General features: G+C 65.3%; 54 protein-coding genes and 1 riboswitch (1 of these 55 only partly in view). Of the genes, 31 read left to right on the forward strand and 23 right to left on the reverse strand.

What is annotated here, in order from left to right; translation table 11 throughout:
• Positions 1 to 160: 160 nt before the first annotated feature.
• Both AC1Q5P_RS15570 and AC1Q5P_RS15575 read left to right on the forward strand, forming a co-directional pair.
• Positions 161 to 2,056 carry a histidine kinase gene (locus tag AC1Q5P_RS15570; protein ID WP_492519426.1) on the forward strand — a complete coding sequence of 632 codons (1,896 nt, stop codon included), beginning with the start codon at positions 161 to 163 and terminating at the stop codon, positions 2,054 to 2,056.
• Positions 2,057 to 2,112: 56 nt separating this feature from the next.
• The gene (locus AC1Q5P_RS15575) at positions 2,113 to 2,802 is read left to right on the forward strand and encodes a LytR/AlgR family response regulator transcription factor (protein WP_230487868.1); all 690 of its coding nucleotides are present in this window, start codon (positions 2,113 to 2,115) and stop codon (positions 2,800 to 2,802) included.
• 4 nt (positions 2,803 to 2,806) lie between these two features.
• Here AC1Q5P_RS15575 and AC1Q5P_RS15580 read toward each other — a convergent pair whose 3' ends face one another.
• The 3 genes from AC1Q5P_RS15580 to AC1Q5P_RS15590 all read right to left on the reverse strand — a co-directional run bounded on the left by AC1Q5P_RS15580 (position 2,807) and on the right by AC1Q5P_RS15590 (position 7,585).
• Positions 2,807 to 4,624 (reverse strand): AMP-dependent synthetase/ligase, encoded by a 1,818-nt coding sequence (locus tag AC1Q5P_RS15580; protein WP_492519427.1) that lies wholly within the window; start codon positions 4,622 to 4,624, stop codon positions 2,807 to 2,809.
• Positions 4,625 to 4,759: 135 nt separating this feature from the next.
• Complete coding sequence (gene ggt / locus AC1Q5P_RS15585; protein WP_492519428.1) at positions 4,760 to 6,526, reverse strand: gamma-glutamyltransferase; 1,767 nt, start codon at positions 6,524 to 6,526, stop codon at positions 4,760 to 4,762.
• A 9-nt stretch (positions 6,527 to 6,535) separates the two neighbouring features.
• Positions 6,536 to 7,585 (reverse strand): quinone-dependent dihydroorotate dehydrogenase, encoded by a 1,050-nt coding sequence (locus AC1Q5P_RS15590; protein WP_492519429.1) that lies wholly within the window; start codon positions 7,583 to 7,585, stop codon positions 6,536 to 6,538.
• A gap of 444 nt (positions 7,586 to 8,029) precedes the next feature.
• Here AC1Q5P_RS15590 and AC1Q5P_RS15595 point away from each other — a divergent pair, with 444 nt between their 5' ends.
• Genes AC1Q5P_RS15595 through AC1Q5P_RS15630 form a run of 8 tightly spaced genes read left to right on the forward strand, consistent with a single transcriptional unit; the run spans position 8,030 to position 14,016 of the window.
• Positions 8,030 to 8,461: an SUF system Fe-S cluster assembly regulator gene (locus tag AC1Q5P_RS15595; RefSeq protein ID WP_039333076.1), complete on the forward strand. Its 432-nt coding sequence runs from the start codon at positions 8,030 to 8,032 to the stop codon at positions 8,459 to 8,461.
• Positions 8,458 to 9,939: a Fe-S cluster assembly protein SufB gene (gene sufB, locus AC1Q5P_RS15600; protein WP_492519430.1), complete on the forward strand. Its 1,482-nt coding sequence runs from the start codon at positions 8,458 to 8,460 to the stop codon at positions 9,937 to 9,939. The genes AC1Q5P_RS15595 and sufB overlap by 4 nt, the downstream gene beginning before the upstream one ends.
• Positions 9,936 to 10,457: an endonuclease domain-containing protein gene (locus tag AC1Q5P_RS15605; protein ID WP_039333072.1), complete on the forward strand. Its 522-nt coding sequence runs from the start codon at positions 9,936 to 9,938 to the stop codon at positions 10,455 to 10,457. The genes sufB and AC1Q5P_RS15605 overlap by 4 nt, the downstream gene beginning before the upstream one ends.
• A gap of 11 nt (positions 10,458 to 10,468) precedes the next feature.
• A complete protein-coding gene (sufC, locus tag AC1Q5P_RS15610) occupies positions 10,469 to 11,212 on the forward strand; it encodes a Fe-S cluster assembly ATPase SufC (protein WP_039333070.1) in 744 nt (247 codons plus the stop codon).
• On the forward strand, positions 11,209 to 11,937 hold the full coding sequence (locus AC1Q5P_RS15615; RefSeq protein WP_039333068.1) for a SufD family Fe-S cluster assembly protein: 729 nt from the start codon (positions 11,209 to 11,211) through the stop codon (positions 11,935 to 11,937). Before sufC ends, AC1Q5P_RS15615 begins: the two co-directional genes overlap by 4 nt.
• A complete protein-coding gene (locus AC1Q5P_RS15620) occupies positions 11,934 to 13,145 on the forward strand; it encodes a cysteine desulfurase (RefSeq protein WP_492519431.1) in 1,212 nt (403 codons plus the stop codon). The genes AC1Q5P_RS15615 and AC1Q5P_RS15620 overlap by 4 nt, the downstream gene beginning before the upstream one ends.
• A complete protein-coding gene (locus tag AC1Q5P_RS15625; RefSeq protein WP_427463683.1) occupies positions 13,142 to 13,624 on the forward strand; it encodes an SUF system Fe-S cluster assembly protein in 483 nt (160 codons plus the stop codon). The genes AC1Q5P_RS15620 and AC1Q5P_RS15625 overlap by 4 nt, the downstream gene beginning before the upstream one ends.
• 23 nt (positions 13,625 to 13,647) lie before the next feature.
• Complete coding sequence (locus AC1Q5P_RS15630; protein WP_492519432.1) at positions 13,648 to 14,016, forward strand: HesB/IscA family protein; 369 nt, start codon at positions 13,648 to 13,650, stop codon at positions 14,014 to 14,016.
• On the opposite strand, the gene AC1Q5P_RS15635 is transcribed toward AC1Q5P_RS15630, so the two are convergent.
• Genes AC1Q5P_RS15635 through thrS form a run of 3 tightly spaced genes read right to left on the reverse strand, consistent with a single transcriptional unit; the run spans position 14,013 to position 17,747 of the window.
• Entirely contained in the window at positions 14,013 to 14,954 is a 942-nt protein-coding gene (locus tag AC1Q5P_RS15635) for a hypothetical protein (protein WP_492519433.1), read from the reverse strand. The genes AC1Q5P_RS15630 and AC1Q5P_RS15635 overlap by 4 nt on opposite strands.
• Positions 14,955 to 15,006: 52 nt before the next feature.
• Positions 15,007 to 15,756 (reverse strand): TSUP family transporter, encoded by a 750-nt coding sequence (locus AC1Q5P_RS15640; RefSeq protein WP_039333060.1) that lies wholly within the window; start codon positions 15,754 to 15,756, stop codon positions 15,007 to 15,009.
• A complete protein-coding gene (thrS, locus tag AC1Q5P_RS15645; RefSeq protein WP_492519434.1) occupies positions 15,753 to 17,747 on the reverse strand; it encodes a threonine--tRNA ligase in 1,995 nt (664 codons plus the stop codon). Before thrS ends, AC1Q5P_RS15640 begins: the two co-directional genes overlap by 4 nt.
• Before the next feature lie 348 nt (positions 17,748 to 18,095).
• On the opposite strand from thrS, the gene AC1Q5P_RS15650 reads away from it, so the two are divergent.
• From AC1Q5P_RS15650 to AC1Q5P_RS15700, 11 genes are all read left to right on the forward strand, one after another.
• Positions 18,096 to 18,266, forward strand: a complete 171-nt coding sequence (locus AC1Q5P_RS15650) for a hypothetical protein (protein ID WP_156135734.1) — start codon at positions 18,096 to 18,098, stop codon at positions 18,264 to 18,266.
• A 3-nt stretch (positions 18,267 to 18,269) separates the two neighbouring features.
• Complete coding sequence (locus AC1Q5P_RS15655) at positions 18,270 to 18,686, forward strand: hypothetical protein (RefSeq protein ID WP_492477167.1); 417 nt, start codon at positions 18,270 to 18,272, stop codon at positions 18,684 to 18,686.
• Entirely contained in the window at positions 18,683 to 18,877 is a 195-nt protein-coding gene (locus AC1Q5P_RS15660) for a helix-turn-helix transcriptional regulator (RefSeq protein WP_039333055.1), read from the forward strand. The genes AC1Q5P_RS15655 and AC1Q5P_RS15660 overlap by 4 nt, the downstream gene beginning before the upstream one ends.
• Positions 18,878 to 18,960: 83 nt before the next feature.
• Positions 18,961 to 19,707 carry an alpha/beta fold hydrolase gene (locus AC1Q5P_RS15665; protein ID WP_039333053.1) on the forward strand — a complete coding sequence of 249 codons (747 nt, stop codon included), beginning with the start codon at positions 18,961 to 18,963 and terminating at the stop codon, positions 19,705 to 19,707.
• A gap of 22 nt (positions 19,708 to 19,729) precedes the next feature.
• Positions 19,730 to 20,656 carry a tetratricopeptide repeat protein gene (locus tag AC1Q5P_RS15670; RefSeq protein WP_492477168.1) on the forward strand — a complete coding sequence of 309 codons (927 nt, stop codon included), beginning with the start codon at positions 19,730 to 19,732 and terminating at the stop codon, positions 20,654 to 20,656.
• Positions 20,653 to 21,645, forward strand: coding sequence for an LLM class flavin-dependent oxidoreductase (locus AC1Q5P_RS15675; RefSeq protein ID WP_492477169.1), 993 nt, complete (start codon positions 20,653 to 20,655; stop codon positions 21,643 to 21,645). Before AC1Q5P_RS15670 ends, AC1Q5P_RS15675 begins: the two co-directional genes overlap by 4 nt.
• Before the next feature lie 196 nt (positions 21,646 to 21,841).
• A complete protein-coding gene (locus AC1Q5P_RS15680) occupies positions 21,842 to 26,539 on the forward strand; it encodes an NAD-glutamate dehydrogenase (RefSeq protein WP_492477170.1) in 4,698 nt (1,565 codons plus the stop codon).
• 73 nt (positions 26,540 to 26,612) lie between these two features.
• Positions 26,613 to 27,386: a molybdate ABC transporter substrate-binding protein gene (modA, locus tag AC1Q5P_RS15685; protein WP_492519435.1), complete on the forward strand. Its 774-nt coding sequence runs from the start codon at positions 26,613 to 26,615 to the stop codon at positions 27,384 to 27,386.
• Complete coding sequence (gene modB, locus AC1Q5P_RS15690; RefSeq protein WP_062342396.1) at positions 27,383 to 28,069, forward strand: molybdate ABC transporter permease subunit; 687 nt, start codon at positions 27,383 to 27,385, stop codon at positions 28,067 to 28,069. Before modA ends, modB begins: the two co-directional genes overlap by 4 nt.
• Positions 28,059 to 28,667 carry a molybdenum ABC transporter ATP-binding protein gene (locus AC1Q5P_RS15695; RefSeq protein ID WP_039333043.1) on the forward strand — a complete coding sequence of 203 codons (609 nt, stop codon included), beginning with the start codon at positions 28,059 to 28,061 and terminating at the stop codon, positions 28,665 to 28,667. The genes modB and AC1Q5P_RS15695 overlap by 11 nt, the downstream gene beginning before the upstream one ends.
• 100 nt (positions 28,668 to 28,767) lie before the next feature.
• Positions 28,768 to 29,994: an NAD(P)/FAD-dependent oxidoreductase gene (locus AC1Q5P_RS15700; RefSeq protein ID WP_492519436.1), complete on the forward strand. Its 1,227-nt coding sequence runs from the start codon at positions 28,768 to 28,770 to the stop codon at positions 29,992 to 29,994.
• Here AC1Q5P_RS15700 and queG read toward each other — a convergent pair.
• Positions 29,991 to 31,022, reverse strand: coding sequence for a tRNA epoxyqueuosine(34) reductase QueG (gene queG, locus AC1Q5P_RS15705; RefSeq protein ID WP_492519464.1), 1,032 nt, complete (start codon positions 31,020 to 31,022; stop codon positions 29,991 to 29,993). The two genes, AC1Q5P_RS15700 and queG, sit on opposite strands and share 4 nt — an antisense overlap.
• 124 nt (positions 31,023 to 31,146) lie before the next feature.
• Here queG and AC1Q5P_RS15710 point away from each other — a divergent pair, with 124 nt between their 5' ends.
• The 5 genes from AC1Q5P_RS15710 to AC1Q5P_RS15730 all read left to right on the forward strand — a co-directional run bounded on the left by AC1Q5P_RS15710 (position 31,147) and on the right by AC1Q5P_RS15730 (position 36,471).
• Positions 31,147 to 32,136, forward strand: coding sequence for an ABC transporter ATP-binding protein (locus AC1Q5P_RS15710; RefSeq protein WP_492519437.1), 990 nt, complete (start codon positions 31,147 to 31,149; stop codon positions 32,134 to 32,136).
• Complete coding sequence (locus AC1Q5P_RS15715; RefSeq protein WP_492519438.1) at positions 32,133 to 33,362, forward strand: ABC transporter permease; 1,230 nt, start codon at positions 32,133 to 32,135, stop codon at positions 33,360 to 33,362. Before AC1Q5P_RS15710 ends, AC1Q5P_RS15715 begins: the two co-directional genes overlap by 4 nt.
• Before the next feature lie 77 nt (positions 33,363 to 33,439).
• Positions 33,440 to 34,777 carry a cytochrome P450 gene (locus tag AC1Q5P_RS15720; RefSeq protein ID WP_062342408.1) on the forward strand — a complete coding sequence of 446 codons (1,338 nt, stop codon included), beginning with the start codon at positions 33,440 to 33,442 and terminating at the stop codon, positions 34,775 to 34,777.
• Positions 34,778 to 34,922: 145 nt separating this feature from the next.
• Positions 34,923 to 35,417 carry a peptide-methionine (R)-S-oxide reductase MsrB gene (gene msrB / locus AC1Q5P_RS15725; protein WP_039333031.1) on the forward strand — a complete coding sequence of 165 codons (495 nt, stop codon included), beginning with the start codon at positions 34,923 to 34,925 and terminating at the stop codon, positions 35,415 to 35,417.
• Between the two features lie 61 nt (positions 35,418 to 35,478).
• Positions 35,479 to 36,471: an esterase-like activity of phytase family protein gene (locus AC1Q5P_RS15730; protein WP_492519439.1), complete on the forward strand. Its 993-nt coding sequence runs from the start codon at positions 35,479 to 35,481 to the stop codon at positions 36,469 to 36,471.
• 74 nt (positions 36,472 to 36,545) lie between these two features.
• Here AC1Q5P_RS15730 and rpmB read toward each other — a convergent pair whose 3' ends face one another.
• Positions 36,546 to 36,830 carry a 50S ribosomal protein L28 gene (gene rpmB, locus AC1Q5P_RS15735; RefSeq protein WP_039333029.1) on the reverse strand — a complete coding sequence of 95 codons (285 nt, stop codon included), beginning with the start codon at positions 36,828 to 36,830 and terminating at the stop codon, positions 36,546 to 36,548.
• 120 nt (positions 36,831 to 36,950) lie between these two features.
• Between rpmB and AC1Q5P_RS15740 the strand changes: the two genes are divergently transcribed.
• The gene (locus tag AC1Q5P_RS15740; RefSeq protein WP_193827444.1) at positions 36,951 to 37,406 is read left to right on the forward strand and encodes a nucleoside deaminase; all 456 of its coding nucleotides are present in this window, start codon (positions 36,951 to 36,953) and stop codon (positions 37,404 to 37,406) included.
• Here AC1Q5P_RS15740 and AC1Q5P_RS15745 read toward each other — a convergent pair.
• The 14 genes from AC1Q5P_RS15745 to AC1Q5P_RS15810 form a co-directional block, all read right to left on the reverse strand.
• Positions 37,403 to 38,107 carry a ribonuclease T2 gene (locus tag AC1Q5P_RS15745; RefSeq protein WP_492519440.1) on the reverse strand — a complete coding sequence of 235 codons (705 nt, stop codon included), beginning with the start codon at positions 38,105 to 38,107 and terminating at the stop codon, positions 37,403 to 37,405. The two genes, AC1Q5P_RS15740 and AC1Q5P_RS15745, sit on opposite strands and share 4 nt — an antisense overlap.
• A 4-nt stretch (positions 38,108 to 38,111) precedes the next feature.
• Positions 38,112 to 38,504 carry a hypothetical protein gene (locus tag AC1Q5P_RS15750; protein WP_492519441.1) on the reverse strand — a complete coding sequence of 131 codons (393 nt, stop codon included), beginning with the start codon at positions 38,502 to 38,504 and terminating at the stop codon, positions 38,112 to 38,114.
• Positions 38,505 to 38,516: 12 nt separating this feature from the next.
• Positions 38,517 to 39,383 carry a carboxylating nicotinate-nucleotide diphosphorylase gene (nadC, locus tag AC1Q5P_RS15755; RefSeq protein WP_492519442.1) on the reverse strand — a complete coding sequence of 289 codons (867 nt, stop codon included), beginning with the start codon at positions 39,381 to 39,383 and terminating at the stop codon, positions 38,517 to 38,519.
• 120 nt (positions 39,384 to 39,503) lie between these two features.
• Positions 39,504 to 40,301, reverse strand: a complete 798-nt coding sequence (locus AC1Q5P_RS15760) for a LytR/AlgR family response regulator transcription factor (RefSeq protein ID WP_039333025.1) — start codon at positions 40,299 to 40,301, stop codon at positions 39,504 to 39,506.
• 111 nt (positions 40,302 to 40,412) lie between these two features.
• On the reverse strand, positions 40,413 to 41,570 hold the full coding sequence (locus AC1Q5P_RS15765) for a sensor histidine kinase (RefSeq protein WP_492519443.1): 1,158 nt from the start codon (positions 41,568 to 41,570) through the stop codon (positions 40,413 to 40,415).
• A gap of 58 nt (positions 41,571 to 41,628) precedes the next feature.
• Complete coding sequence (locus tag AC1Q5P_RS15770; protein WP_492519444.1) at positions 41,629 to 42,426, reverse strand: DsbA family protein; 798 nt, start codon at positions 42,424 to 42,426, stop codon at positions 41,629 to 41,631.
• Between the two features lie 10 nt (positions 42,427 to 42,436).
• Positions 42,437 to 43,816, reverse strand: a complete 1,380-nt coding sequence (locus tag AC1Q5P_RS15775) for a M48 family metalloprotease (protein ID WP_492519445.1) — start codon at positions 43,814 to 43,816, stop codon at positions 42,437 to 42,439.
• Positions 43,817 to 43,826: 10 nt separating this feature from the next.
• Positions 43,827 to 44,783, reverse strand: a complete 957-nt coding sequence (locus tag AC1Q5P_RS15780) for an alpha/beta hydrolase (protein WP_492519446.1) — start codon at positions 44,781 to 44,783, stop codon at positions 43,827 to 43,829.
• A 56-nt stretch (positions 44,784 to 44,839) separates the two neighbouring features.
• Positions 44,840 to 46,189, reverse strand: coding sequence for a PAS domain-containing protein (locus tag AC1Q5P_RS15785; RefSeq protein ID WP_492519447.1), 1,350 nt, complete (start codon positions 46,187 to 46,189; stop codon positions 44,840 to 44,842).
• An 89-nt stretch (positions 46,190 to 46,278) separates the two neighbouring features.
• Positions 46,279 to 47,151, reverse strand: coding sequence for an HpcH/HpaI aldolase/citrate lyase family protein (locus AC1Q5P_RS15790; RefSeq protein ID WP_492519448.1), 873 nt, complete (start codon positions 47,149 to 47,151; stop codon positions 46,279 to 46,281).
• A gap of 19 nt (positions 47,152 to 47,170) precedes the next feature.
• Complete coding sequence (locus tag AC1Q5P_RS15795; RefSeq protein WP_492519449.1) at positions 47,171 to 48,430, reverse strand: MFS transporter; 1,260 nt, start codon at positions 48,428 to 48,430, stop codon at positions 47,171 to 47,173.
• Positions 48,430 to 48,858: a DUF2141 domain-containing protein gene (locus AC1Q5P_RS15800; protein ID WP_039333014.1), complete on the reverse strand. Its 429-nt coding sequence runs from the start codon at positions 48,856 to 48,858 to the stop codon at positions 48,430 to 48,432. Before AC1Q5P_RS15800 ends, AC1Q5P_RS15795 begins: the two co-directional genes overlap by 1 nt.
• A complete protein-coding gene (locus AC1Q5P_RS15805; protein WP_062342427.1) occupies positions 48,855 to 49,565 on the reverse strand; it encodes a sterol desaturase family protein in 711 nt (236 codons plus the stop codon). The genes AC1Q5P_RS15800 and AC1Q5P_RS15805 overlap by 4 nt, the downstream gene beginning before the upstream one ends.
• A 72-nt stretch (positions 49,566 to 49,637) precedes the next feature.
• A complete protein-coding gene (locus tag AC1Q5P_RS15810) occupies positions 49,638 to 51,170 on the reverse strand; it encodes a DEAD/DEAH box helicase (RefSeq protein WP_039333011.1) in 1,533 nt (510 codons plus the stop codon).
• Positions 51,171 to 51,497: 327 nt separating this feature from the next.
• On the opposite strand from AC1Q5P_RS15810, the gene AC1Q5P_RS15815 reads away from it, so the two are divergent.
• Together AC1Q5P_RS15815 and AC1Q5P_RS15820 are read left to right on the forward strand one after the other, a co-directional pair.
• Positions 51,498 to 52,808: a M20/M25/M40 family metallo-hydrolase gene (locus AC1Q5P_RS15815; protein ID WP_492519450.1), complete on the forward strand. Its 1,311-nt coding sequence runs from the start codon at positions 51,498 to 51,500 to the stop codon at positions 52,806 to 52,808.
• Positions 52,805 to 52,993, forward strand: a complete 189-nt coding sequence (locus tag AC1Q5P_RS15820) for a DUF1289 domain-containing protein (RefSeq protein ID WP_039333007.1) — start codon at positions 52,805 to 52,807, stop codon at positions 52,991 to 52,993. The genes AC1Q5P_RS15815 and AC1Q5P_RS15820 overlap by 4 nt, the downstream gene beginning before the upstream one ends.
• On the opposite strand, the gene AC1Q5P_RS15825 is transcribed toward AC1Q5P_RS15820, so the two are convergent.
• On the reverse strand, positions 52,966 to 54,285 hold the full coding sequence (locus AC1Q5P_RS15825) for an alginate export family protein (RefSeq protein WP_492519451.1): 1,320 nt from the start codon (positions 54,283 to 54,285) through the stop codon (positions 52,966 to 52,968). The genes AC1Q5P_RS15820 and AC1Q5P_RS15825 overlap by 28 nt on opposite strands.
• A gap of 92 nt (positions 54,286 to 54,377) precedes the next feature.
• Positions 54,378 to 54,562: riboswitch (yybP-ykoY riboswitch) on the forward strand.
• Positions 54,563 to 54,587: 25 nt separating this feature from the next.
• Between AC1Q5P_RS15825 and AC1Q5P_RS15830 the strand changes: the two genes are divergently transcribed.
• Together AC1Q5P_RS15830 and AC1Q5P_RS15835 are read left to right on the forward strand one after the other, a co-directional pair.
• Positions 54,588 to 55,163, forward strand: coding sequence for a TMEM165/GDT1 family protein (locus AC1Q5P_RS15830; RefSeq protein WP_039333003.1), 576 nt, complete (start codon positions 54,588 to 54,590; stop codon positions 55,161 to 55,163).
• A 37-nt stretch (positions 55,164 to 55,200) separates the two neighbouring features.
• Positions 55,201 to 55,338 carry the beginning of an MmcB family DNA repair protein gene (locus AC1Q5P_RS15835; protein WP_492519452.1) on the forward strand. 363 nt of this gene lie beyond the right edge of the window, so only the first 138 of its 501 coding nucleotides appear in the window; the start codon lies at positions 55,201 to 55,203; the stop codon falls past the right edge of the window.

The raw sequence follows: 55,338 nt of genomic DNA on the forward strand, positions 1-55,338 counted from the left end.
CCCGTTCACGGTACTCTCGTGGGTGGCCGGGCGGGGGAGCGGCCCGGTGCCGCAAGCCTTTGACGGATGTCAGAGGCGCACCCGATAAATTCCATGAACGCCTTATGCCGCCCGACCGCCGTTATGGCGTGTCGGGCGGTTCGCGTTTAGGGTCGGCGGGATGACGTCGTCGCAAATCGATCCCGGTATCCCCCGCGTTCCGGCCCGGCAGGTGATCCTGTCGGCCGTGGCGTTGTGGCTGTGCTACTTCCTTCTGATCACGGTCCGCGGGCTGGTGGTGGAGCTGGGTGATTTTACCGATCTGCTCTGGCGCCGTGCGCTCGTAACCTTCGCCGGCATTGTCGTCACGGTTGCCTGCTGGCCACTGCTCCGCCGCTTCGATGCGCGCCCCCTTGCCACGCGCGTTGCCGCAGCCCTGGTCATCATGCTGCCCGCAGCACTCGCTCTGGCAGCGGTAAACCAGTGGGCCTTTGCTCCGGTCGAGAAGCGCATGATCGAACGGATCAGCACCACTCCGGGGCAGCAGGAAAACGATGAGTCGACGACGACGACCCAGACCACCGTGACCACCGGCCAAGGCAAGCCCGGGGTGAAGATCCGCCACGACATGGCCGGCAATGTCCTGGTCGACGTGCTTGACGAAGGGTTCATCCCTCCGGCGCCACCCGAGCCCGACTTGCCGGAACCGCCGCCACAACCGGAGATCCCCCCCGCTCCCAAGGCCGCTCCGTCGATGGAGCCGTTGCTTAGCGCAGAGGACATTGCCGAGCTGCGCAAGGTCGGCGACGAAGCGACGATCCAGGCGCTCAAGAACTTCGGCATCAAGCAGGACGCCGATGGCAGCATGGTCATTTCCCAGCCCGGCCTGTTTGTCCGCCAATATGCCGATGGACGCTCGGAAGTGCGGACCGGCGGCAAGGTCTACACCGTCGACGAGGACGGTGAGGTCGAGAGCATCAGCGACGCAGCAGAACCGCCGGCCTCGGCAGCTTCGGCGGCGCCCCCGGCACCACCAGTCCCGCCGATGCTGTCCGCCGCGGAAAGGGAGAAAATCCGCGAAACGGCCCGCCGCGAGGCTGACAAGGCTCTCAGGAGGGCGCAAGCGGCACGAAAGCTGGCGCTGGAGAAGGCACAGGCGGTGCGGGCACGTGAGGTCGCCACAGCCCGGACAGCTGCTGAGCAGCGGAAAGCGGAATCAGCCAGGGCAGGGGAGGAAAAGGTGGTAAACGCGCCGCAGCCAAGCCCGTCCGAGACCGTTACTGAAGATCTGCGCGGTCCCGATCATGTCACCATCATTCGCCAGACGGTGGAGAATGAAGGGCTCTGGCGTCAGCTGACCGACGTGGCGCTTGGCCGCTACTTCCTGCTGATTGCCTGGGCTGCGCTCTATCTTGCGCTCGGCAATGGCGAACAGCTGCGCGCCGCGGAGTATCGCGAAGGGCAATATGCGCGGGCTGCGAAAGCTGCCGAGCTGCGGTCGCTGCGTTATCAGGTGAACCCGCACTTCCTGTTCAACACGTTGAATTCCTTGTCGGCTTTGGTCATGGTCGGGCGAACCGAACAGGCCGAGCGGATGATCCAGTCAATCTCGCGTTTCTATCGCCACAGCCTTGCGGGCGACCCCACGGCAGACATGCCGCTGGAAGACGAGATCGCCTTGCAGCGCCATTACCTCGACATCGAAGCGGTGCGTTTTCCAGAGCGTTTGCGCTGCGAGTTCGACATTCCGGACGATCTGATGACCGCCTGCGTACCGGGCATGATCCTGCAGCCGCTGGTCGAAAATTCGATCAAGTATGCTGTCTCGACCACCATCCGACCAGTGACCATCCGCATCACCGCCCGCGAGGCCGGGGGCTTTCTCATCCTGACGGTGGCGGATGACGGACCTGGTGCGGGCTTTGCCAATGGTGGTACCGGCATCGGCATCGCCAATGTCAGAAGCCGGCTTGCTGCCCGTTTCGGTGAGGATGGAGCCGGCGTGGAAAGCGGGCCGCTTCCCGCGGGCGGTTATGCAACGGTGCTGACCATGCCGGTCGTCCGGAACGAGTGCTGAGGGGACTTGAGTTGCGCACGCTGATTGTTGACGACGAACCGCTGGCTGTCGAGCGGATGCAGATCCTGTGCGCGCGTATACCGGCGTTGCAGGTGGTGGGGACGGCCAGCGATGGCGCTGCAGCCCTGCGCCTGATCGAAGCGCTCAATCCCGATCTCGTCCTGCTCGACATGACCATGCCCGAGGTCGATGGGCTCGGCGTCGCCCGGGCGCTGGCGGGACTGGCCAACCGGCCGGCCGTAGTTTTCGTAACGGCGCATGACGATTTTGCGGTCGAGGCATTTGATTGCGATGCCGTGGACTACGTGCTCAAACCTGTCGCGCAGGAGCGGCTGGAGCGGGCGGTAGAGCGCGCGCAGACGCGCCGCAGCACGTCAGCCGAAGCGACTCAGGCACCGGAAAAGACGCCGAGCGAGTGGATCGAGGAGTTCTGGGTGCCGCACCGCTCCGAACTGATCCGCGTCGCCGCGTCGGACCTCGAACGGATCGATGCCGAGCGTGACTATGTCCGGCTCCACGCGGGACAGCGCAGTTACATGATGCTTCATACCATTGCGGGGCTCGAAGCGCGCCTCGATCCCGATCGGTTCATCCGCCTGCACCGTTCAACCATCGTTCGGCGCGACCGTATCGCCGGGCTCAAGCACGATGGCCTTGGCGTGTGGTCCGCCGAGCTGGTCGATGGCTCGGTCCAGCGGATTGGACGTACCTATCTCGCGCGGGTCAAGGCCATGGCGGGGCGCTAAGCGGCTAGCTCTTGTAAAGCGCGTCCACCCGCGCGCCGTAGCGCTCCCGGATCTTGTGGCGGCGGATCTTGAGGCTCGGCGTCATCTCGCCATTGTCGATGCTGAAGGCCTCGTCGGCAAAGGTGAACTGGCGGACCTTCTCGATCACCGACAGGTCCTTGTTCACCCGGTCCACCGCCGCGCGGATCGCATTCCTGAACGCTGGCAGGTCCTGCAATTCCTTGAAGTCGAAATGTTCGCCCTGCGCGCGGGACCACTCCAGCGCCCATTCCGGATCGGGCACGACCAGGCCGACGATGTAGGGCCGCTTGTCGCCAGAAACCATCGCCTGCGCGATCTCCGGCTGCAGCGTCAACATGCCCTCGATCTTTTGCGGAGAGACGTTGTCGCCCTTGTCGTTGACAATCATGTCCTTCTTGCGGTCGGTGATGACGATGCGGCCCTTATCGTCGAGATGGCCGATATCACCGGTGTGCAGCCAGCCCGCATTGGGGCCTTCGGGCGGTATCGCGCGCGCGGTCTCGGCATCGTTGTGCCAGTAGCCGTGCATGACAAGCTCGCCCTTGACGAGGATCTCGCCGTCTTCGGCGATCTTCACCTCGACGCCCTTCATCGGCGGGCCGACGGTGTCCATCTTCAGGCCGACCTTTGGCCGATTGCACGAGATCACTGGCCCCGCTTCGGTCTGGCCGTAGCCCTGCAGCATGGTCAGCCCCATGGCATCGAAAAACACGCCGACGTCAGGGTTGAGCGGCGCGCCGCCCGAAACCATCGCCTTCATCCGCCCGCCAAAGCGCGCGCGGATCTTCGGGCGCAGGGTTCGCTCCAGGATCAGGTTCATCGGAGCATCGATGATCCGCCCCGTGCCGGCCGCCTTGCGTCCGCCGATGGAAAGGGCGCGGTCCATCAGGTAGTTCGCCACCTTCCCCTGCTTCTCCACCTGCTTCATGATCCGCGTGCGCAGCACTTCGAACAGGCGCGGCACCACCACCATTATCGTCGGGCGAACTTCCTCGATGTTCGAGGCGAGCTTTTCGAGGCCTTCGGAATAGTAGATCTGGGCACCCATGCCGATCGGCAGGTACTGGCCGCCGGTATGCTCGTAGGCGTGGCTCAGCGGCAGGAACGAGAGAAACACTTCCTCCCCCCAACCGAAATCGTTGGCGAGAATCTCCGCCGCACCCTCGACATTGCACAGGATCGAACCGTGATGCAGGCGCACGCCGCGCGGGGAACCACCGGTGCCGCTGGTGTAGATGATGCAGGCCAGGTCATCGCGGCCCATGGTCCTGAGCCGCTCGTCCACGGCCGCCCGCGCCGCTGTTCCATCGCCGCTGGTCATCGACTGCCACTCGTGGAATGCCAGTTTGCCGGCCTGCATCTGGCGTAGCGGTTCCATCCCGACCACATGCTCGACGCAAGGCGCGGAAAGAGCCGCCGGCAACAGCGGCTGCGAAAGCTTCGCGGTCGAGACAATCACGGCCCGCGCACCGGAATTCTCGAGGATGTGCAGATGATCACGCTCGGTATTGGTGATGTAGGTCGGCACGGTGACAAGGCCTGCCGCCATGATCGCATGATCGGCGATGCACCATTCCGGGCGGTTCTCCGATACCAGCGCCACCCGATCGCCCGGATTGAGCCCGAGCCCGCGCAGCGCCTCCGCCAGGACACAGACCTGCCGCGTCGCTTCAGTCCAACTCAGCGAGTTCCACTTGCCCTTGCTCTTGGCCCACAGAAACGGGCCGTCCCCGCGCTTTGCCGCACGGTCGAGGAACATCGAAACGAGATTGGGAAACCCTGCGAAATCGGAAAGCAGCACGTCTTGACCCTCGCCCCTTATGGCATGGCGGAGCAATCACCGCCTGCCGGTTAACGGGAACCTAGTGGCCTCGTTCCGTCACGGCAACCGCGCACGCCAGTCTGTTCCCCAATGGTCACGCCCGCATCAAGCCGCTCAAGGGGCGACGGCCGCGCCCTCGCTGCGGGGATCAGCTGCGCCCCGCCAACGGTCGCCAACGCGCTCTATGGCATTGGCCTTGAAAGACGGTGGCCGCGCCAGAACTTGCGCATGGCCAAGCTGCTGCAAGGTCGGGATCATCGCTTCAAGGCTCGTGCCCTTCTCGACTAAGACCATGTCGCCGCCCGGCGCAAAGATCACCGGCAGCGCAATCGCGTCGCGGGCCGAGAGGTTCCAGTCGAGCACGCCAATGATCGCCTTGGCCACTTGCGCGGGGATCGTCACGCCACCGGCCGCGCCGATGGCAAGGCGCAATTTGCCGTCCGGCCCATAGATCAGCGTCGGCGACATCGAACTGCGCGGTCGCTTTCCCGCCTCAATGCGATTGGCGGTCGGCTTGCCGTCCTTGTCCGGCACGATGTTGAAATCGGTCAGCTCGTTGTTGAGATAATAGCCGCCCACCATCAGACCCGACCCGAACGGACCTTCGATGGTCGATGTATAGCTTGCGGCATTGCCCCAGCGATCGACCGCCACGAAGTGCGTCGTGCCGTTCTCTTCCTGCGGATCGGCCTTGGCGAAGGCCAAGCTGGCTCCCGGCGGGGTGCCCGGCGTCACGAGTCCGAGCGATGTGGTTTCGGAAATCAGGGCCGAGCGCGAGGCGAGATAGGCAGGATCGGTCAGCCCTGAGACCGGGACCGAAACGAAATCGCTGTCGGCCAGATACTGGTCGCGGTCAGCATAGGCGAGGCGCTGCGACTCCGCGATCAGGTGCCATGAGACCGGGTTGGCTGGCCCGAGCGCCTTCATGTCGAAGCGTTCGAGCTGCTTCAGGATGGCGAAAACGGTGGTCGCGCCCGAGGAAGGCGGCCCCATTCCGCAGATGCGCCAGACGCGATACTGGCCGCAGACAGGCGGCCGGGCGATGGCCCTGTATCCAGCGATGTCGGCTGTCGTCATCGGTGATGGATTGCGCGGCGCCGTGCCCACCTTGGACGCAATCAGGGTGGCGTTCTCGCCTGCATAGAAGCTGTCGGCACCGCGTGCTGCAACCGTTTCGAGTGTGGCGGCCAGCGCAGGGTTGCGCACAAGTGTGCCGACCGCGAGCGGCTGCCCGTCCGAGCCATAGTACAAGGCACTTGCCTCCGGATCGAGCGCGCCGGTGCGGCTGGCCGCAGCCAGGATGGTCCGCAGGCGCGGCGTGATCTCAAACCCTTCGCGGGCCAGGCGGATCGCCGGCTGGAACAGTGTTCGCCACGACAGCCTGCCTTTGCCGTTATGCGCCAGCGCGGCGAGTCGCAAGTTCCCCGGCACGCCGACGCTGCGACCACCCGGTATTGCGTCGCGGTAAGCCAGCGGCTTGCCATCGGCATAGAACCACTGAGGAGTCGCCGCCTTCGGAGCCGTTTCGCGGCCATCGATCGTCTCGACCTGCCCTGCAGCATCGCCCAGCACGAGGAAGCCGCCGCCACCGATGCCGGAACTCTGCGGTTCTACCACGGTCAGCGCCAGCATGGTGGCTATGGCAGCGTCGGTTGCGCTGCCACCAAGGCGGAGCATCTGCACGCCAGCTTCGGCAGCGCGCGGATCTGCAGCGGACACGAGGCCCGCGCTGTCCACCGGGATACCATCTGCCGCAGCCGCCAGCGGCGCCGTTCGAGGTGGAGCAACTGTCGCGCTGGGTGGCGGAACGCAGCCGCTGACGAGCAATGCAGCGAGCGGCGTGGCCAAGCTGGCGGATTTAAGGAGGCGGGGGACTGACATGCCCCCTTGCTATTCGGTGCCGACCGCCTCGGCAATGGACGTCATGCCGGCTTCGCGGACCTTCCGTTCAAGTCCTGCGACCAGGCGCCTGGCAAGACCGGGGCCCTCGAAGACCATTGCGCTGTAGATCTGGATCAGGCTGGCACCGGCCCGGATGCGGGCCCAGGCATCATCAACCGTTGCAATACCGCCCACGCCGATCAGGGGAATCGCGCCGCCACTTGCTTTGCGGAAATCGCGCAGACGCTGCAGCGCAAGTTCGCGCAGCGGTTCGCCCGAGAGGCCGCCAGCTTCCCTGGCATGGGCCGAGCGCAAGGCCGGCCGGGTGATCGTGGTATTCGAAACGATCAATGCGGCGAGCCGCTTTTCAAGAGCGATGCGGCAGATCGCATCGATGTCCGACGGTTCGAGATCGGGCGCAAGCTTCAGGAAGATCGGCACGTTCATGTTGCCGCGCGCCTCGATCACGCCGTCGAGCAGGGCCGAAAGGGCGCCTTCATCCTGCAGCGCCCGAAGGCCCGGCGTGTTGGGCGACGAGATGTTGACGGTGAGATACGATGCCAGCGGGGCCATCAGCCGGGTCATCTGAGCATAGTCGGCAATGCGGTCGGCCGAGTCCTTGTTCGCGCCGATGTTCACGCCAACGATGCCCGGCAGTCCGTGCTTGCCCGTCTCACGGCGTCGGATCAGGCGGTTGGTCACGGCCTGCGCGCCTTCGTTGTTGAAGCCCATCCGATTGATCACGGCCCGATCCTCGATCAGGCGGAACAGCCGCGGCTTGGGATTGCCTTCCTGCGGCAGGGGCGTGACCGTGCCCACTTCGACAAAGCCAAACCCCAGCCCGAGCATGGCGTCGGGCACTTCGGCATTTTTGTCGAACCCCGGGGCCATGCCCAGCGGGTTGGGGAAGGCGATGCCGGCGATGCGCTGGGCGAGATTGGGCGTGGGGGCCAGTCTGCCCGAAGGCGGATTGATCGCGAGTGCGCGGATGGTCAGGCGATGCGCAGGTTCGGCAGGGATCCGGAAAATCAGGGGGCGCAGCAGCGAATATGGCGTCACGGGCAAACGGTTCCGGGTTCTGCGAATGGTGAAGGTCGAATCGGGGGCAATTCCGATGCGCCATGCCGCCGGACCACCCCGGCGAGTCTTTGCGACGTTATCTTCTGTCGGCCAAGCCTGTTCTTCTCGAATCTGACAGCAATTGTAATTGATTGCGCTTGGTATGTTGCGCATTTGCCACCGGAATTGTCGAATCCATACAATTCTCTGCAAGGGCTTCTGCTTAGTAAGGCGCTGCGACCCGAAGGGCTCGGTGCAGTTATGCAACGAGTTCTCGACTTTGAGGCGGCCGATGACCCATTGGGCTCGGCCGCCCTTTTTTTGCCGCCCATTTTTTCCGCTCTCTTTTTGGACGAGCGCCCGCTTGTGCAGGGAAGGCACCGCGCCTAGATAACCGGAGTGATTCGGTCCGATTTGCGCGGGCCGCAACCGGGACCCTTGCAGATGCGCCTTTCGAGCATGGCCGATTACGCCGTTGTCACGATGACCGCCGCTGCGCGCCATTGCGGGCAGAGCCGCGTCTGTGCGCAACAACTCGCCGATGAAACCGGCCTGCCGGCGCCGACCGTGCAGAAGCTGGTCAGCAAGCTTTCGGCCGCAGGGCTGCTGAAGTCTGTCCGTGGAGCGCGTGGCGGGCTGAAGCTGGCGCGCCCGGCAGCAGCTATCACTTTGGCCGATATCGTCGAAGCCGTGGAAGGCCCCATTGCGCTCACGCCCTGCAGCGAGCATGGGCGCCATGATTGCACGCTGGAATCCGCGTGCACCGTCCGTCCGCACTGGCCTGCTGTCGATGCCGCATTGCGCGGCGCGCTGGCGGGCATACCGCTCACCCAATTGTCCCGTCCTGCCGCAGCGGTGACGGAGGTTATGGCATGACCAAGAACGTCGAAATCAAGGATCAGGCCGCGCGCGAGGCCGCTGCAAAGGTCGCCGAGTACGAGCATGGCTGGTCGTCCGATATCGAGCAGGAGTACGGGCCCAAGGGCCTGTCCGAGGACACCGTCCGCTACATCTCGGCCAAGAAGGACGAGCCGGAATGGATGCTCGAATGGCGCCTCAAGGCCTATCGCCACTGGCTGACCATGCCCACGCCCGATTGGGCCAAGCTCAACATCCCGCCGATCGACTATCAGGACGCCTATTACTGGGCCGCGCCCAAGGCCAAGCCCAAGCTCGGCAGCCTTGACGAGGTCGATCCCGAAATCCTGCGCGTCTATGAAAAGCTCGGCATTCCACTGGAGGAGCAGAAGGTGCTCGCCGGCGTCGAGGGGGCGCGCAAGATTGCCGTCGACGCCGTGTTCGATTCCGTCAGTGTCGCGACCACCTTCCGCAAGGAGCTGGAAGCGGCAGGCGTGATCTTCCGCTCGATCTCCGAGGCGATCCGCGAATATCCGGACCTCGTGAAGAAGTGGCTCGGCAAGGTCGTGCCGATGCACGACAACTACTTTGCCACGCTCAATTGCGCGGTCTTTTCTGACGGCACCTTCGTCTACATCCCCGAGGGCGTGCGCTGCCCCATGGAGCTCTCGACCTATTTTCGCATCAACGCGGAGAACACGGGCCAGTTCGAGCGCACCCTGATCGTCGCCGACAAGGGCAGTTACGTCTCCTACCTCGAAGGCTGCACCGCCCCGCAGCGCGATGAAAACCAGCTTCACGCCGCCGTCGTGGAACTCGTCGCGCTCGATGACGCCGAGATCAAATACTCGACCGTCCAGAACTGGTATCCCGGTGACGCGGAAGGCAAGGGCGGCATCTACAACTTCGTCACCAAGCGCGCGCTGTGCCAGGGTGCCCGCTCCAAGGTCTCGTGGACGCAGGTCGAAACCGGCTCGGCGATAACTTGGAAGTATCCGTCCTGCGTCCTGAACGGCGAGGATTCCGTGGGCGAGTTCTACTCGGTTGCCGTCACCAACAACTATCAGCAGGCCGATACCGGCACCAAGATGATCCACAACGGCAAGGGGTCGCGCTCTACGATCGTGTCGAAGGGGATCTCTGCGGGCAAGAGCAACAACACTTATCGCGGCCTCGTCCGCGTCGCCCCGCAGGCGGAAGGCGTGCGCAACTTCACCCAGTGCGACAGCCTGCTGCTCGGCGCAGACTGCGGCGCGCACACCGTGCCCTATATCGAAGTGCGCAACCCCAGTGCCACGATCGAACACGAAGCCACCACCAGCAAGATCAGCGACGACCAGCTGTTCTACGCCATGCAGCGCGGCCTCGATCAGGAAAGCGCCGTCGCCCTGATCGTCAACGGCTTCGCTCGCGAGGTGCTGCAGCAACTGCCGATGGAATTCGCAGTCGAAGCGCAGAAGCTGCTGGGTATCAGCCTTGAAGGATCAGTTGGTTGAAGAAGACTCTTACCCTCCGCCCCGTCGGCGAACGTGCCGAAGCGCCCAAGATCCAGAAGAAGGGTCGCGGCTGGGCCATTTCCGGTTCGCGCCTCGATGCGATCCACGACATGGCGCGCCAGTTGCGCCGCGAACCGGACGAGGCTCACCTCGCGCTGGCCGAGGAACTGGCGAAGGAAGATCTCGGAAAGTACAAGTTCAAGCGCTACGCCGTGATCGGTTCGGCCATCGTCGATTTCGCGAGCCAGTCGCTGAAGCTGGTCGTCGCGCTTGACCGTGGCGATGCGCCGGAGCTTGAGCGCCGCCGCGATGCCAGTCTTGCCGAAGTCGGCATCAAGGTCATCCGCTATGATGCTGCCGAAGTACTCGGCGATCCTGAAGGCGCCTGCGCTGCCGTCCTGCGCGAGATGAAGGCCCGGTACGATGAGTTGCGCGCGGCCTCGCGTCCTTCGCGTCCGTCCTATTCGCGCTCCGGCGCCCGCCCGCAGCGCAGCCCCCACACCCGGGCTCGCGACTGAGAGAGATGACCATGCTCGAAATCCAGAACCTCCAGGCCACCGTTGCCGACAAGCCGATCCTCAAGGGTCTGTCGCTCACCATCAACGCGGGTGAGATCCACGCGATCATGGGGCCGAACGGCGCGGGCAAGTCCACGCTCGGCTACACGCTCGGCGGGCGGCCCGGCTACGAAGTGACCGGCGGCACCGCCACATTGGATGGCACCGACCTGTTCGAACTCGAACCGCATGAACGCGCGGCGGCGGGCCTGTTTCTCGGCTTCCAGTACCCGGTCGAGATCCCCGGCGTGTCCTTCGTGCAGTTCCTGCGCGAATCCGCCAATGCCCAGCGCAAGGCACGCGGCGAGGCACCCCTTTCGGGGGGCGAATTCCTCAAGCTGGCCAAGGAGAAGGCGGGCCTGCTGCGCATGGACATGGACATGCTCAAGCGCCCGGTGAACGTCGGCTTTTCGGGCGGTGAGAAGAAGCGTGCCGAGATGGTCCAGATGGGCATTCTTGATCCCAAGATCGCCATCCTCGATGAAACCGATTCCGGGCTCGACATCGACGCCCTGCGCATCTGCGGCGAAGGCATCAACGCGATCATGCGCAAGCCCGAAAAGGCCGTGCTGCTGATCACCCACTACCAGCGCCTGCTCGATTACGTGAAACCCGACTTTGTCCACGTCCTTGCCGGCGGCCGCATCGTCAAGAGCGGCGGGCCTGAACTGGCGCTCGAACTCGAAGAGCACGGCTACGAGGCCGTCGCGGCATGACCGCGCTGCCCACCCGCAGGCAAGAAGCCTTCCGCTACGCCGATCTTGCGGCGCTGGAAGCGCTCTGGCCGCTGCCGGTGCAGGATATCCGCGTCGCTGCGGGTGAGACTGGCGCAAGCGCCGTCGTGCTCGATGGCGCGAACGATGCGGCGCAGGACATCGCGATCACGCTGGAAGATGGCGCGGAATATGACCTGCGCCTGCTCAACGCCGGGTCCGCCTATGGCCGCATTGCGGTCAAGGTCACGCTCGGCAACGGCGCGAAGTTCCATCTCGGCGCGGCACAGATCGCCGGCGGCGAACAGACCGCCGAGATCGTCACCGAGGTCGTCCATGCCGAGCCTGACGCGGTTTCGAGCCAGGTCGTCCGTTCGGTCCTCGGCGGCAAGGCCACGGGCACGTATCTCGGCCGCGTCGTTGTGGCGCGCGGGGCGATCGGCACCGACGGCGAACAGTCGATCCGGGCGATGCTGCTGGATCGCACTGCCACTGCCAATGCCCGCCCAGAGCTGGAAATCTACGCCGACGACGTCAAGTGCGCCCACGGCTGCGCAGTCGGTGAACTCGATCCGCAGGGGCTGTTCTACCTCGCCCAGCGCGGCCTTCCACCAGCCGAGGCTAAGAAGCTCATGCTTCATGCCTTCATCGCCGAAGCCTTCGTCGGTGCCGCCGATGAAGAGTCGCTTACCGAAGCCGCGCTCAAGGCGCTGGATGCCGTGCTGTGACCGTCGATGCCCTGACCCGCACCGCTGAATGGCCCGGCCTCGTCAATCCTGACGGCAGCCGCTGGCATTATCTCGATACTGCCGCCACCGCGCAGAAGCCGCAAGTTGTGATCGATGCGATGGTGCGCGCCTTGGGCCGCGACTATGCCACCGTTCATCGCGGCGTCTATGCCCGCTCGGCCGACATGACGCTGGCCTTCGAAGCTGCGCGCCGCAAGGTTGCTGCACTCGTCGGCGGCGCCGAGAACGAGCTGGTCTTCACCCGCGGCGCGACCGAGGCGATCAACCTCGTCGCACAGACCTGGGGTGTAGCCAATCTCAAGGCGGGTGACCGCATCCTCATCTCCACGCTCGAGCACCACGCCAACATCGTGCCTTGGCAGATGCTGCGCAAGCGTACCGGAGTGGAGATCGACGTCTGCCCGCTGACCGAGGACGGGCTGATCGATCTCGATGCCGCCGAACGCATGATCGCGCCTGCGCACAAGCTGGTCGCTTTCGCGCACGTGTCGAACGTGCTCGGCTCCACGCTTGATGCAAAGCGCGCAGTAGCCCTTGCCCGCAGCGTCGGCGCGAAGATCCTGCTCGATGGTTGCCAGTCGGTCGCGCGCCTCACCGTCGACGTGAAGGCGCTGGACGCGGACTTCTACGTCTTCTCGGCTCACAAGCTTTATGGCCCCACCGGCATCGGCGCGCTCTGGGCCAAGGGCGAGATCCTCGATGCCATGCCGCCGTGGCAAGGCGGCGGCGCAATGATCGACCGGGTCACTTTCGAGAAGACCACCTATGCCCCCGCACCCCAGCGGTTCGAGGCCGGCACGCCCGCCATTGTCGAGGCCATCGGCTTTGGCGCAGCAGTCGATTTCGTTCAGGCGCAAGGCCTCGCCACCATCCACGCCCACGAATGCGCGCTGGTGGCCAAGGCACGCGAGGCGCTCAGGCGCATGAACTCGGTCAAGCTGTTCGGCCCTGCGGAAAGCGCCGGCATCCTCAGCTTCGCGCTCGAAGGCGTGCACCCGCACGATCTCGGCACGATTCTGGACGAGGAAGGCGTGGCCATCCGCGCCGGGCATCACTGTGCCCAGCCGCTGATGGCGCATCTCGGCGTGCCCGCGACGGCGCGCGCGAGCTTCGGCATCTACAGCGATGAAAGCGATATCGCCGCGCTCGCGCGCGGCATCGAAAGGACCAAGAGGATTTTCGGATGAGCGAGAACGATCCCAAGTTCGCGGTCGAGGAAGTGGAAGCCGTCTCGGCACCGAAGCGCGCGTTCGTGGAGGACGCAGTGGAAGAAACGCCCGCCCAAAAGCTCGAGCGCAAGCGCGACTACCTCGAAGGCTTCCTCGCCGCCAAGCCTGAGGCCGTCTCGCCCGCCGAACCGGGCGGAGATATCTACGAAGGCGTGATTGCCGCGCTGAAGGAAATCTTCGACCCCGAAATTCCGGTCAATATCTATGACCTCGGCCTGATCTACGGCGTCGATGTCTCGGACGATTCCGATGTCACCGTCACCATGACGCTGACCACGCCGCATTGCCCGGTGGCCGAATCGATGCCGGGCGAGGTCGAGCTTCGTGTCTCGGCCGTGCCCGGTGTGCGCGATGCCGAGGTCAATCTTGTCTGGGACCCGGCATGGGACCCCGCCAAGATGAGCGACGAAGCCAAGCTTGAACTGGGAATGCTGTAACGCCTCCCCATATAGGTGTCACCATGACGACCGAAACGCAGACCAAGCCCCGCCGTCCCCGCCCCGCTGCGGTGATCCTCACGCCCTCGGCCGAGGCGCGCGTGGCGCATCTCATGGCCACGGCTCCCCAAGGCGCGATCGGCGTGAAGTTGTCGACGCCCCGTCGCGGCTGTTCGGGGCTTGCCTACTCGGTCGACTACGTGACCGAGGCCAACCCGCTTGATGAAAAGATCGAAACGCCGGGCGGTCTGTTCTTCATCGACAGCGCCTCGGTGCTCTACCTGATCGGCAGCACGATGGACTGGCAGGAAGACGATTTCACCGCCGGATTCGTGTTCCAGAACCCCAACGCCAAGGGTTCGTGCGGCTGTGGCGAGAGCTTTACCGTCTAACCTTCGGCAAGGAACGCCAGCAGCGCCTTTTCCAGCGGATCGACCTGCTCGTCAGCGTCGATGCGCGCCTGCAGCCACAGGTTCTCGGCATCGGTCACGGCATGTTCTCGCGCAGCTTCGCCCGCAACATCGCGGCCCGGTTGCCTGCGCCCGAAGCCGACTTCGCGAACGGCCCGCACGAAGCTGCCAGTATCGACCCTTGCCATGCGACCAAAGAACCGGCCCAGATGGGTCGAGCGGTCGTCCATGAACGCTTCCAGCTCGCCCGCCCGCTCGCGCGTGATGCCCTTGGCGCCGTTCCAGCCCTGCAGGTAATTGCCCACGCCCTGCACGAACAGTCGCCCCCACGCAGAAGCGTTGTCCGCGCCCAACGTGGCATCCTTCAGGCGGAACAGCATTTCCGCCTCGCGCTGGCTTACCCCGGCAGGGCGATCCCCGCCGGAGGCAAAGATCGTGCGACGGATCAGGCTGCATTCGGCTTCGGTGATGCTGCCTGGAGCAAGCGTGCCGCTACAGCGCGTCGGGCCATCCCCTGTCAGAACTTCGCGTTCGATCTGCTCCAGCACGAACAAGCGCAAGTCATCGGGTGCGGACAGTGCCTTCTCCAGCACCCTGACCAGCAGTTCCAGCTCGGTCAGGCTTTCCACTTTGCCATCGTGCGAGACGCGCTCGATCAGCCAGCGCGCATTCTCGTCCGAGATATAGCCCTTGGACTCGGTTCCGTTGACCACGAATTCGACCAGAGCCTCGACGAAGAAGTCGGACCATTCGCGCGTGGGCTCGGCGATCTGGTCGTTAAGCAGGAAGATCGCTTCGGCTTCTTCGGGATCGATCCTGCCATCGGGCCATGCCGCGCGCCGCAATTCGAGGATTTCCTCTACGGAGATTGCGCTGTCCTTGGCGGCCTGCTCGGCCAAAGCGCGGAAGTGCAGGGTCATGCGTCTTCGGTCCCTCAAGCGTTCAATCGCAGGAGGGCATAAGGGAAAGCGCTTAACTTGGGGTTATCAGCCTGGCCACGGCCATCAGGCCGGACATGGCAAGCAGGAAGCCGACGAAGCCGCGCCATGCCGCATCGCTGACCTTGCCGAAGGCAAGAGACCCCAGGTGGTTGCCGACCAGCACCGGCACGAACAGCAGCAAGGCGAAGAGCACATCGCGCCATGAGGCCAGCTTCAGCGCCAGCGCCGCAGCAGTGCTGGCGATCGACGTCAGCAGGAACACCGTCAGCATCGAGGCGCGGGCCACTTCGCGCGGGATGGGACGACGCAGGTAATAGGGGACGACCGGAGGCCCGGGCATGCCGGCAAATCCGGTGAGCAGGCCCGCTGCCGCTCCGGTAAGGCCCGTCTCTACCTTGCCCGGCGCATGACCGGGCCGGGCAGGAAGAAGCACCATCACGAACGCACCGATCGCCACCACGGCAATGAGCACGCGCGCCACTTCCGGCGGCGTTGCGAACAGGGCGAGCAGGCCGGCTGGCGTCAGCAACATGGCAAGACCGCCAATCGCCCCGGCGCTTTTCTCCCCGGCGGCCCACACCTTGCGCGCGCCGACCAGCCCGATCAGCAGCCCAAGCATGTTGGAAACGACCACCGCTTCGCCCGGCGGGATGACCAGTCCGATCAGCGGCACCAGCAGGATCGCCATGCCAAACCCCGCCAGCCCGCGCACGAAGGCAGCGACGAACGCCGCCAGTGCGCAAAGCCCGAGCGAAAGGATCGGCAGGTCGAGCGTGATCAGCTCCGCAGATCCGGCGGCGTCGCTTCGCTCTTGAGCAGCGCAATCGCCTCATCCAGCGATACCACCTTCTGGTGCTGATCGCCCAAGGTGCGGATCGCCACGGTGCCTTCCTCGGCCTCGCGCTTGCCCACGACCAGCAGGAAGGGGACCTTCTGCAGCGAGTGTTCACGGACCTTGTAGTTGATCTTCTCGTTGCGCAGGTCCGTGTCGGCCCGGATGCCCGCCGCCTTCAGCTTGGCCAGCGCATCCTTGGCATAGTCGTCAGCATCCGAAACGATCGTCGCGACAACGGCCTGCACTGGTGCCAGCCACGCGGGAAGGCGTCCGGCAAAGTGTTCGATCAGAATGCCGATGAAGCGCTCGTACGATCCGAAGATCGCGCGGTGCAACATGACCGGTCGGTGCTTCTCGCCATCCTCGCCGATGTAGGTTGCATCAAGCCGCTCGGGCAGGACGCGGTCGGACTGGATCGTGCCGACCTGCCAGGTGCGGCCGATCGCGTCGGTCAGGTGCCATTCCAGCTTGGGCGCATAGAACGCGCCTTCGCCGGGCAGTTCCTCCCAGCCATACTCTTCGGTGGCAAGCCCTGCGCGGACCACGGCGGCGCGCAGCTCTGCCTCGGCCTTGTCCCACATTTCCTCGGTGCCAAAGCGCTTTTCCGGGCGCAGCGCGAGCTTGATCGAGTAGGTGAAGCCGAAGTGCTTGTAGATGCGGTCGGCCAGTTCGCAGAACGCCTGCACTTCGGACACGATCTGGTCCTCGCGGCAGAAGATGTGCGCATCGTCCTGCGTGAACTGGCGCACGCGCATCAGCCCGTGCAGCGCGCCGTGCGGTTCGTTGCGGTGGCAGCAGCCGTTTTCATACAGGCGCAAGGGCAGTTCGCGGTATGACTTGATGCCCTGCCGGAAGATCAGCACATGCGCCGGGCAGTTCATCGGCTTCAGTGCCATCCAGTCGGCATCGTCCGAAACGATCGGGCCTTCGTCCTCGACGTTCGGCACTTCGTCGGGGATGACGAACATGTTCTCGCGGTACTTGCCCCAGTGGCCGGACTGCTCCCACTGGCGCGCATCCATGACCTGCGGCGTCTTGACCTCGCGATAGCCGGCGCCGTCGATGGCGCGGCGCATGTAGGCTTCCAGCTCGCGCCAGATCAGGTAGCCCTTGGGGTGCCAGAACACGCTGCCATGGGCTTCCTGCTGGAGATGGAACAGGTCCATCTCGTTGCCGAGCTTGCGATGGTCGCGCTTCGCCGCTTCTTCCAGCCGCATGAGGTGCGCATCGAGCTGCTTCTTGTTGAGCCAGCCGGTGCCATAGACGCGGGAAAGCATCGCGTTCTTCTGGTCGCCGCGCCAGTAGGCACCCGAAACGCGCGTCAGCTTGAACGCCGCCGGATCGAGCTTGCCGGTCGAGGGCAGGTGCGGGCCCCGGCACATGTCGAGCCAGTCGTCGCCCGACCAGTAGACCGTCAGTTCCTCGCCCTCGGGCAGTTCGGCGGCCCACTCGGCCTTGAAGCTCTCGCCCTGCTGCTTCCAGCGGCTGATCAGCTGTTCGCGGCTCCACACCTCGCGGCGCAGCGGCTTGTTGGCAGCGATGATCTTGCGCATCTCCGCCTCGATGGCAGGCAGGTCTTCATCCGTGAACGGGCGGTCCTTCGGGGCGAAGTCGTAATAGAAGCCGTCGTCGGTGCTCGGCCCGAAGGTGATCTGCGTACCCGGAAACAGCGCCTGCACCGCTTCGGCGAGCACGTGGGCATAGTCATGCCGCGCAAGGTCGAGCGCGTCCGCCTCGTCCTTGGCCGTCACCAGCGCCAGCTGCGCGTCAGCCGTGAAGGGACGCGAAAGGTCCACCAGCTCGCCATCGACCTTCGCCGCCAGCGCCGCCTTGGCGAGGCCGGGGCCAATCGCGGCGGCTATGTCGGCCGGAGTGCTGCCCGGCGCAACCTCGCGCACGGAACCGTCGGGCAGGGTGATCTTCAGCAACTCGGACATGCGGGTCTCTCTGCAATCTGTTGGCAGCGCTTTGGCACAGGTGCGCCGCCACCGGAAGGGCGCGCATCAGGCAAATCGGTCGGTTCGGGAGGCGATGCGCAAAGCCACCCGAACCGGGCGGCGGCATCGCAGCGGGCGCTAGGCCAGCAGCGACCGCCCCCGGCCCGCGGGGGTAGTAGTTGTAGTGCTGGTCGTCAGGCGTGCCATGTCGCCGGGCTTCTAGCGCGGAAAAAGTACCGAGTCATCAGGTCTATCAGGTCAAGTACCATTGCCATGATGACAATGATGCTTGACATCTCCGCGCAAAAGGTCAAGTAACCTTGTCATATGATCAAGGAGGCTTGACCCATGATTCGCTTCGCCCTTCCCGCCGTGACCGCCCTCGTGATGGTCGTGATTGCCCTGCTCGATATCTTCGAAGTTCTGCCGAAGGGCTCCACCACCACTGCCGTGCTGTTCGTGCCGCTCAGCGCTGCGCTTTCGGGCACGCGCTGCCTGCGCCGCCAGCAGGAGGCTTGAACCATGGTCGCCCGGATGACGCCCGAACACCGCCGCTACACGCGCGCCGTTATGTTGCTGATGGGCGGCTACGTCGCCACGCTGGTCGGCGTGAACCTGTTCTTTAAGAACAGCGCCCCCACCGGCCTCAGCGCCTATGCTGCTGCGCTGCTTCCCGCGCTTCCAGTGATCGGCGTATTCGTGGCGATCGGCCGCCTGCTGACCTCGCTGCGCGATGAATACCAGCGCTACCTGATGACCCGGCAGATCCTCATCGCCACCGGCTTCACGTTGAGCGTGGCGACGGCATGGGGCTTCGTCGAAAGCTTCGGCCTGCTCCCTCACGTCCCGGCCTTCTACGCCACGGTCCTGTGGTTCGCCGGCCTGGGCCTTGGCGGCTGCATCAACGCGCTGCTGGAGCGGCACGGAGGTGGCGAATGAAGAACCGCCTCAAGGTCCTGCGCGCCGAGCGGAACTGGAGCCAGGCCGACCTTGCCGAAAAGCTCGAGGTCAGCCGCCAGTCGGTGAACGCGATCGAGACAGGCAAGTACGACCCCTCGCTCCCGCTCGCCTTCCGCATTGCCGATGTCTTCGCCCTTCCGATCGAAGATATCTTCCAGCGCGAAGATTGAACGGTATCCCCCGCCGCACGTCACCCTGATTTTTCCGCTGAACCGAGCTTGCCGCGCCGCCGCTTGCGGGCCATGTCAGGGACATGACTGAAATAGCGCGCTTTACCCTGCCTTCCGGCCAGCAGATGGCTTACCGCCACCTCGCCGGCACTTCTCCGACCATCGTGTTCCTCCCGGGCTACATGTCCGACATGGCCGGCGGCAAGGCGCAGGCCGTCCTCGAATGGGCGCGACAGCGGGGCCATGGCTGCCTGCTGCTCGACTATACCGGCTGCGGGATGAGCGACGGCGATTTCGCCGATGGTCGCCTTTCGAAATGGCGTGACGAGATCGTCGCCCTGATCGATCACCTCGGCATCGACAGCGTGCAACTCGTGGGCTCCAGCATGGGCGGATGGCTGATGCTCCTTCTCGCCGAAGCCTTGGGCGACAGGACCAGGGCGCTTGTCGGCATTGCGCCTGCGCCCGACTTCACCGAATGGGGCCTGTCGCAGTCACAGCGGATCGAGCTCGCCGCCGGGCGTACGATCTATGAAGACAACCCCTATGGCCCCGAGCCTACCCCGACTCACGCGGGGTTCTTTTCAGATGCCGAACGTCACAAGCGCCTGGCCAGCGGCATTGCCTTTGAAGGACCGGTCCGCCTGATCCATGGCCAGGCAGATGCTGACGTGCCGTGGGAAATCTCTATCAACCTTGCCCGCGCCCTGCGTTCAGCCGATGTGCAGGTGCACCTGATCAAGGACGGCGATCACCGGCTGTCGCGCCCCGCCGATATCGCGCTGCTCCTGCGCGAACTCGCCGGGCTCGCTGCCGGACAAGCCGCCTGACGTGCCGAAGGAAAAGCCTGCCATGATCGATCTTCCCGCACCGCTATTCGCCGTGGAGCACCGGATCGAGCAACAGGCCTCCCTGATGCAGATTGGTCCCGCCACCATGCCGATGCGTCCGTCCGATTTGCCGATCCCGCGCCGCCGCGATCCCGAAAAGCAGCGGCAGGCCGAAAAGGAAGCGGGTCTAGAGCGGCCCGACCTGCCCGAACAGGACCGCCTCGCCTACTGCCTGCAAAAAGCGGCGACCGATCCCGATGCGGCGATGGTCGAGGTGCAGACATGGCTGGGCGAAAGCCGCGACTCTGGCCAGCAGGTCCGCGCCAACCAGTGCCTTGGCATGCTGCGCTCCAATGCCGGCGACTTTGATGGCGCGCTCGAAGCTTTCGCACAGGCCGTGTCTGGCGTGCCCAAGGAGCAGGAAGTCGCCGCCGTGCCGCTGATGGCGATGGCCGGCAACGCGGCTCTGGCCGGCGGCAAGGCCGAACAGGCGCTCGGCTGGTTCGACCGCGCTCTGGCGATCAAGGGTTTCGCCGACAACGCCGCGCTCGGCGCGATGCAGAGCGATCGTTCGCGCGCGCTCGTGGCGCTAGGCCGCCTCGCCGAGGCTGGCGGCGCACTCGATGAAGCGCATCGCCTCGCGCCGGAGGAACCTGAGGGCTGGCTGCTGTCTGCCACTCTTGCCCGCCGCAACGGCGAACTCGACCGGGCGCAGCGCGATATCGAAGTGGCAGCGAAATATGGCCCGCGCGATCCGCAGGTCGGCCTGGAAGCTGGCGTCATTGCCGTGCTGTCCGGCCGGGACGACGCCGCGCGCAAGTCGTGGGAATCGGTTGTCTCGGCGGACAAGGACGGCGAAGCGGGCAAGACTGCCCGATCCTACCTTGAACAGCTGGGCCCTGCACCTAAATCGGTTTCACCCGAAACCGCAGGAAAGCCGGCGTCATGAAACTCTCCGTCCTCGATCTGGTCAGTGTGGTCGAGGGCGGGACAGCGCGGGCCGCGCTCGACAACTCCGCCGCCGCCGCGCGCGTGGCGGAGGAATGCGGCTACCAGCGCTATTGGGTTGCCGAACATCACGGCATGGAAGGTCTGGCTGGTGCCGCCACGGCTGTCGCCCTCGCGCACATCGGGCAGGCAACTTCAACGATCCGCATCGGTTCGGGCGGGATCATGCTGCCGAACCACAATCCGCTGGTGATCGCCGAACAGTTCGGCACGCTCGATGCCCTGTTTCCGGGCCGGATCGATCTCGGCCTTGGCCGCGCCCCTGGCGCTGACCAGCGCATCATGCGCGCCCTGCACAAGGACACCAACCGCGCCGCCGAGGACTTTCCGCAGGACGTGGTCGAACTCCAGCTTCAGTTCGCAGGCGATCCGCGCGTGCCGCTGCAGGCCTATCCGGCCAAGGGTGCAAGGCCGCAGCTGTGGATTCTCGGATCCAGCCTGTTCGGCGCGCAACTCGCCGCGATGCTCGGCCTGCCATATGCCTTCGCCTCGCACTTTGCCCCCGATCACCTCGACGCGGCGCTGAAGATCTATCGCGAACGCTTCCAGCCGTCGGCCGCGCTCGATGCACCCTACTGCGCTGCCGCCATCAATGTCGTTGCCGCCGAAAGTGACGAAGAAGGCCAGCTTCTCGCCTCCTCGATGGATCAGGCCTTCGTGGCGCTGCGCACCGGCACGCCGGGCAAGCTCAAGCCGCCCGTGCCCGGTTACCGCGACACGCTGCCACCTTCCGCACTGGCCATGCTGGAACACGTCCGTCAGGTCAGCGCGTGCGGCTCGGTGGCAACGGTGCGCGCCGGGCTGGCGGCATTTGCCGACCGCACCGGGGCCGACGAGATCATCGTCGCAGCCTCGATCTACGATCAGCAGGCGCGCTTGCGATCCTTGCGCCTTACCGCCGAAGCCGCCCGCGAACTAGCCGTCGCTTGACGTAACCAGCGCGCAATCCTGCGGCACGAAAAGGTGCGCAAAGGGTTCACAACAGCGGGTTAAGCCGCCCATGTCGATGAACCGGACTTGAGGTCTCGCCACGGCTGGATTACCCTTTGGAATAATGATACGCTCGCGTATTCAATAATTACACGAGAGAGAAATATCCTCTCGCAAGGAGAGTCGGGAACACGCCATGGCGTCAACGTCCGCAAGCCGTCCGCAAGCCCCTGCCGCTTCCTCTTCGCAGCCCCCCTCCGATCAGCTTTCATTGGCCTTGGCCGAGCGGTTTGCCGGCGCGCTGCTGCCCGACGAAGCGATGGATTTCGATGCTGCGCGCCTCGCCGAAGCGGCCCGTTTTGCCGCCGGCGCTGCTGCACAGCGCCAGGGCAGTGATCCTGCCATCGCCATCGAAAGCGTCAGCGGCTCGGATAGCGACGGTCGGCATCTGCGCCTCGCCGTGATCAACGACGACATGCCGTTTCTGGTCGATTCGATCACCTCGGCCATTACGGCGCAGGGCCTGGCGATCGACCGTCTCGTCCATCCGGTCGTTGCGGTGCGCCGCGACGGCGAAGGCAACCTCACCGAATTTCCGGCGGGCGACGCTTCGGGCGAACGCCGCGAATCCATCGTCTATCTCGAAACCGAACGCGCCGATGCCCGACAACGCCGCGGCCTTGTCGCCGCGCTCGAGGAAACGCTGCGAGACGTGCGCGCTGCGGTTACCGACTGGCCGCTGATGCAAGCGGCCATGCGTGAGGATGCGGCTGGTCTTGCCGATCCCGAAGGCGCCGCACTTCTGCGCTGGCTCGCCGATGGGATGCTCACCCAGCTCGGCAGCGTCACGCGCAATCGCGATGGCAGCGAAGAGAAGGCGCTCGGCATCTGCCGCGCCAGCGACCGCAGCCTGCTTGCCGCAAGTTCCTTTGACCGCGCCTTTCGCTGGTTCGAAAGCGGAAAGGGCCGCGCGCCCCTGATCGTCAAGGCGAACCGTATCGCCAACGTTCACCGCCGCGTGCCGCTTGATCTGTTCATGGTTCCGCGCATTGAAGGTGGCAAGGTCGTGGCCCTGTCTGTCCATGCCGGGGTCTGGACCAGCGCCGCGCTTGCCGCAGCGCCAGATCGCATCCCCCGCCTGCGCACGCAGCTTGCCGAGCTGATGGACAAGTTCGGCTTTGCCGCCAACGGCCACGCCGGCAAGGCGCTGGTCCATGCGCTCACTGCGCTGCCGCACGATCTTCTCGTCAGCTTCGACGATGCCGATCTCGAGCGTGTCTCTACCGCGATGATGAGCCTGGTCGATCGCCCGCGTCCGCGCCTTGCTCTGGTCGAAGCTCCGCTCGCACGGCACCTTTTCGCTTTCGTCTGGCTCCCGCGCGATGTGCTGTCGACCGAGGTTCGCCTCGCCATCCGCGACATGCTCGAAGCGGCCGCCGGTGCGCAGGTGATCGACTGGTCGCTGCAGGTAGAGGGCAGCACCTTGGCCATGCTGCGCTTCGTGCTCGATGTGCGCGATCAGGATGGGCAGGTCGATGAGGCGGCCCTCGATCTGCAATTGCAAGGCATGGTGCGTGGCTGGGCGGGCGCTGTCGAAGCCGAGCTGGCCGCCAGCGAAGAACCTTCGCGCGCTGCCGCGATCGCTGCGCGCTATGCCGATGCCTTCCCCTTGTCCTACCGCAACGCTTCGGGCGCTGCCGAGGCAGCACGCGATATCCGCGTCCTGCGCACGCTGGCGGGCAGCAAGGCCCCGCGCCGTGCCGTTCGCCTGCATCGCAACCCGGGCGAGGCGGTGCTGCGCCTCAAGCTCTATCAGCGCGAGGGTGCGATCGTCCTCTCCGATGCTGTGCCGGTGCTCGAAAACTTCGGTTTTCGCGTGCTCGAGGAAGTGCCCACCCCGCTCGACGGCGGCCGCCTTGGCTATATCCACGATTTCCTCGTCGCTCACCCGGCCGACAGCTCGATCGAAGACCTGCTATCGCGCGCGGCCTCGATCGAAAGCTCGCTCGCGGCCGTGATCAACGGCGCGGCAGAGGATGACGCATTCAACCGCCTGATCGTCGCCACCGGCCTCACCGCGGTCGAGGCGAACTGGCTCCGCGCCTTCTACCGTTACTTGCGCCAGGCCGGCATGACCTTCGGCATCCCCACCGTGGTCGAAGCGCTCAAGAACGCCCCCGCCGTCACCCGTGGCCTCGTCGCCGCCTTCGTCGCCCGCCACGACCCTGCCTTCACCGGCCAGCGCGATCAGGCCTTTGCCCAAGCCGAGGAGCGCATCAAGACCGGCCTCGCCGGCGTCGCGGCCATCAACGACGACCGCCTCCTGCGAAGCTTCCGCGCGCTGGTCGGCGCCATCCTGCGCACCAATGCGTTCGCGCCTGCTGCGGCAGAGGCAATGGCCTTCAAGATCGATTCCGCACTTGTTCCCGGCCTGCCCAAGCCGCTGCCGTGGCGGGAGATCTTCGTCTATTCACCGCGCGTCGAAGGCATCCACCTGCGCGCCGGCCCGGTCGCCCGCGGGGGCCTGCGCTGGTCCGACCGCCGGGACGACTTCCGCACCGAGATCCTCGGCCTGATGAAGGCGCAGCGGGTGAAGAATGCCGTCATCGTGCCCACCGGTGCCAAGGGCGGCTTCTATCCCAAGCAGCTCCCTGATCCTGCGAAGGACCGCGAAGGCTGGCTCGCCGAAGGCAAGGCCTCCTATCAGGTGTTCATCCGCACCCTGCTGTCGATCACCGACAACATCATCGAGGGCAAGGTCGTCCATCCCGCCCACGTCGTGATCCGGGATGGCGAGGACCCCTACTTCGTTGTCGCCGCCGACAAGGGCACTGCCTCCTTCTCCGACGTTGCCAACGCCATCGCCGAATCGAAGGACTTCTGGCTCGACGATGCCTTCGCCAGCGGCGGCTCGAAGGGCTACGATCACAAGGCCATGGGCATCACCGCGCGTGGTGCGTGGCTCTCGGTCCGCCGCCATTTCCTCGAACTGGGCGTCGATGTGCAGAGCGAGCCGATCCGCGTCGCTGGCTGCGGCGACATGTCGGGCGACGTGTTCGGCAACGGCATGCTGCTGTCAAAGGCGCTCAAGGTCGTGGCCGCGTTCGACCACCGCCACATCTTCCTCGATCCCGATCCCGATCCGGCGCGTAGCTGGGAAGAGCGCAACCGCATGTTCGCGCTGCCCCGCTCCAGCTGGGACGACTACGACAAGAGCCTGATCTCGGCAGGCGGCGGTGTCTTCCCGCGCTCGATGAAATCAATCCCGCTTTCAGCCGAAGTCCAGGCCCTGCTCGGGGTCGAATTGCCCGAGATCGATCCGGATTCGCTGATCTCCCTGATCCTGCAGAGCCCCGTGGACCTCCTGTGGTTCGGCGGCATCGGTACCTACGTGAAGGCGAGCACGCAGAACAACGTCGACGTCGGCGATCCTTCCAACGATTCCGTCCGCGTATCTGCCAACGAAGTCCGTGCCAAGGTCATCGGCGAGGGCGCCAATCTCGGCACCACGCAGGCCGCGCGCATCGAATTCTCGCTGCATGGCGGGCGCATCAACACCGACTTCATCGACAATTCCGCCGGCGTCGATTGCTCCGACAACGAGGTCAACATCAAGATCGCGCTCGCCGCAGCCAAGCGATCCGGCAAGTTGACCGAGAACGCCCGCGTCGAGCTGCTGGCGGCGATGACCGACGAGGTTGCGCACCTCGTGCTCGAGGACAACCGCCTGCAGGCGCTGGCCCTCTCCATCGCCGAACGCGGTGGCGCTACTGCCATGCCGGCATGGTCGCGCCTGATCGACGTGCTTGAGGAAGGCGGTGATCTCGATCGCAAGACCGAGGGCCTCGCCGGCGCCGAAGACCTCGCCCGTCGCGCCGCGTCCGGGCAGGGCCTCACTCGCCCCGAACTCGCCGTCCTGCTCTCCAGCAGCAAGCTCGTCCTCCAGCGCGAACTGGAAGAGAGCAAGGTGGTCGATGACCCGGTGCTGGAAGAGGAACTCGTCGCAGCCTTCCCGCCGCAGATGCAGGAACCCTTCGAAAGCGAGATCGTCCACCACCGCCTGCGTCGCGAAATCATCGCCACCAAGCTCGCCAACCGCATCATCAACCGCATGGGGCCGGTCATCCCGTTCGAACTGTGTGAAGAGGAAGGCGTCTCGCTCGCGCAGGTCGCTGCGGCCTTCGTCGCGGCAGAGCGCCTGCTCGACTTGCGCAAGACCTGGGGCCTGCTCGATTCGGCGCAGATGCCCGAAACCCTCCGGCTCGACCTGTTCGACCGCGTGGCGCAAGGCCTGCGCGGCCATGTTGCCGATGTCCTGCGTGCGGGCCGCGGCACGCAATCGCCGGATGACCTGATCGAGGACCTGTTCGGCGGTGTCGCGCTGCTTTCGCATACCACCGCAGAACTGCTGCGCGGTGCCGCGCAGGCGCAAGCTCGCCGCATGGCGGACGACCTTGCCACCAGCGGCGTGCCCGCCGAAATCGCCGCGCGCCTTGTCCACCTCTACGACATGGACGGCGCCATCGGCCTCGCCCACCTTGCAGGCGAACTCAATGTCGATGCCGCAGCCCTGACCGGTGCCTTCGCCGATCTCGGCGCGGCGCTCGGCATCGACTGGGCACAGCAGGCGGCGCGGCGGATGAACCCGTCAGACCCATGGGAGCGTCTGCTTGTCGCCGGCCTCGCCCGCGATTTCCAGCAGATGCGCCTCGATTTCCTCGCGCGCTCGAAGGGCGGTTCACCCGATGCCTTCGTCAGCGACTGGCTTACGGCCAATGCCGCGGCGGTGCGGCAGTTCCGCAGCCTCGTCGCCCGCGCTCAGGCCGCTCCGGTGGTGTCACCGGCCATGCTGGCGCAAGTGGCCAGCCAGGCAAGGACATTGCTCGGCCGGTAAGCTGTCCAAGCAGGACATTGCCGCAGCGGCATCATGGTATATACAGCCGAACATAGCTTGTTCCGGAACCGTGATGCCGCCGATTCTGCTGCGCGCCCTCTTTGCCCTGCTGATCGCGCTTGCGGGTGCCACTCCGGCGCTTGCGCAGGAGAAGGGGCCGCTGGTCCTCGCAGCCGCCAGCCTGCAGGAAGCGATGACCGATGCAGCCGCCGCCTGGGCCAGGAAGGGCCACCCGCGCCCCGTCCTGTCGTTCGCCGCTTCATCGGCATTGGCGCGTCAGGCCGAAGCGGGCGCCCGCGCCGATCTCTTCGCCTCTGCCGATGAGGAGTGGATGGACTACCTTCAGGGCAAGTCCCTGCTCAAGTCCGGCACCCGCGCCCGCCTGACCGAGAACCGCCTCGTCCTCGTTGCCCCGCTGCCAAGCCGCCTGAACCTGCAGATCACCCGCAACTTTCCGCTGGCCAAGGCGCTTGGGACCCGCCGCCTCGCCATGGCCGATCCCGCGGCCGTCCCCGCCGGACGTTACGGACGCGAAGCGCTCACCAGGCTGGGCGTCTGGACCGGCGTCGCGGGCAAGGTCGCCGCCGCCGAGAACGTCCGCGCAGCCCTCGCGCTGGTTGAACGTGGCGCCGCCTCCCTCGGTATCGTCTACGCGACCGATGCCATGGCCTCGCGCCGCGTGCGAGTGGTCGGGACTTTCCCCGCAACAAGTCACCAGCCGATCACCTACCCTGTCGCCCTGCTTGCAACCTCGCGCCATGGCGATGCCGAAGCCTTCCGTCGCTTCCTGATCTCGCGCGAAGGTCGCGCCATCTTTCTCCGGCGCGGGTTCGGCCAGCGCCGATGACTCCCGAAGAGTTGGAGATCGTCCGGCTTTCGCTCAGGGTCGGCGCCGTCGCGGTCGCAACCTGCCTGCCTGTCGCTTTCGCTCTGGCATGGGCTCTGGCGCGAGGGCGATTTCCCGGCAAGGTCCTGCTCGATGCGCTGATCCACCTGCCGCTGGTCCTGCCCCCGGTCGTCACCGGCTGGCTGCTCCTGCTCGCCTTCGGACCGCAAGGCCCGATCGGCGCGTGGGTGGAGCAGGCGCTCGGCCTCACCTTCATGTTCCGCTGGACCGGGGCCGCGCTTGCCGCTGCCGTCATGGCGCTGCCTTTGATGGTCCGCGCCATGCGCCTGTCGATCGAAGCCGTCGACCAGCGCCTAGAAGCCGCGGCGATGACACTGGGCGCATCGCGCTGGCGCGTGTTCCGCACGATCACTGTTCCGCTCGCGCTGCCCGGCGTGATTGCCGGAACCGTGCTCGGCTTTGCCCGCTCGCTCGGCGAATTCGGCGCAACGATCACCTTCGTCAGCAACATTCCCGGCGAAACGCAGACCCTGCCGCTGGCCATCTACAGCGCCCTGCAAGTACCCGGCGGTGAAGATGCGGTGACCCGGCTGGCGGCCACGTCCGTGGCGCTGTCGCTGATCGCGCTGGTCGTGTCCGAGATGCTTGCCCGGCGCATGGGGAGAAGCTCCCATGTCCTTTGAGGTGAAGGTATCGCGTCGGCTGGGCAAGGCGATGGTTGCCTGCAATTTCCTTGCCCCCAATGGATTGACCGCACTGTTCGGTCCTTCGGGCGCGGGCAAGAGCTCGGTGCTCAACATGGTTTCCGGTCTACTGCGGCCCGATCACGGCCGGATCGTAGTCGGCGGCCAAGTCCTGTTCGACAGCGCCGCCGGAATCGACATACCCGTCCAGCAGCGCCACTCGGGCTATGTCTTCCAGGACGCGCGCCTGTTCCCGCACATGCGGGTCCGTGCCAATCTTGCCTATGGCGCGCGTGGCGATGGACCGATGTCACAAGCCGATGTCATCGACTTCCTCGGGCTTGCCCATCTGCTCGATCGCTGGCCACGAAGCCTGTCGGGCGGAGAAGCCCAGCGCGTTGCCATCGGCCGGGCACTGCTGTCCAACCCGCGCTTCCTGCTGATGGACGAACCGTTGGCCTCGCTTGACCGCGCCCGCCGCGAAGAGATCATGCGCACCATCGAGCGCCTGCGCGACGAAGTGGGTTTGCCCATCCTCTACGTCAGCCATGATCGCGCAGAAGTCGAACGGCTCGCCGGGGCGATCGTCGAAATCTGATCCGGGCAATCGGTTGGCTGAAACGGACTTTTCCGCGTCTGTCAGTTGACGAACGCGGGCTTTTGGCCAAACGCCCTCGCAACAGCCGGGAGGATTCGCAATGGAACAGGCAGACGTCATCATCGTGGGTGCCGGGCACGGCGGCGCGCAGGCCGCGATCGCGCTGCGCCAGAACGGCTTTGAAGGCCGCATCCTTGTGATCGGGCGCGAGCCGGAAATTCCCTACGAGCGTCCGCCGCTGTCCAAGGAATACCTCGCGCGCGAAAAGACCTTCGAGCGCATCTGCATCCGCCCGGCACAGTTCTGGGAGGACAAGGCCGTCGAGATGAAGCTCGGCGCCGAAGTCGTCTCGCTCGATCCCGCCGCACACACAGTGAAGCTCGGCGATGGCAGCGAGATCGGCTACGGCAAGCTGATCTGGGCCACTGGCGGCGATCCGCGCCGCCTGTCCTGCATGGGGGCAGACCTCAAGGGCGTCCACGCCGTCCGCACCAAGGAAGATGCCGACCGGCTGATGGCGGAGCTGGACGCCGGAGCCAAGCGCGCCGTGGTCGTCGGCGGAGGCTATATCGGCCTCGAAGCTGCCGCCGTGCTGACCAAGTTCGACGTTTCGGTCACCCTGCTCGAAGCCCTGCCGCGCGTGCTTGCGCGCGTCGCCGGTGAAGCGCTGTCCGAATTCTACCAGGCCGAACACCGCGCCCATGGCGTCGATCTGCGCACCGGCGCGGCGATGGATTGCATCGAAGGCGATGGCGTCAAGGCGACCGGCGTGAAGATGCAGGACGGGTCGGTCATCCCGGCCGATATCGTCATTGTCGGCATCGGCATCGTCCCGTGCGTCGGCCCGCTGCTGGCTGCTGGCGCTTCAGGCGGAAACGGCGTCGATGTCGACGAACTGTGCCGCACCTCGCTGCCCGATGTCTATGCGATCGGCGATTGCGCGGCTCACTCGAACGACTTCGCCGACGGCGCCGTGATCCGCCTCGAATCCGTCCAGAACGCCAATGACATGGCCACCACCGTTGCCAAGTGCATCTGCGGCACCGAAGCGCCCTACAAGGCGACGCCGTGGTTCTGGTCCAACCAGTATGACCTGCGCCTGCAGACGGTCGGCCTCTCCACCGGACATGACAACGCCGTGCTGCGCGGCGATCCGGCCACGCGCTCGTTCTCGGTGGTCTACCTCAAGAACGGCAAGGTCATCGCGCTCGATTGCGTGAACATGGTCAAGGACTACGTGCAGGGCAAGAAGCTGGTCGAAGCCCGCGCCCAGATCGCACCTGAACAGCTCGCCGACGCCAGCGTGCCGCTCAAGGACATGCTCTAGGCCAAACGGGCCACGGCCCAGCGGGCGGCATCTGCCACCGCCGGGTCGGGATCGTCGGCAAGGGCTGTCACCGCGGGGAGCAATGCCCGCTCGCCGCTGTTGCCCGCCGCATAAAGGCAATTGCGCACCATCCGGTCCCGCCCGATCCGCTTGATCGGACTGCCGCTGAACACCTGCCGGAACGTGGCATCGTCCAGCGCCAGCAGTTCCTTGAGCTTCGGCGCGGTCAGTTCGGCGCGGGGCAGGAACGCCCGGTTGGCCTGCGCGGCCCTCGCAAAGCTGTTCCACGGACAGGCCGCAAGGCAATCGTCACAGCCATAGATGCGGTTGCCCAGCGCCTCGCGGAATTCCTCCGCCACCGGCCCCTTGTGCTCGATCGTCAGGTAGGAAATGCACCGCCGCGCATCCAGTTGATAGGGCCTGGGAAAAGCATTCGTCGGGCAGGCTGTCTGGCACGCCGTGCACGATCCGCAGCGGTCGGCATGCGGTGCATCGGGCGTCAGGTCCAGCGTGGTGTAGATCGCGCCCAGAAACAGCCACGAACCATGGGTCCGGCTGACGAGGTTGGTATGCTTGCCCTGCCACCCGATCCCCGCTGCCTGCCCCAGCGGCTTTTCCATCACCGGCGCGGTATCGACGAAGACCTTGACCTCGGCCCCCGGCACCTCGGCCACCAGCCAGCGCGCCAGTGCCTTGAGATTGCGCTTCACAACGTCATGATAATCGCCGCCCTGGGCATAGACCGAAATGCGCCCGCGCTCCGGGTGCGCCTCCAGCGCGCGGGGGTCCGCCGCCGGGGCGTAGCTCATCCCCAGCGCGATCACGCTTCTCGCATCGGGCCACAGGGATTGCGGCCCTCGGCGATGATGAAGCCGGGTTTCCATCCACTCCATCGATCCGTGGCATCCCTCGCCCAGCCACTGTTCGAGTCGGGCCGCTCTGAGGGGGTCGTCATGGGCAGGCGCGATGCCGCAGGCGGCAAAGCCCAGGCGCGTGGCTTCCGCTGCCAGTTTGCCCTCGAGAGTCAGGCGTTCGCTGCCGGGAGTTGCCCCTCTGCCCCCGGGAGTTGCCTCTCTGCCTTCGAGAGTTGGACTTGAGTTAACCACACTTGCTGCCCTGCTCGTTCATCGCCTATCGCTAGGGCGATGACCCATGAAGATCGAGCTAGGGGAATGGCCGGTGGCTGGCAACGCGGTTGACAGTGCCGGAGAGGAACTCGCCATCGAGGCGCGGGGTCTTATCAAGCGCTTCGACGGTTTCACGGCTGTCGATGGCGTGGACATATCCGTGCCCAAGGGCGCGATCTATGGCATTCTCGGCCCCAACGGCGCCGGCAAGACCACGACGCTGCGCATGTTGCTGGGCATCATCGATCCGGACGCGGGCTATCGCCGCGTGCTGGGCCACGAACGCCCGACCGAGGTCGCCCGGCGCATCGGATACCTGCCGGAGGAACGCGGCCTCTATCCCGCGATGAAGGCATACGAGGCAATCGGCTTCCTCGCCGCCCTGCGCGGCGTGCCGCTCAAGGAGGGACGCCGCCGCGGGCGCGAATTGCTGGAAGAACATGGTCTTGGCTATGCGGCCGATCGCCAGATCCGGCAGATGTCGAAAGGCATGGCGCAGACCGTCCAGCTGCTCGGCACGCTCGTCCACAAGCCCGATCTCGTCGTGCTGGACGAGCCCTTCTCAGGGCTTGACGCCCTCAACCAAGGCAAGCTCGAACGCATGATTCGCGCGCTGGCGGCCGGCGGCACCACGGTGATTTTCTCGACCCACGTCATCGCCCATGCCGAGCGCCTGTGCGACAGGATTGCGATCATCGCCGGCGGCAAGGTGCCCTTCACAGGACCGGTAGACCTGGCCCGCGACCGCCTGCGCCCGCAGGTCCGGCTCGAAACGCGTGCGCAGGATGGGCCTTGGCGCGCCGCGCTCCCCGTCGACGTGCGGCACGAAGGCGCGTTCTGGTATTTCACACTGCCCGAAACCGGTGTCGAGCCACTGCTGCGCGCGCTGATCGAAGGCGATGCCGGCATTCTCAGCCTGTCGATCGAGCGGGCGGGGCTGCACGATGCCTTCGTTGCCATCGCCGGCGAGGCAGCGGCCAAGGCGCTCGAGGAAAGCGAAGGAGAGGCGCGGTGAGCGGATTCGCCGAAAAGCTGCGCTGCGCGCTGGTCATCGCCCGGCGCGATTTCGTCGCGGTGGTGTTCTCCAAGACCTTCATCTTCTTCCTGATCGGCCCGGCTTTCCCGCTTGTCGTGGGTGGCCTTGCCGGAAACATTGGCGCCAAGGTCCAGCAGAACGTCGAGCGGCCGACCATCGGCCTTGCCATGAGCGCGGAGGACAACAGGCGCATGATGGCCGCGCGCGAAGAACTGGACGGGCGAATGGCCGGTGGCCTGCCCGACATGATCGAGCTTGCCGCCGCCGCGCCAGGAAAGGCCTTCGATGCCCGGAGCGCCCTTGCCGATGGCAACCGCGAGGTGACTGCGGTGGTCGGCGGGACGCTCGATGGACCGACCCTGACCGCAACCGCCGACCGTGCACGCCAGTGGGTCGGCCTTGTTTCCAACCTTGCCGCGCGCGCCCGCGCCGAGGCGCCAACGGCCTATCCGGACGTGCAGGTCGAGGAGGTCAACACGTCGATTGCAAAGGTCCGCACCGGCCAGATCTACACGGCACAGGGCGCTCAGGTTCTGCTGTTCCTGCTGACCATGCTGCTGGCGGGCATGGTCCTGTCCAACCTTGTCGAGGAAAAGGGCAACAAGATCATCGAGGTGCTGGCTGCGGCCATCCCGATGGACGCCCTGTTCATGGGCAAGCTCTTTGCCATGCTTGCCGTCAGCCTTGTCGGCATTGCCGTGTGGGGTACGGCCATCGGCGCGATCGTGCTGGCCGGTTCTGAAAGCCTGCCCAGCCTGTCCGCCCCGGCAGTCGGCTGGCCGCTGTTCCTGGTTCTCGGCTTCCTCTACTTCGCGATGGCCTATCTGCTGATGGGATCGCTGTTCCTGTCGATCGGCGGCATGGCGGCCACGGTGCGGGAGGTGCAGACGCTTTCGATGCCCGTCTCGATGTTCCAGCTGATGGTGTTCTTCTTTTCGAGCTATGCGCTGACGATGCCGGGCACGTGGGTGGAATGGCTTTCGATAATCTTCCCGGTCAGTTCGCCCTACGCCATGCTGGCGCGCGCCGCGCAACAGCCCGAGGTGTGGCCGCACGTCCTTGCGCTGCTGTGGCAGGCGTTCTGGGTTGTCGTGATCGTGCGGGCCGGGGGACAGCTGTTCCGCCGGACGGTGATGAAGTCAGGCCCGGCGCGCGGCAAGGTCAGGGGCGGCGTGTTCGCACGGTTCAGGCGCAAAGCTTATTGACACCCGTGTAGGTTGTGGCAAGCTACCAAAGTGACGAGGACCGTGCGGGCAACGTGCGGCCGTTCCGGAGGATAGCCATGGCCACGCAGCTTGCACCCGAAGCCCAGCAGTTCACCTACCGCAGCTCTCCCACCGCGATCGAGGCGTTCACCGCCTGGCTCAAGGAGAACCCGCAAGGCGCCCCGGTCCACAATCACAAGTGGGATGTCAGCCGATCGGACATCTATGTCGAGGATCGCTGGCAGCCGATCTTTGCAGAGATGCGTGCGCAAGCACCGGTCAACTTCATCCCCGAATCGCCCTACGGTGCCTACTGGAACGTGGTGAACCACAAGGCGATCCAGCATGTCGAATCGCTTCCCGAACTCTATTCCTCGTCATGGAAGCATGGCGGCATCACCATCGGCGATCCCCCGGCAGATACCGATCCTGCGCTGCTGGCCGAACGGCAGCTGCCGATGTTCATCGCCATGGACCGGCCCGAGCATACCGGCCAGCGCCGCACTGTCGCCCCCGCCTTTACCCCGGCCAAGATGGTCGAGATGGAGCGGGAGATCCGCCAGCGCACCGGCGAGGTGCTCGATTCGCTGCCGTGGGGCGAGAAGTTCGACTGGGTCGACAAGGTCTCGATCGAACTGACCACCGGCATGCTGGCGCTGCTGTTCGGCTTCCCGTGGAAGGATCGCCGATTGCTGACGTTCTGGTCGGACTGGGCCGGTGACGTCGAACTGATCCTCGCCCGCGAACTGTCCGACATGCGTTTCGGCTTCCTTGGCGAGATGGCGCACTATTTCCAGCGCCTGTGGGGCGAACGCATGCGCGCCGAGCCCTCTGGCGATCTCATCTCGATGATGATCCATTCCGAGGCAATGAACCACATGAGCCCGCAGGAGTTCATGGGCAACCTCGTGCTGCTGATCGTCGGCGGCAACGATACCACGCGCAACACGATGTCAGGCATCGTCCACGCGCTCGACCAGTTCCCCGACCAGCGTGACCTGCTCGCCCGCGATCCTTCGCTGATCCCCAACGCGGTGCAGGAATGCATCCGCTATGTCACCCCGCTGGCGCACATGCGACGCACGGCGACGGCCGATGCCGACCTGTTTGGCCAGCAGATCAAGGCCGGCGAGAAGCTGATCCTGTGGTACATTTCGGCCAACCGCGACGAGAGCGTGTTCGAGAACGCCGACAAGCTGATCGTCGATCGCGACAATGCGCGGCGGCACCTGTCCTTCGGCTATGGCGTGCACCGCTGCGTCGGCGCGCGTCTGGCGGAATTGCAACTGCGCATCCTGCTCGAGGAAATGCACGAGCGGCGGATGCAGGTGCGCGTGGCTGGCGCAGTGGAGCGCGTTCGCGCCAACTTCGTCCACGGCTTCCGCAAGCTCGAGGTCGTGCTCGAAAAGCGGTAATCGCGGATACAGGTCGTCGTGCTATGACCTGCGTCACGATGGAGCAGGCAGGACCAGGCTAGCATGGCCCAAGTCCTGCCGGTGGGCACTCCGCCCCCGAGGTAACACCCTCTCTCCCATCGGCAGGACACCGGAAGGTTTGCAGATGATCGCCCAGTCAACCTCACGTCGCAGCTTCATGGCTTTCCTCGCCGCAGGCTCGGTCCTGCCCTTTGCCAGCGCCTGCAGTGCCAAGCCTGCGGCCAAGGGCACGTTCCCGATCATGAAGAGCGAGGCCGAATGGCGCCGTGTCCTGACGGCAGAACAGTTCTACATCCTGCGCGAGGAAGGCACGGAACGCCCCTTTACGTCGCCACTGCTGAAAGAGCATCGCAAGGGCACCTTCGTCTGCGCGGCCGATGGCCATCCGCTGTTCTCGTCCGCCACCAAGTTCGATAGCGGGACCGGCTGGCCCAGCTTCTGGAAGCCCTTGCCCAAGGGCGTGGCGACCAGTTCCGACCGTTCGCTGGGAATGGTCCGTACCGAAGTCCACTGTACGCAATGCGGCGGCCATCTCGGCCATGTCTTTGACGACGGCCCTGCGCCCACGGGGCTGCGCTATTGCATCAACGGCGATGCGCTGAAGTTCCGCCCTGCCTGATTGCAGGACCTGAGCATATTTCGCGATTGACGGTGCTGGGCGCGATGCCCACGGCATGCCGGTGCGTCGCAAACTCTTCACCTTCCTCGTCCTGCTGCCGTTGGCCGTGCTGGTCTGGGCAACGCAGCGCAAGGACCCCTTCACGTTCGACCGACGGGTTGTCGTCACTGACCTCATGCCGGGTATCCCCGCGGCGGAGCGGAAGCAGCTTGGCCCCTTCATTCTGCAACAGGCCTGGTTGCTGGAAGGGGCGGACCACCGCTTCGGCGGCTATTCGGCGCTGGTGCCGCAAGATGGCGGACTGCTTGCCATCAGCGACCGCAACCGCACGCTTTCGATCCCCTTGTCGCTGACGCCCGGCGCCTTCACCTCATCGATGCCGAACATGGTGGTGCAGCGCTGGCCCGATGGACACACCAGCGTTGGCTTCGATACCGAAAGTGTCGTGCGTGATTCTGCCGATGGCAGCCTCTGGACCGGGCTGGAAGACGATTGGCGCGTGGTCCGGACGGACCCCGGCACCGGTGCCACCAATCTCATCCCGGTGAACGAAACGCGGGACTGGCCGCGCAATGGCGGGGCCGAGGCGATGGCCCGCCTGCCCAATGGCCGCTGGATCATACTGTGCGAATCCTGCGGCACCGGTCGGGGCGGGCTTCATCTCGGGCTGTTGTTCAAAGGTCGTCCGGGACTGTCGAAGGCGCAAAAGTTCGGATTCATCGTCCCTGCGGCGTTTGATCCGGTGGACGCTGTGCCGCTGCCGGATGGCAGGCTGCTCATCCTTGTGCGCAAGCTGGGCTTTTCACCACCCGGCTTCTCGGCGCGAATCGTGCTGGCCGATCTCTCGCGCCTCGATCCCCGGCGGCCACTGCCGACCACGGAACTGGCCCGCCTCGAAGGACCAGCCATGCGCGAGAACTGGGAAGGGATGGCGCTGACGCCTGGCACGGACGGGCTGTCACTCTGGCTGGTCTCCGACGCCAACGCCTCGACGTTCCAGCAGACACGGCTGCTGAGGCTCTGGTTCGATCCGGCGACGCTTTCCGCCCGATAGCAGGTACAGCAAAAGCCCCCGATCCGGTTAGGGAAAGGGGGCCTTCGATTTTCAAACCCTTGCGGGCAGAAAGATTAGGCGGCGTTCGCCTTGACCAGCTCGCGCTTCACCTTGAGGGCGCGCGTCGAGAGCTTGGTGTCCGACTGCTTGAGCAGCCAGTTGTCGAGACCGCCGTTGTGTTCGACCGAACGCAGACCATGCGTCGAAACGCGGAACTTGAAGCTGCGCTCCAGCTTCTCGCTCATCAGCGTGACGTTCTGCAGGTTGGGCAGGAACAGACGCTTGGTCTTGTTGTTGGCGTGGCTTACGTTGTGACCGACTTGGCGGCCCTTACCGGTCAGTTCGCAGATACGCGACATGGCTAAAACTCGCTTGTGTTCGATAATACCTATCGGGAAGGCGCGGCTCTTATCGATTCACCGGGCGAAGTCAAGGATTCGGAGTTTGAAAGCAGCAATCTGCTCCTTATACCCCGCACCATGATCCGCTGGCCCCTGCCTGAACCGATGCGACTGGCCTTTGCGGAAGCCCGTATTGCTGCCGATGAGGGCGAAGTGCCGATCGGTGCGGTGGTCGTCAACGACGGCAAGGTCATCGCTGCGGCCCATAACCAGCCGCGCACACTCTGCGACCCCACCGCCCATGCCGAAGTGCTGGCGATTCGGGCTGCGGCTGCGGCGCTCGGGCAGGAGCGGCTCGAAGGTTGTGACCTGTGGGTGAGCCTCGAGCCCTGCGCGATGTGTGCAGGGGCCATTGCCCACGCCCGCATCGCACGGGTCTACTACGCCGCCAGCGATCCCAAGGGCGGCGCGGTGGAGCACGGCGCGCGCGTGTTCGAACAGCCCACCTGCCTGCACCGGCCCGAAGTCTATTCCGGCATGGGCGAGGATGAAGCGGCCGAGATGCTGCGCCGGTTCTTCCGCGAGCGGCGCTAGAAAGAGCGCCAGATCTTCACCGGCTCGGCATCTGCCGGGCCGCTGTTGCCGATCGGGCAGCGCATGGGCTTGAGCTTGCGCGAATGGCACAGGTGCACCTCGCGCAGCCAGCCATCGCGACCCAGCAGCAGGCGGATCATTTCCGGCCGGAGGCGCGGATTGGCGATGACCAGCGCCTGCTTGACCTTGCCCACGTCCAGCCCCTCGGTGCGCGAGAGACGGGCCATGTCGGGAAACTCCAGACCCTGGAACAGCGCGCGGCCCTGGTCGAAGTACTCCGCAGGGGTAATCCCCATGCAGGTGCCATGCTTGGCCCACTCGTGCATCATCAGGTCGGCCGAGGGCGTGGTGCAGAAGTTGCGGCGCAGGACCTGCGCATCCGGCCGCAGGCGCGAGGGGCAGTACTGCGGATACTTGCCGCCCTTGCCATCTGGCCACAGTCCGTGGAGCACGAAGCCGAAGCGTCCCTGCCTGCCCGAACACTGGGTGGCATGGGCGGGATCGAGCTTGCGTGTGCGGCAGAACTCGGGCGACCAGCTTATGGCGAGCGTGTAGCCGGTCGTTGGCACGATGCGCGGCGGCGCGTCAGGCTCGGGTAGGGCGGGTACGCTGATCTGCGGTGGCACCTGGCATTGCCAGCCTTGCGCGAGGGCAGGAGTGGCGGTGAGGCCGAAGGCAATCGCCGCGATGCGTGATCGCATTGTCTCAGCCAGCCTTGTCCTGCTTCAGCCACGCCGTCGATGCCGGCAGGAACATCAGTACGCCTGCGGCAATCATCAGCAGGATGGCGATGACCGAGAAGATCGCGAAGGGAACGCCGATCATGGTCGCCACGGCCGGAATTCCGCCCAGGCCCAGCACGTCGAGCGCGATCACGGCGGCAAGAAACCAGCGCGCTATCGCAAACCGGCCGCGAGAAACTGCGAGCGCAAGACCGATGGCGACCAGCGCGTTGGCAAACGGCCCGATCAGCAACTCATTGCTGCCGACCTCCAGCGCTGCTGCCATCGCGCCGGCATTGGCAACGATGTTGACGATACGGATCAGCTGGCTGGCGATCACGCTGATTTCAAAGGCGCGGATGGTGGCGGGGCGCATCTGGGGTTCCGTTCAGGCGATTGGCGTGAAGTCGAGGCCGATGTCGGCGGCGGGCGCGCTCTGCGTCAGGCGGCCGACCGATACGTAATCCACGCCCGAGGCGGCAATCGCGCCGATGGTGTCAAGCCGCACCCCGCCCGAAGCCTCGCATGGGACGCGGCCGGCAACCAGCGCCACGGCTTCGCGCAAGCGGTCTGGTCCCATGTTGTCGAGCAGCAGGCGGGTTGCGCCGGCATCGAGAGCGGGTTCGATCTGGTCGATATGATCGACCTCGCAGATCACGTCCTTGACCCCTGCAGACAGCGCGCGGCGCACGGCTTCGGCCACGCCACCTGCGACGAGTACGTGGTTGTCCTTGATCATCGCCGCGTCCCACAGGCCCATGCGATGATTGGTGCCGCCACCGGTGCGCACGGCGTACTTTTCGAGGAGGCGCAGGCCGGGAATGGTCTTGCGGGTATCGAGCAATTTCGCGTTCGTCTCGCCCATGGCATCAACGTACTGGCGGGTGAGCGTGGCAATGCCCGAAAGGTGCTGGACGGTGTTGAGCGCACTGCGCTCTGCCGTCAGCATCGCACGGGCATTGCCTTCGAGCCGCATCAGGTCGGAGCCGGGCGAAACCTGCGCGCCTTCTGCGACGAGAATTTCGATCTTCATGGCAGGATCGAGCGCGCGGAAGAATGCGGCGGCAATCGGCAAGCCGCACACCGTTATCGCGTCGCGGCTGTCCATCACGCCGGAAAAGCGCGCATCGGCCGGAATCACGCTTTCGCTGGTCACGTCATGCCCGCCGCCAGGCAAGCCTTCGCCAAGATCCTCGGCGAGCGTTGCGGTGACGAAGGCTTCGAGATCAAAGCCGGGGATGAGAAATTCTTGCATCAAAGCACTCCGCTCGTCCTGAGCCTGTCGAAGGACGCGAGGCAGGCACGTCCTTCGCAGCTACCGGCTCGGGCATGCTTCGACAAGCTCAGCATGAGCGGAAGTGTGAGGCGAATTTGGTCAGTGAACGAAACGCGCCACCACGTCGCGGTAGGAGCGCGATACCTTCACCTCGGCACCACTTTCCAAGACAAGGAAGCATTCGCCGTTGGTATGCGGCTTGACCTGGCGCACCTGATCGAGGTTGACGATCTTGGAGCGGTGCACGCGCTGGAACACGCGGGGATCGAGGCGACGCTCCAAGTCCTTCATCGTCTCGCGCAGGATCAGCGAATTGTCGCCGGTGTAGATGCACATGTAGTCGCCCGCAGCCTCGATGCGCTCGATCGTGTCGACATCGACGCGGAAGATCTTGCCACGGTCCTTGATGTTGATGAGCTTCTCGAAGCGGCCGGCAACGGGCTCGCCCTCGTCCTCGATCTCCGGCATGGCATCGGGCGCCACTTCGGCGAGCACGGTCTTGAGCTTCTCGGCTTCTTCGCGGCCGCGCTTCTCGGACAGACGCGTGCGCGCGCGGTCCAGTGCGTCGGCAAGACGGTCTTCCTCAACCGGCTTGAGCAGGTAGTCGACGGCATTGGCTTCGAACGCCTTGATCGCGTGCTCGGAATAAGCGGTCACGAACACGAACAGCGGCGGGTCGATTTCCATCACGCCCTTGACCACCGAGAAGCCGTCAAAGCCGGGCATCTGGATGTCGCAGAAGACGAGGTCGGGTTTTTCGGTCTTGATCTTGCGGATGGCCTCGCGGCCGTTCGAACAGGTGTCGATCACTTCGACATCGGGGAAGGCCTGAAGCCGGAGCTGCAGCCCCTGAATGGCCAGTTTCTCGTCGTCGACGAGGATCGTGCGGATCGTCATGCGGTTCCCTTGGGTCTTGTCCAGACTTGGATCACGTTGCGCCCCCGAAACGGTCCCCCGTTGGAGTCTGCCTGATGGCAGGACGGGTAAAGTGGCAGTCGGTTCCCGAGATCATGCACCAACCCCCATGCCGACCCCGATCGGGCGTCGGACGGGCATGGCCTGTACGGGCTCTGCCTTTGCTTCGAACGGCAGTTCGAGCACGACCTGAAAACCCCCTTCCGGGCGGTTTGAGACGTCAAAGCGCTGGTTCTCGCCATAGGCCTGGACCAGACGGTCGCGGATGTTGGCAAGACCGATCCCGGTGCTGTCACTGCTCACGCCGAACACGCTTGAAGGATCGGTGCCCGGTGGCAAGCCCGGCCCGGTGTCCGACACGGTGACCCGCAGCATCGGGCCGACGAGTTGCGCCTCGACGGTGATTTCCGCGCCGTACTCCATCGGGCTGACCGCATACTTGATGGCATTCTCGACCAGCGGTTGCAGCAGCAGCGAAGGCATCAGGCCATTGCGGACGGCATCATCGATGCGGAACTCGGTGCGCAGGCGCTCCTCGAAGCGCATGCGTTCGATATCGAGGTAGAGCTTCAATGTCTCGATTTCCTGGGCAACGGTCACCCGCGCGGTCGGCTCGTTGACCAGCGTGTAGCGCAGGAACGAGGACAGGCGCGAAAGCATCGCGTTTGCCGGTTCGGTCTGCTTGAGCAGGACCAGCGTGGAAATCGAATTGAGCGTGTTGAACAAGAAGTGCGGGTTGAGCTGGTAGCGCAGCATGGCCAGCTGGGCCGAGGTTGCCTGTGCCTCCAGCCGCATCAGCTGGTCGTTCTGCTCTTCCACCTGCAGGAAGAAGTTGATCGCGTAATACAGCCCGGTCCACGAGATCACGAGCGTGAGGTCGAGGTAAAACACCCCGAGGAACAGCTGCGCGAAACTGGCATCGCCGCCTTGCCGGTAGAGGCTGATGACCCACGAATCGATGAAGGCGTAAAGACCGACCGCCACCGACATCGCGATGGCAGTCACGCCCCAGGTGACAATCGGCCGCCGGTTGATCAGCGCGCGGTAGATTACCGACAGGATCAGCGAGATCGAGAAGCCGGTAATCGTGGCGATGACGACGATGACGAGGAACGACCACGGCTGCGCATTGGCGATGGACGACATCGCACGCAGCAGCATCGCGCCGCCCCAGCCCATGAACTGCAGGCGCCAGAAGGCTCTGTTCTTGTTGCCGAAGAACGGCGTCGGTCTGAACGGCAAGGCTGCCATGAAAAGGTTTGTAACCGTTCGGAGCGGGCTAGGCTAGCCCGCCCCTGTTACTTCCGCCTCAGCTCTTGCGTGCCGCATCGATGGCAGCCTGCAGGTCTTCCTGCGGAACTGCGCCGTGAACCAGCTGTTCGCCGATCACCCACGCGGGCGTCCCGTTGATGCCAAGCTGGCGGGCCAGCTGAAGGTTGCGCTTGAGCTCTTCCTCGACATCGGGCCGGGCTGCAAAGGTGCGTGCTGAGGCGAGGTCGAGCCCCGCCGCGGTCGCCGCAGCGGTGATGCTGGCATCCGAAGGCCGGGCGCCCTCGAACATTGCCTTGTGATAGGCGGGATACTTGCCCTGCGCTGCCGCCGCCAGCGCCATGCGCGCGGCGGGCGCGCTTTCGGGTGCGATGATCGGCAGTTCGCGTACGACCACGCGCAAGTCGGGGTTCTTCGCGATCAGCGCGTCCAGGGTCTTCACGCTCTGCCGGCAATAGGTGCAGGCAAAGTCGGTGAACTCCACCAGCGTGACCTTGCCGTCGGGATTGCCCATGACCGCACCGGGGAAGGGTGTTTCAAGCGCGCCGCGCATCGGACCGATCTGCGCTGCCGCCTCGCGCTGCTGCAGCCGCTCCATCGCCTCCGGCAGGACCTCGGGGTGTTCGAGGATATAAGACCGCACCAGTCCTTCGATCGCGGCGCGTTCCTTGCCATTGATTCCTGCGCTCGCCAGCGAGGCTTCAAGGTCTGCGTCGTCGTCTGACGCAGTATCGGCGTCGCGGTGGGCGTACCACCATCCTCCAGCTGCCCCGCCTGCGGCAAGGAGCAGGGCGAAGGCGGCGAAGGCGCCTATGCGGCGGGGCTTTGTATCTGACATTGTCTGGTGCCTAGCGCGATTTCTTCTGGCGTTCCATCATTGCCCGCGCCGACATCGCAATGTCCTGCGCGCGTAGCCAGTCGGGCGTGCCCTTGGGCAGTGCGGCCTCGGCGGCCTCGGCGCTGCGTACGGCTTCGGCCAGCCGCATGTTCATCAGCTGCTGTTCGGCACTGGCAAGGCGCGCGCGGGGAATGTCGCCCTTGGCTTCGTAGACCACGCCGAGCTGGTACCAGGTGAAGGGATTGTCCCGGTCGCGCGAGGCCGAAGTCTTCAGCACCTTTTCGGCTTCGGCGAAATTGTCCTTGTCCTCGGTGGCGATCAGGGCGTGGCCAAAGGTGGTGGCGATCAATGGCTCGTTGCCGGTCAGTTGCGTAGCCTTGCGCAGCGGCGCCACGGCATCCGCGGGGCGACCGGATTCGAGCAGGATCTGTCCTTCCAGCTCGAGAAAATAGGGATTGTCCGGATCGCTGGCGATCAGCGCCCTGGTCTCCGCCAAAGCCTTGTCGACATAAGCCTCCTTGTGGAAGGCATAGGCGCGGGCATAGCGCGCGGGAATGTCGGTCATGTAATCGGGGTAGGCGCGCAGCGTGTCCTGCGGCTCGGCCAGATAGCCGTTGAGCTTGGCCTTGACCCGCTGGAACCGCGCCTGCAGCTCGGCCGGGGGCGGGGTGTTCCACGCCGGGTCCTTCTCGTAGACATCCTGGAGCGTGGTCAGGCGGTCGGACGTCATCGGGTGCGTGCTGTAGAACTCCGCGTCCGGATTCTTGCTGGCATTATAGCCGTAACGGAATTCCTGGTTCTGCAGCTTCTTGAAGAACTCGATCGAACCGCGCCCGGAAATACCGGCGTCGGAAAGGAATTTTGCGCCCGCTGCGTCTGCCGAGCTTTCCTGCGCGCGGCTGAAGGCGAGGAACTTGCCCAGCGCGGCCTGCTGCCCGGCCATGAACACGCCCAGCGCCGCGTCGGGCGAACCTGCCGCAGCGGCCAGACCGCCGAGCAGCAGCGAAAGCACGGTGATGCCGGTGGCCGGCTTGAGCCCCTCGTTGTACCGGATGATGTGGCCGCCGGTGATGTGGCCCAGTTCGTGCGCGATCACGCCCTGCAGTTCGTTGACGTTGTCAGCCGCGCTTATCAGCCCCGAATGGATATAGATCGCCTGTCCTCCGGCAACGAAGGCGTTGATGGACCCGTCGTTCAGCAGGACCAGATCGATCGCCTTGGGGTTGAACCCCGCCGCCTTGAAGATCGGGGCAGAGGCATCGCGGAACAGCGCCTCGGTTTCCGCATCGCGCAGCACCGATTGCGCAGACGCTGGCTGGATGCAGAGCGACAGCGCGGCGACCAGCGCGAGCAGGCGCGAGAGGAGCAGGGCGGGGATTCGGACCGTCACGACGCCTGGACTATCGACCCGGCGCCTGAACGGCAACTGAAGGTGCCGTGACCTTGGCGAGGAACGGCAGCACTGCGTCAAGCGCGCGGGTATCGCGCGAGAACGGGCGCGCGAACATCATGATGATGCCTTCATGGGAGACACCCTCGAGCAGGACCGGCTGGTTCGGCGCGCCTGCTTCGGTCAGTCGCTGGGCGAGCGCCTGCGAATTGCGCGGCTTGACCCGGGTATCAGCATCGCCCGTCACCAGCAGGAGCGGCGGGGCGTCCTTGCGCGCGAAGTTGACCGGCTGGGTTCTGGAAAGATCAGGCGCACCGCCGAAGCTGTTGATGGTTGCCGGGGAATCGAGGGGCAGGAAATCGAACGGTCCAGCGAGCGAGACCGTCCCGCGGATCGCCTGCGTGTCCAGCCCCACGCCCTTCAGCCACTGCGGATCAAGCGTGAGCATGACCACGTTGTAGGCCCCGGCCGAATGCCCCATCAGCGCCATGCGCGCCGGATCGCCACCATACCTGGCGGCATTGTCCTGCACCCAGCGCAGCGCCGCCGCGCCGTCCTCCAGCATGCCGGGAAACTTCGCCTGCGGATAGAGCCGGTAACCCGCCAGCACGACCGCATAGCCCTGCGCGCACAGCGTCCGCGCAATGAAGCGATAGTCGTGGGGATCGCCGCTCGCCCAGCTGCCGCCATGCACGAACACCACGATCGGCAGCGCGCCCTTGGCGCCTTGCGGCACGAACATCTCGAGCTTCTGCGCCGGATTCTTGCCATAGCGCTCGGCCGCGACCAGCTGGATCGCGCCATCGCCACCGTTGAGCAGCTTGTCGGCACCGTCCAGCACGGCAACAGCATTATTCCGCATGGCATGGCTGTAGGCGGCATAGCCGGCCAATCCGAGCAGGACGAAGCAAAGCGCCGCCCAGCCGATCCAACCCATGCGCCGCCTGCCCTTCACCGTCCGTGCCATGGGGCACTGGCTAGCAGGCTGCCGCCATTGCGCAAGGCACCTGCAGGTGCAGTCTGTCAGCCGATCAGATGGCGCGCTGCACGTTCGAACAGGGCCGCGTCATCGTGCACCTCGCCAAGAGCGACAATCTCGCCGCTCTCGAGGCGACGCACCACCACCAGCGCGAATTCCTCGCCTTCGGGTGGCGCGATCTCGGTGACCTTGCGTGCCGGCAGCGCGCGCAGCGACTGCGCAAGCGCTTCAGGGCCGCGCCTGGCGAGCGCCTTGCCGGCTTCCTCGCGGCGCAGGCGGCGCTCGGCATTGATCACGCCCTTGAGGCCACCAGCGGCTTCGGAGAGGTAGGCGCCCAGCTCACCCCGGCCGAGGCCGATGCGCTGCGCATGGGTCAGCGCGGTGGCGTACTCGGTGAGGCGCGTCTTGTCGTAGTCGGCGCCGAACACCAGCTTGACCACCGGCGTCATCGGCGCGCGCTCCTGCATGGTCAGCCCTGCGTCTTCGAGCAGTTCGGCAAACTCTTCCGGTTCTGCCTGCGCTGCAAGGGCGAAGTCCCAGGCCCGCCCGATCGCGGCATAAAGCGCGCTGCGAGTGCGGTCTTCGCTCGAATTGGCCACGAGGGCCAGTTCGCGCGCAGAGGCGAGCCAATCGGCCAGGGCTTCCGGTTCATCGGCAGGCGCGCCTGCGGGCAGTGGCAGGATATCGTCGTCGAGCCCGAAGGCGGGCTCAGGGAAGATATCGGCATCAAGCGAGGTGGGGCCATCGGCCCAGGCATCGGTCGGCTCGATCAGCGGACGGCGCGGTTGGCTCTTGATCGGCGCCGAATCGAGCGCTTGCCCGATTTCCAGCAGCAACTCGTCGGTCGTCGCCTGGTCGGCCAGTTCCTTCCAGTTGATCGCACCCATGATGTAGTCGATCCGCGTGCCGTCCGACGAGAACGGCAGCAGGATGCCACGGTAGAGGATCGTGCGGCCAAAGTGGTTCACGAACTCGGCCTCGAAGCCGATCGGCGCCTGATTGGCGATGATCTGCATGTAGTGGTCGGTGATGCGTGACAGCAGCGAGCGGCCGGGCACCTGGCTCAGGCGGGTGATCGAGCTTTCCGTGCCGCACTCGTCGGCCAGCCTGGCGCCGAGAAAGGCAATCGCCGGGTCCTCGATCCCCTCGTCGAAGTGCAGCAGCACGAGGTTGTCGGCAAAGTCCGGATAAGTGCCCGAGAGGAGCGGGGTGACCAGCGGGAACGAATGTTCGCCGAGCAGGCCGGCCCAGTAGTTGTAGGCGCGCACCTGCATGCGGCGCTCGTCCTGCCCCACCACCGGCGGCGGCGGCTCGCTCGGAACGTCGTCCTCGAAACCGGAGAGGTCGAGTTCGGCCTCGGCGGCGTCACGATCAAATCCACGCAAAGTATCCATCAGGCTCACCTGGTCCCCTTGATTGAGGACTGGTCTGGCGCAACTTCGTGAAGAAGTGCTTAAGTTGCGCCAGTGGAGCTTATACGGGGTTAACGCGCAGCGATGGCGGCGGCGGTGGCCAATACCTTTTCGGCTTGGGCAAGGTGCAGTAATTCCACCATTTTCCCGTTGAGGCGCAGCGCGCCCTTGCCGACATTTGCCGGGTCGGCAAAGGCCGCGACGATGGACTCCGCTTCGGCGATATCGGCTTCGCTCGGTGCGAACACACGGTTGCACGTGGCAAGTTGCGCCGGGTGAATCAGCGTCTTTCCATCAAATCCCGACTCGCGCGCCTGCACGCATTCGGCTTCGAGCCGCGCGGTATCCTCGATTGCGTTGCACACGCCGTCGAGGATCACGAGGCCATTGGCCCGCGCCGCCAGGACGGCCATGGTCAGCACCGGCAGGAAGGCCATGCGCCCCGGCAACTGGGCAATGCCGCTATCCTTGGCGAGATCGTTGAGCCCCAGCACGAAGCCTGCAAGCCGCGTGACTCTTGCGCAATCGGCAATCCGCTCCAGTGCCAAAACGGCGCGCGGCGTCTCGACCATTACCCACAGTTTGACATCGGGCGCGAAGCCGGCAGCGTCCATCCCGGCCGAAAGTGCCTGCACGTCGGCAGCGTCATCGACCTTCGGAGCGAGCACTGCCTCGACCGGAGCCTGTGCCAGCGCAGCGAGATCGTCATGCCCCCATGGCGTCGACAGGCCGTTGATCCGCGCGATCAGTCGGCGATGACTGAAGCCTCCTGCCTGCACCTCGGCAACCAGCGCCGCGCGCGCTTCGGCCTTGGCTTCGGGCGCCACCGCGTCTTCCAGATCGAGGCACACTGCATCGCAATCGAGGCTGCGCGCCTTGGCCATCGCCCGGGCATTGCTGGCCGGCATGTAGAGAAGCGAGCGCAAGGGGCGGGCGTCGATCATGGCAAGAACCTTCGGACTTCTAGCGCTTTGGCGCAGGGACAGCGTCCAGCCGCCCCTCCTCGCGCGTCGGCATAGGCGCAAAAAAGTGCATGGCAAGTGAAAGCACCAGCCACGCCGCTGCGGCATGAAGTGCGGTCGGCAAGCTGGCAAGATCGGCCACCGAGCCCCAGCACCACGCGCCCAGCGCCATGCCGCCGAAGGTCACCGCCTGATAGATCGACAGGCAGCGGCCGAGAATGTCTTCCGGACTGCGCAACTGCATCGCCACGTTGAGGCTGGTCATTGCGCTGGCCCAACCCATGCCACCCACGAAAGCGGCGAGCACGGCCATCGGGATGCCCGTGGCCGAAGCCATCAGCAATTGCGCGCAGGCGAATATCAGCGTCGCCCCGGTCACCACGGTCTCGCTGCCAAGCCGTTGCCGCACTTTGGAGACGAACAGTGCCGTCACGATCGAACCGATGCCGAACCCGCCCAGCATCATGCCGTAATCAAGCTCGCTGCCCTTGAGCATGTCGCGCGCCACGCTCGGCATCAGTGCCTGCAGGCCTGCCGCGCCAAAGCCGATGGCCAGACCGCGCAGCAGCACCTTGCGGATCGGCGAGGACGACGCGCAGAACCGCACGCCCCGGCCGATGGCGGCCAACATCGGCTCGCGCATCGGCGGCAGCGATTCGGGCCGCCAGCGCGACAGCACCACGATCATGCCGAGATAGCTGATTGCGTTGAGCGCAAAGGCAAGGCTCGTGTCCCACAGCGAGATGAGTATCCCGCCGAGCGCTGGCCCGACGCTCCTTGCCAGATTGAACGAGATCGCATTGAGCGAGATTGCTTGCGGCAGGTCTTGTCGCCCCACCTGCAGCCGCACCGACGCTTGCCATGCGGGGCCGTTCAGCGCCGTACCCATACCCACCATCAACGTGAGCGCCAGCAAGGAGAATGGCCCGACATTGCCGGTATAGGCGAGCACGGCCAGCACCGAGGACACGATCAGCATGCCGGTTTGTGCCGCGAGCATCACCCGGCGGCGATCGTAGTTGTCGGCAACGGCGCCCGCGAATACGCCCAGCAGGAGGATCGGGATCGTTGCCGAGGCCTGAACCAGCGCCACCAGCACGTGGCTGGTGGTCAGCTCGGTCATCAGCCATGCCGCGCCCACCGACTGGATCATCGAGCCGATGTTGGAGAACAGGTTGGCCGTCCAGATTGCCCGGAATGCGGGGTAACGGAACGGTGCTAGGGGACTTCCATGGACAGGCTTGGCAGAAGCGGCTGGCACTACAGGTATCGGACCTTCATCTTCATGCGGACAGGTGCGCCGCCGGTAACGTCAAAGGCCGCCGCCTCGAACTTGGGCGCCGACATCTTGACCGGCGCATCGCGCGAGAAGCCGAAACCTTCCTTCGGCAGGAACAGCGTCTTGTCCATCTTCTTGTTCCCATTCTCGTCATGCAGGAGAACGATGGCATAGCGCCCCGGCATCACGTCGCGGATCACCAGCGGGCCGGGCTGGTCTGCCCGGATCGACGCGGTGCGGCGATTGGGGTCCTTGTCGCATCCTTCCGGGAACAGCTTGGGGTTTGCGCTCATGCACAGCCAGATCATGCCCTTGGCATTGCGCAGGCCATTGATGTCGACCGTGATGCTTGTCGGCGCAGGGGCATTTCCGGCGAGAAGAAATGGCAGAAGGAGTAAGGCGCGCTTCATGGTGCGGACAGTCCCTTGTCTGTGCCGCACAGCCGGTCCCAGAAACGGAAATAGAGACCGTAGTTGCAGCGATAGAGTTCATGATGACGATGGTGATGGCTCGCCGTTATCAGCCAGTTCCCTGCGCCAGAATGAACGAGCCAGCGGGGGAACATCTCCCAGCCCATGTGATTGGTCACGCCCATCACGGTCATCACCAGCAGCACCAGCCCGAGCATCCCGACATGGATCGGGATGACGAAGACCAGCGCCGGAATCAGCAGCGAGACGATTGCCGCCTCGATTGGATGGAAGTTCATGGCGGCCCATGCCGTGGGCGGGCGGCTGGCATGATGGATGGCATGGATGCGCCGGAACACCTGCGGACGATGCATCCAGCGATGCGTCCAGTAGAACCAGGTGTCATGGATGAAGAGGTAAAGCAGCAGCGAGACCGGCATCCACCACAGCGGATAGGCCAGCGGGTCGGCATAGATCCTGGTCCATCCGCGCTGCTGCCAGCCCCACGCGACCACGCCGGCCGGCACGCCGTAGATTGCGGCGGTGGCGAGGCTCCAGGTGATCTCCGAACGGATCTGCTTTTCAAGGCCAGCATAATGCCCCGGCCGCACCTTGTGCGTCGCCCAGGCGAACATTCCGCTGGTGATCAGATAGCGCACCGCGACGATCACGGTCATGGCAATCGCCGAGGCTAGAACGCTGTCCATTGCGCGTCCCTATGCCAAGCTTTTGAGGCGGAGGACAGCCCTGCCTTGGGGCAGGGCCGAGCCTTCCGCAGATCAGCTCGCGCGGCGAACCTTGTGCTTGTGCGCACCGACGCCCGGCGCACCGCGCGGACGGAAGCGACGCGGCTTGTTGCCGTCCTCGCGCTCGCCACCGTTGAGAGTGGCTTCGAGCACCGGATTGCGCACCGGACCACGATCGGCAGCACCGCCGTCACGACGCTCCTGACGCGGCGAGACATCGCGCGGGCGCCCGTCCCGGCCTTGCGCGCGGCCACCGTGGGCCTGGCTGTTGCGGTTCTGCCCACCACGACCTTCGCCGCCGCGACCCTGACCGCCGGCACCACGACCGCCATTACCGCGTGCATCGCGCGCGTCACGGCGGGCATCCTGCTCCATTTCCGCAGGCTTGCGGCTCGGTGCAGGCAGCTTGGCGGCTTCGGCCATGAAATTCTCGGGCAGGCCCATGGTGTCGATCTTGACCCGGGTCAGCTTCTCGATGTCCTTGAGGTAGGGCTTCTCGTCCGGCGCACAGAAGCTGATGGCAATGCCATCAGCGCCGGCACGCGCGGTGCGGCCGATGCGGTGGACGTACTGTTCGGGCACATTGGGCAGTTCGAAGTTGAACACGTGGCTCACACCCGAAACGTCGATGCCACGCGCGGCGATGTCGGTGGCGACCAGCACCGGGCACGAACCCTGACGGAAAGCCTCGAGCGCGGCAGTGCGCTGCGCCTGGCTCTTGTTGCCGTGGATGGCGCGAGCATCGATCCCGGCGGACGAAAGGTGGCGCACCACGCGGTCGGCGCCGTGCTTGGTGCGGGTGAACACCAGCGCGCGGTCCAGTTCCTTCGATGCCAGCAGCGCACGGATGCGCAGCGTCAGCAAGGCCTGCTTCTCGGCCTGGTTGATGAAGGTCACGTACTGCTCGACCCGCTCGGCCGTGGTCGAGTTCGGGGCGACTTCGACGCGCACCGGATTGACGATGAACTGCTTGCCCAGATCTTCGATGGCCTTGGGCATCGTGGCCGAGAAGAACAGGCTCTGGCGGGTCTTGGGCAGCAGGTTGGCCACGCGCTTCAGCGCGTGGATGAAGCCGAGGTCCATCATCTGGTCGGCTTCGTCGAGCACGAAGATTTCGGTGCGGCCAAGCGTCAGCGCGCGCTGGTCGATCAGGTCGAGCAGGCGGCCCGGTGTGGCGACGAGAATGTCGACGCCCGGCACAAGACGGCGGGCCTGCTTGCCCACCGGCACGCCGCCGAACACGCAGTCGACCGACATGTTGAGATTGCGGGCATAGCCCTTCATGTTGTCAGCGATCTGTGCGGCCAGTTCGCGCGTCGGCGAGAGCACCAGCATGCGGCACGAGGCCGGCTTACGCGGCTGCGGGTTGGCGGCAAGCCGGTGCAGCGAAGGCAGCGAGAACGCGGCGGTCTTGCCGGTCCCGGTCTGCGCGATGCCAAGCAGGTCACGGCCCTGCAGCAGGGCCGGGATGGCCTGGCGCTGGATTGGCGTGGGATCGTTGTAGCCCTTGGTTTCAAGGGCGCGGAGAATGGGTTCGGCAAGGCCGAGTTCGGCGAAGAATGACATGAATATGCTTTCGTGGGCGCATCGGCGCAGGGCCGACGCGCGAGTTGAATTCGCTGGGCGCACGCGCCTGAAGGGCACGAGCGGGGTCGATCATGCGACCCATGCGTGAAAGGGGAAGCGGGCGGGGCAACAACCGTTCGTCCGGAGCGGATTTCTGCCGTTTCAGCGAAATCTCACGCCAGCATCCGGACTGCAGCGGGTTGCCCGCCACCGGTCTTGCTGCGGTGCACATAGGCAGCACTTCCCGTTAAAGCAAGGAAATTCGGGCAAAAGGCGGTTGCAAGGCTTCGTCCAGCTCGCCAACGTGCCCGCAAAAGGAGTGGGTCGATGCGTTTCACGATTGGTCTGGTTTCTGCCTTCGTCCTTGTCGGCAGCTCTGCGCAGGCCGCGCCCACGGGGGCCGAGGCAAGGATGGTCGCCACCGTCGATGCCGAACAGGCGCGCACCCTCAAGTTCCTTGAAACAATGGTCAACCAGAACTCGGGCAGCCGCAATCTCGAAGGCGTACGAAGGTTGCGCGATATCGTTGCGCCCGAGTTCACGGCTCTGGGATTCACTTCGCGCTGGATTCCGATGGAGCAGATCGGGCGCGCCGGGCATCTCGTGCTCACGCACAAGGGTCGCAAGGGCGGGAAGAAGCTCCTGCTGATCGGCCACCTCGATACCGTGTTCGAGCCAGATTCCCCGTTCCAGACCTATGTGCTGAACGGCGACAAGGCGACCGGTCCCGGCGTGGGTGACGACAAGGGCGGTATCGCCGTGATCCTCGCCGCCGTTCGTGCCATGCAAACGGCAGGCACGCTCAAGAACGCCAACATCGAGGTATTCCTCACCGGTGACGAGGAAGAGGCAGGCTCCCCCACCGAAGTCGCACGCGCAGATCTTGTCACCGCAGCCAAGGCTGCCGATGGCGCGCTCGATTTCGAAGGGCTGAGCCGCGAAAATGGCAAGGACATGGGATCGATCGCCCGCCGCTCCTCGCAAAGCTGGACGCTGACGGTCGAGGCGAAGTCCGGCCACTCCAGCGGTGTCTGGGGGGCAAATGCCGGCGATGGCGCCATCTATGCTGCGTCGAGGATCTTGAGCGCTTTCCGGGAGGAACTGCCCGAACCCTACCTTACCCTTAACGTGGGCCTGATCGCAGGTGGGGCGGAAGCTGACGTGGCCGATGACAACGCTCATGTTTCGGCGCAGGGCAAGACCAATATTATCCCCGGAAAGGTCGTGGCGCGCGGGGACCTGCGCACACTCAGCCTCGAACAGAACGCTGCCGCGATGCGCAAGATGGAGTGGATCGTGGCGCGCAGTTACCCAGGCGTCACCTCGGCGAAGATCACGTTCAGCGAAGGCTACCCGCCGATGGCGCCGACCGCAGGCAACAAGGCGCTCCTCGCCAAGCTGAATCGGGTCAACGCCACGCTCGATCTGCCTGAGATGCAGCCGCTCGATCCGATGAAGCGCGGCGCGGGCGACATCAGCTTCGTTGCCGAATACATCGACGGTCTCGTCGGCCTCGGCCCCCATTCCACCGGCGACCATGCGCCCGGCGAGACTGTCGATGTCGCCAGCATCTGGACCCAGGCCAAGCGCGCTGCCCTGCTGATGACGCGGCTGGCGGCGGAAAAGTCCGACCGGTGAACGACGATCACCCGCCCAGCCCATGCACCGGTGTCTGCGAAATCGATCCGGTCAGCACGCAGTGCCGCGGTTGCCATCGCACACTGGCCGAAATCACCGCATGGTTCACGGCATCGGCTGCGCACAAGCACGCGATCCTGCGCGACCTCGCTGCGCGTCAGAGCGTCAGCGTGACATCCAAATAGCCGTAGGTCGTATTCCCGGTCGGCGGCGCATTCGGCGCGTCGCGCAGCAGGCTCCGCTTGAACAGCACTGCCGCTCCGCCATCCACCTGCAGCAGCCCCGGCACGATCCAGTGCCGTACGCGCCCTTCGATCTGGTGCCCGCCGAGGCTGCCTGAGGCTCCGCTGGCATCACGCACCCCGGTCGCGGCAAACTGGTCGCGCCGGTTCTCGGCCCAGGCCGTGCGCCACGCCACGAAAGCGTCGGTTCGCTTCGACGGAGTCACTTCCAGACGCAGCGAGGGCGAGACGATGTTGCTCCGCCGAAACGGCCCGTAAAGCCCGTTTGGCCCGAATTCGAAGCGCCGCGCCGAATAGAGCGTGTCGAAACGGGTGAACTTGTGTGCGCTGCCCTTATCGCCACTCGCGGCGTCGAACATCGCCACCACGCGAGGCTTCCAACCACCGGCAAAGGTATAGCCGGCATCGGCGTGGACGAACCAGGCGAACACGTTGAGATCGGTCACATCCGCCGCCCCCGATGTCCGCCGTGCCTTGCCGAACTGGACCGCGCCTTCGACGTCGTGGTCCCAAGCCCCGGCGCTTGCCTTCACGAAGTGGCGCGCGCCCACCGTGCCGATCCGCCGGTTCGCTGTCGCCAGCCCCGCGCCGTCGCGCTCGATCAGTCCGAAGGCATAGGGCTGAAGGGTCCCGCCAAGCACCTGCGGCAGCGTACCATGCGCGCCAAAGAACATGACGTCGAAGTTCTCGCGGTCCCACTTCACCCGGTCCTCGCGAATGCCCGCAACGTCGTCCGGCAGGCGCTGGTGGGGCAGGGCGAACATCAGGTCGAGCCTGCGTCCCTTGCCCCCGTCCAGCTCAAGATGTGCGCCCGTGAAGGCATTGGTCGTATTGCGAAATCGCTGACGCGCCACCATGCGCCGGTTGCCGAGGTCGAGGGTGTAGCGCCCCAGCGTCAGCGTGCTCTTGCCCGCCAGCTTCAGGGCCATGTTCGCCTGCACCAGTTCGAGCGCGTTGACCTCGCCAGTGTTCGCTGAAGAGCGCGCGTTCTGTCCCCAAGCCCGCGCGTCCCAGAGCTCGGCATTGAACCGCACCGGCCCGGCATCATAGCCGGCGGCAAGCTCGGTCCTGAGCGAAACCATCGTGTCGGTTGCGGGGGCAGGGGCGGGGCGGAACTGCCCGCCGATCGATTCCACACGCAGCCGCGCCGAGGCTGACAACGTCCACGGGCCTTCCTCGGCCTGCGCGGGCAGCGCAATGCTGCAGGCAAGGACGGCAACGGCAATGCGCTTCACGATCTGACTTTCCCCGGCGCACCCGTGGTCGGATAGCGTTGCTACTGCCCATAGCCTGCACTTGCATGCCACGCCATACGCAGCTAACGGCACCCCACGTCATTTGGGGAGTAGCCACCGCTGGCAGGTTTTCGGGCCTGGCGCGGCCCTCAGCGTCAACATGCTTGGTCGAGAGACCATGGCGCAGGCGGCAGGACTTTTGTCCACCGGGCGAGACCAATGACAGCGAACCCATCGTCCGGGCCGGGCGGAGGGGTAAGCTGTCGTTGGCCTGATCGCTCCGCCCGGCCCCGGAATTGTCGATGCTCGAAGCCTTCAGCACGTCCACCGCGATTGTCGCGCTCGCCGAGATTGGCGACAAGACGCAATTGCTCGCGATCATCCTCGCCGCCCGGTTCAAAAGGCCGCTGCCGATCGTCCTCGGCATCCTTGGCGCAACGCTTGCCAACCACTTCCTCGCTGCCCTGCTCGGTGCGACCGCCGCCGCCTTCCTCGATGGCCAGTGGTTCCGTTTCGCCATTGCCATCGGTTTCGTCGCCATGGGCCTGTGGACCCTGGTGCCGGACAAGATGGACGAGGACGAAGCTCCCAAGCCTTCGCGCTACGGCGCATTTCTCACTACGCTGGTGGCATTCTTCATCGTCGAGATGGGCGACAAGACGCAGATCGCCACGATTGCTTTGGGCGCACGCTTCAACGATGCCATCGCGGTCACTGCCGGTACGACGCTTGGCATGATGATTGCCAACGTCCCAGCCGTGATCTTCGGCAACGAATTGATCAAGCGTGTTCCGCTCGACATCGTGCGAATGGTTGCCGCCGCGCTGCTCGTTGCCACTGGCGTGTGGTTGTTCGTTCAGACACTGGGCTTCTTCTAAGCCTTTACGTGTTCGGCATTTGTTCTAAACTGGCGACATGATCGAATCAGCTGCCACTGGTTCCGGCGCAAGCCCGGATGTCGTCGAACGCGAAGCACGCGCCGTGGCGCGCGGCATCTGCCGCCTGTTCGCGCGCAACGACATCTGGTGCCTGCCCGAAATGCCGCTTCGTTCC

The organism is Novosphingobium sp. GW835-FHT14H07, from assembly GCF_058793515.1.

Excerpts from the sequence above, each read along its gene's own strand:
- AC1Q5P_RS15595 (WP_039333076.1), top strand. The coding sequence starts at position 8,030 with ATGCGCCTTTCGAGCATGGCCGATTACGCCGTTGTCACGATGACCGCC.
- AC1Q5P_RS15700 (WP_492519436.1), top strand. The coding sequence starts at position 28,768 with ATGGAACAGGCAGACGTCATCATCGTGGGTGCCGGGCACGGCGGCGCG.
- AC1Q5P_RS15665 (WP_039333053.1), top strand. The coding sequence starts at position 18,961 with ATGACTGAAATAGCGCGCTTTACCCTGCCTTCCGGCCAGCAGATGGCT.
- AC1Q5P_RS15750 (WP_492519441.1), bottom strand. The coding sequence starts at position 38,504 with ATGCGCCCCGCCACCATCCGCGCCTTTGAAATCAGCGTGATCGCCAGC.
- AC1Q5P_RS15720 (WP_062342408.1), top strand. The coding sequence starts at position 33,440 with ATGGCCACGCAGCTTGCACCCGAAGCCCAGCAGTTCACCTACCGCAGC.
- AC1Q5P_RS15790 (WP_492519448.1), bottom strand. The coding sequence starts at position 47,151 with ATGATCGACGCCCGCCCCTTGCGCTCGCTTCTCTACATGCCGGCCAGC.
- AC1Q5P_RS15635 (WP_492519433.1), bottom strand. The coding sequence starts at position 14,954 with ATGACCCTGCACTTCCGCGCTTTGGCCGAGCAGGCCGCCAAGGACAGC.
- AC1Q5P_RS15780 (WP_492519446.1), bottom strand. The coding sequence starts at position 44,783 with ATGGCACGGACGGTGAAGGGCAGGCGGCGCATGGGTTGGATCGGCTGG.
- AC1Q5P_RS15670 (WP_492477168.1), top strand. The coding sequence starts at position 19,730 with ATGATCGATCTTCCCGCACCGCTATTCGCCGTGGAGCACCGGATCGAG.
- AC1Q5P_RS15680 (WP_492477170.1), top strand. The coding sequence starts at position 21,842 with ATGGCGTCAACGTCCGCAAGCCGTCCGCAAGCCCCTGCCGCTTCCTCT.
- AC1Q5P_RS15785 (WP_492519447.1), bottom strand. The coding sequence starts at position 46,189 with ATGGATACTTTGCGTGGATTTGATCGTGACGCCGCCGAGGCCGAACTC.
- rpmB (WP_039333029.1), bottom strand. The coding sequence starts at position 36,830 with ATGTCGCGTATCTGCGAACTGACCGGTAAGGGCCGCCAAGTCGGTCAC.
- AC1Q5P_RS15695 (WP_039333043.1), top strand. The coding sequence starts at position 28,059 with ATGTCCTTTGAGGTGAAGGTATCGCGTCGGCTGGGCAAGGCGATGGTT.
- nadC (WP_492519442.1), bottom strand. The coding sequence starts at position 39,383 with ATGCAAGAATTTCTCATCCCCGGCTTTGATCTCGAAGCCTTCGTCACC.
- AC1Q5P_RS15710 (WP_492519437.1), top strand. The coding sequence starts at position 31,147 with ATGAAGATCGAGCTAGGGGAATGGCCGGTGGCTGGCAACGCGGTTGAC.
- AC1Q5P_RS15810 (WP_039333011.1), bottom strand. The coding sequence starts at position 51,170 with ATGTCATTCTTCGCCGAACTCGGCCTTGCCGAACCCATTCTCCGCGCC.
- AC1Q5P_RS15575 (WP_230487868.1), top strand. The coding sequence starts at position 2,113 with ATGCAGATCCTGTGCGCGCGTATACCGGCGTTGCAGGTGGTGGGGACG.
- AC1Q5P_RS15740 (WP_193827444.1), top strand. The coding sequence starts at position 36,951 with ATGATCCGCTGGCCCCTGCCTGAACCGATGCGACTGGCCTTTGCGGAA.
- AC1Q5P_RS15765 (WP_492519443.1), bottom strand. The coding sequence starts at position 41,570 with ATGGCAGCCTTGCCGTTCAGACCGACGCCGTTCTTCGGCAACAAGAAC.
- AC1Q5P_RS15630 (WP_492519432.1), top strand. The coding sequence starts at position 13,648 with ATGACGACCGAAACGCAGACCAAGCCCCGCCGTCCCCGCCCCGCTGCG.
- AC1Q5P_RS15675 (WP_492477169.1), top strand. The coding sequence starts at position 20,653 with ATGAAACTCTCCGTCCTCGATCTGGTCAGTGTGGTCGAGGGCGGGACA.
- thrS (WP_492519434.1), bottom strand. The coding sequence starts at position 17,747 with ATGTCCGAGTTGCTGAAGATCACCCTGCCCGACGGTTCCGTGCGCGAG.
- AC1Q5P_RS15655 (WP_492477167.1), top strand. The coding sequence starts at position 18,270 with ATGGTCGCCCGGATGACGCCCGAACACCGCCGCTACACGCGCGCCGTT.
- AC1Q5P_RS15805 (WP_062342427.1), bottom strand. The coding sequence starts at position 49,565 with ATGGACAGCGTTCTAGCCTCGGCGATTGCCATGACCGTGATCGTCGCG.
- AC1Q5P_RS15650 (WP_156135734.1), top strand. The coding sequence starts at position 18,096 with ATGATTCGCTTCGCCCTTCCCGCCGTGACCGCCCTCGTGATGGTCGTG.
- sufB (WP_492519430.1), top strand. The coding sequence starts at position 8,458 with ATGACCAAGAACGTCGAAATCAAGGATCAGGCCGCGCGCGAGGCCGCT.
- AC1Q5P_RS15815 (WP_492519450.1), top strand. The coding sequence starts at position 51,498 with ATGCGTTTCACGATTGGTCTGGTTTCTGCCTTCGTCCTTGTCGGCAGC.
- AC1Q5P_RS15615 (WP_039333068.1), top strand. The coding sequence starts at position 11,209 with ATGACCGCGCTGCCCACCCGCAGGCAAGAAGCCTTCCGCTACGCCGAT.
- msrB (WP_039333031.1), top strand. The coding sequence starts at position 34,923 with ATGATCGCCCAGTCAACCTCACGTCGCAGCTTCATGGCTTTCCTCGCC.
- modA (WP_492519435.1), top strand. The coding sequence starts at position 26,613 with ATGCCGCCGATTCTGCTGCGCGCCCTCTTTGCCCTGCTGATCGCGCTT.
- AC1Q5P_RS15830 (WP_039333003.1), top strand. The coding sequence starts at position 54,588 with ATGCTCGAAGCCTTCAGCACGTCCACCGCGATTGTCGCGCTCGCCGAG.
- AC1Q5P_RS15570 (WP_492519426.1), top strand. The coding sequence starts at position 161 with ATGACGTCGTCGCAAATCGATCCCGGTATCCCCCGCGTTCCGGCCCGG.
- modB (WP_062342396.1), top strand. The coding sequence starts at position 27,383 with ATGACTCCCGAAGAGTTGGAGATCGTCCGGCTTTCGCTCAGGGTCGGC.
- AC1Q5P_RS15660 (WP_039333055.1), top strand. The coding sequence starts at position 18,683 with ATGAAGAACCGCCTCAAGGTCCTGCGCGCCGAGCGGAACTGGAGCCAG.
- AC1Q5P_RS15625 (WP_427463683.1), top strand. The coding sequence starts at position 13,142 with ATGAGCGAGAACGATCCCAAGTTCGCGGTCGAGGAAGTGGAAGCCGTC.
- sufC (WP_039333070.1), top strand. The coding sequence starts at position 10,469 with ATGCTCGAAATCCAGAACCTCCAGGCCACCGTTGCCGACAAGCCGATC.
- AC1Q5P_RS15770 (WP_492519444.1), bottom strand. The coding sequence starts at position 42,426 with ATGTCAGATACAAAGCCCCGCCGCATAGGCGCCTTCGCCGCCTTCGCC.
- ggt (WP_492519428.1), bottom strand. The coding sequence starts at position 6,526 with ATGTCAGTCCCCCGCCTCCTTAAATCCGCCAGCTTGGCCACGCCGCTC.
- AC1Q5P_RS15800 (WP_039333014.1), bottom strand. The coding sequence starts at position 48,858 with ATGAAGCGCGCCTTACTCCTTCTGCCATTTCTTCTCGCCGGAAATGCC.
- AC1Q5P_RS15760 (WP_039333025.1), bottom strand. The coding sequence starts at position 40,301 with ATGACGATCCGCACGATCCTCGTCGACGACGAGAAACTGGCCATTCAG.
- AC1Q5P_RS15745 (WP_492519440.1), bottom strand. The coding sequence starts at position 38,107 with ATGCGATCACGCATCGCGGCGATTGCCTTCGGCCTCACCGCCACTCCT.